This window comes from Actinomycetes bacterium, from assembly GCA_036000965.1.
Lineage (GTDB): Bacteria > Actinomycetota > CALGFH01 > CALGFH01 > CALGFH01 > DASYUT01.
In genome coordinates this window covers 1-49,948 of sequence record DASYUT010000067.1, presented here as the reverse complement: position 1 = coordinate 49,948, position 49,948 = coordinate 1, and the positions used below count along the sequence as shown (strand labels likewise).

Sequence of the window (49,948 nt, the reverse complement as noted above, 5' to 3'; positions counted from 1 at the left end):
CGCGGGGCGCCAGGCCACGACGTGGGGCCATCGGACAAACGGGGACGAATCGCGACGTTGCCGGGGCCCTGGGTGGATACCCAGGCGCGAGCGGCCCTGGGCCGGCCCCCCGCCCAGGGCCGCTCGCCACCAGCAGGGGCTCGTGACGGGCGACCGCTGTCCTCGTCGAGTGGGATGAGCTCGAAGTAGGCTGTAAGGACAACTGCCGACTCGGATCAGTCGAAGTAGCCCCTGCGGGGACGCCGTGCGGGCGTGAAGAACTGGCTCATGTCAGGCGAAGTCAGTCTGTTTCCGGTCAGTGAACGTATCTGGCGGTGTGGGCGAGGGCGATGAACTCGTCGCCCCGACACAGGAGGGTGGCTGACCGCGCTCAGATGGCGCTGGGCTCGGGGGCGACCGACTTTGACGCGCCTGGGAGCATGTAGTCGTTGACGAAGCCGGAGACCACGTCGACGTCGGCCCGCTGGCAGGTCTGCAGGCGCTGCCAGGCGGTGAGCGCGACCCCGTCGGTGGCAAGGCCCGAGTAGGGTGCGAGCACGAACTTCTGCCCCTTCAGGCCCTCGGCGAGCTTGGTCAGCGTCTCCAGCTGGTTTTCGGGCAGGTTCTTGTACTGGATCACCACGTAGCCGTGCTCGAGGTTGTGGACGATCGCCCGCTCGTCCTGCTGGTCTTTGTAGACCCCGCGCGGCAGCGGGGTGGCCAGGTGGTCGCCGGAGGTGGGCGGGTTGGAGTTCCAGTTCCCCGGCTGCTTGTCGGGGCTGATGTGGTTCCTCCCGGCCTGGGTGAGCTGCTGCACCTCGTTGCAGCCGGCCGCCTGCCTGGCGGCGGTGAGCGTGGCGGCGTCGGGCCTGGTGAGCTGGACGCTGCGGTCCCTGCCCTGCCAGACGATGATGCCGACCAGGGCGACGACCACGGCCAGGACCCCGGCGGTCCAGGCCAGCGTCCGCTGGCGGCGGCGCCGCTCGGCCTCGCGCCGGGCCGCCGCGCCCTTGACCAGCTTCCCCCTGGAAGCCTGCTTGGCGGCGGCCTGCTTGGCGGCGGCCTGCTTGGCAGCGCCCCCCTGCTTGGCAGCCCCCGCCTGCCCGCCTTGCTTCCTGGCCCCGCCCTGGGGACTGCCCTTTGGCGCCTGGGTCGGCTTCTTCGTCTTCCGCTGATCAACCATGAACGTCGGTCTCCGCTGCGTCGGCGCCGGTTGCGTCGATTCTATGCAGCTCTATGCAGCCGGCGGAAGCTTGCGCGTGCCCGCCGCCCCGTCTGCCCGGTCCGAGTTCCTGCGCCGGGGCGGTGTAGGTCCGCCCGCCCAGGATATCTGCGCCGCAGGTCGCGATGCTGGGGCGGCCGACGGAACCGATGGGCGGAGGCACACCATGACCGGGATGGCCGGGTGGAGCCAGCCGCGAGTGACCGTCAGCGCCGCAGCAGGACCTCGGCCGGGTCCACGGGCGGGGCGGGTGCGGGCACGCCGGCCCGGTCGGGGTGGCCGGCGGCCACGGTCCCGAGCGCCAGCCAGCCGGCCGGCAGGCCGAGCGCGCTGGCGGCCGCTTCCCGGCTGGACCGGCTCGACGCGGTGAAGGCGCCGGCGAGTCCCTGAGCGTGCAGGCCGAGCAGCAGCGTCCGGACCGCGCCGCCCGCAGCCAGCAGCTCGCCGGCGTCCGCCTCGGCCGCCCGTGGGGCGGCAGGCCCGTCCGGCAGGCCCAGGCAGGGCACGAGCAGCACCGGCGCCTCGCCCCCGCCGGGTCGGTCCGGTGGGCGCTCGACGGCCAGGCAGCGCTCGCGGGCGGCAGGCGAAGCGGCGTGCACGACCCGGAACGGGCGGGCGCCGCGCGGGAAGGGCGTCGCGGCCGCGGCGAGCACGGCCCGCTCGATCGCGGCCGGGTCGACCGGGTCGGGCAGCAGGCGCGCGGGCGGGCCGCCCGCGACGAACGCCAGGAGGTCCTCGGGCCCTGAGGCGGTGCGGAACAGGTCGGCCGAGGCCGGGCGGACGAGGTCCCGGGCCCGGCCGTGGCCTGCCGGCCTCGGCACGCCCCGCAGCAAGGCCGCCGGGGTCCGGGTCACCTTCCCCTTCACCAGGTCGGCGGCGGCGGCGACCTCGTCGGCCACGGCCATCTCGGTCACCTCCAGGAGGCGGCCGTCGCCGTCCGGCCGCCCGCGGTAATCCTCGATCGCGCCCATTCCGGCCAGGCCGACCGCGACGTCGGCGTGGCCGGCACGCCAGGGCCGGCCGAGCGTGTCGGTGACCACCACGGCCACGTCGGCGCCGGTGGCGGCGACCAGCGCGGCCCGCAGCCTGGCAGCCGACGCATCGGGGTCCGCGGGCAGCAGCACCAGCACGTCGCCGCCGGTGTTGGAGGCGTCCACGAGCGCGTTGGCACCCACCAGGCCGTGCCTGGTCTCGGCGATCACCATGGAGCCGCGCCTGGCCACGACCCGGACGGTCTCGGCCGCGACCGTCTCGGCGCGGACCCGGTCCCGCTCGGCCGGGTCGGCGGGCAGCGGCACGGTGCGGCCCTCTGCCTTGGCGACCACCTTCGACGTGACCGCGACGACGTCGCCGTCCTCGAGCCGCTCGCCGGACGCGTCCAGACCGTCGAGCAGTAGCCGGGCCAGGTCGTCGCCCGGGCGGACCTCGGGCAGCCCACGCAGGGGCACGACCACCAGCGCCCGGCCCGGGGCGGTAGGGTCCGCCCCAGGCGCCCGGCCCGGCGCGGTAGGGTCCGCCCCAGGCGCCCGGCCCGGGGCGGAAGGGTCCGCCCGGGGCGGCCGGCCCGCGACCGCGCCGCCGGCGGGCAGCCGGGTGGTGCCGCCGTCGCCGGTCACAGCAGGCTCAGGGCCGTCTTGGCCAGGGCGGCGGCGTCGTCGGGGGTGTGCATGACGGTCTGGGCGACGGCGGCCTGGAGGCCGAGGGCGGTGACGTCCGCCGCCTGCTCGGCGTCGACCTGGTCGAGCACGAAGGCGTCGGCCAGGTCGGCGTAGAGGCCGGCGACGCCCCGGGCCGACACCTCCACGCCCCAGGCTGGCAGCAGCTTGTCGGCCATGCCGCGGACCGGCGCCCCCCCGACGATCGGGCTGACCGCGACCTTCCGGCAGGGGGCGGCCTGGACCGCCTCGAGGAGGCCTGGCACGGCAAGGATCGGGGCGACCGACACGACCGGGTTGGACGGGCAGACCACGATGCCGTCGGCGGCCGCGACCGCGTCGAGCACCCCGGGCGCGGGCCGGGCATGCTCAACGCCTGAGAAGCGGACCCGGCGCACCGGGTCGGCCGCCTGGCGGGCGACCCAGTACTCCTGGAAGCCGAGGTCCTCTGGACCGTCGGGGCCCTCGACCTCGACCCGGGTCTCGACCCGGTCGTCGCTCATAGGGACCAGGCGCACGGGTACGCCGAGCCGGCGGCACAGCTCGAGGGTGACCTGGCTGAGCGAGGCCCCCTCGGCGAGCAGGCGGGTGCGGAGCAGGTGGGTCGCGATGTCGGCGTCGCCCAGGGAGAACCAGCCGGGCTCGCCCAGACGGACAAGTGCGTCGTGCACCTGCCAGGTCTCGCCGGCCAGGCCCCAGCCCCGCTCGTCGTCGGACAGGCCGGCCAGCGTGTACATGACCGAGTCGAGGTCGGGGGAGACGGCGAGCCCGTGCAGACGCAGGTCGTCGCCGGTGTTGCCGACGACGGTGATCGCCTCGGGAGGGTGGCTCCGGACCAGGCCGCGCAGGAACCTGGCGGCGCCGACGCCGCCCGCGAGCGCGACGAGCATGGGCGTTCCTCGCAGGAGAGCTGGACGGGGCGGCCCAAGGATACGCGCTGGCACGCGGTCCGAGCCGGCGAGCCCGATGCTGGACGGCTCGAGGCTGGTAGCCGGGGCCGAACCCGTCGGTGTCCAGGGCCGAGGCTGGGCTCGGCGCCCGGGGCCGAACCCGCCCGTGCCCAGGGCCGAGGCTGGGCTCGGTGCCCAGGGCCGAGGCTGGGCTACCTGGCCTCGGCGTCCTCGGGCGCCGCGGCGAGATCCTCGGGGTCGACCGGCTGCCCGGCGGCGAGCAGGCACTTGGCCCACTGCCGGCGCTTGGCGGGCGTTGCCGGGCGCTCCCCGCAGTTGCTCGCGGACGCCTCCCTCGCTCCCACGGTGGTGCTCGACGCCACCTGCGCGGCGCCGGCGGCGACCGTGGTGGTGGTGATGCCGGTGACCAGCGCGGGCAGCAGCGCGCCACTGGTCGAGCTGGTGGGCGGTGCACTCGTCGTGGCCGGGGTGACCTGGCCGGACGCGCCACCCTGCTGCTCCTGCCTCAGCTTGGCGCTCACCAGGGCCTCCTTGGCGGCCTCGATCGCCTGCTGGGCCGCTGGGGAGGTGGTCGGGATCTCCCGGGAGACGGAGGCGAGCTGGACGATCTGGTCGTTGGTCACCTCGGCGAGGTCCTGCCTGAGCGCGACCCCCCGGCCGGAGTCCCCCTCCCGCAGGGAGGCTTCGTCCACGGCCTTGCCGGCGGCGTCGACCGCGTTCTGGAGAGCGGTGATCGCGTCGGGGACCCGGCCGACCGCCTTGCGCCGGACCAGGCCGGCCAGCTCGGCGGCGCGGACGTCGGCGATGCGCAGGTGCTCCCGCGCGCTGCCAGCGGGCGACCAGACGAGCGCGGCCAGGCGGACCTGCTCGACCGAGCGTTTCAGCGGGTAGAGCGGGTGACCAGGCAGCGAGCTGGCCGACACCATCGTCGCCGGGACCAGCGCCAGCGCGGCGGCCAGGGCGACCATGGTCACGCGGCGGCGAAGCCGGGAGCGGGGCCGCCCGACCGGCAGGGGCACCGGCTGGGCCGGGATCTCGGTGCCGATCCGCCGGCCCGACCCGTTCAGGGATGATCCGGCCGGGGAGGACCCGCTATGGGAGGGCCCGCTGAGGGAGGACCCGGCCGAGGAGGACCCGGCCGGCGCGAACCTCGGGGCGCCGGTCACGCGGCTCAGGTGCTGGCGGGCGGCGCCAGGGTCGATCTGCACGGCGGACAGCTCGGCCCGGAGCGCCGCAGCGACCTCGACCAGTGGTGCGAGCTCCCCGCAGCGCCCAGTCCGCGACCCCTCCGGGGACGCGTCGAGCAGCGCGTCGAGCTCGTCGTCGAGGTCCCAGGACCGGCCCATCGTCACCCCTCCTCCCGCCTAGGAAGGCGACCAGGGGGTTCCGATGGATACGGGTCCTCGCTGACCTCGTCAGATCTACGGTCGCTACCTAAGTCCAGCAGCCGGGCGAGGCTGGCCAGCCCGCGGTGCTGCAGCGCCTTGACCGCGCCGGTGGTCTTGCCCAGGGTGGCGGCCACCTCCGGGGCGGTCAGGCCGGCCGCGATGCGCAGCAGCAGCACCTCGCGCTGGTCGTGGGAGAGCTCGTTGAGCGCGGCCATGACCCGGCTGCCCTCGAGGCGCTGCACGGCCAGCTCCTCGGGGTCGGGCGCGCCGGCCGCCATGGCCGCCTCGTCGCGCACGTCGTCGAGGTTCTCGGTGCGGGCCCTGGCCTCGCGGCGCCGGTGGTCGTACAGGTCGTGGCGGGCGATGCGGAACAGCCAGCCGCCCAGCGCCTCGACCGGGCCGTTGAAGCCGGGCAGGTCCTTGATGGCGTCGGCGAAGACGTTGCCGGTCAGGTCCTCGGCGGCGTGCTTGTCGCCCAGCGCGGCCACGAAGAAGCGGTACAGCCCGGGCGCGTAGGCGCGGTAGATGCGCGCGACGGCGTCTGGGTTGCGGCGCCTGGCCGCGACCAGGTCGGCCGCGGTCAGCTCGACACCGGCCACGGCCTGCTGGGAGGCGTCCTGCGCCCCCTTCGCGCCCTGTGAGCCCTGTGCCGGTCTGATACTGAACACCAATGCGCCTCGGCCTCCCGCGGTTCGGCGGCGTAGAGGCTATCCGATTGGCCTGGAAGAGGACGAGTCCGACGGGGCTCTCGCGGGTCACGGATTGGCGGCGAAGAAATACCAAACTTCTTGATTTTGCCTCTCAAGCTACCAGAGAATGTCACCGATGTAATTACGGCCATGGAGTTCCGCGACGGGTGCCCGCGCCCCGAACTGGCCGCCGTGCATCGATCAGGAGGCAGCGATGAGCCCACTCCTTCCAGTTGAGATCCAGCCCTGGTACGAGCGTGCTGCCTGCCTCGACAAGGACGCCGACTGCTTCTTCCCCGAGAAGGGCGGGTCGACCCGGGAGGCCAAGCGCATCTGCGCCACCTGCACGGTCCAGACCCAGTGCCTGCAGTACGCGCTGGCCAACGACGAGCGGTTCGGCATCTGGGGCGGCATGAGCGAGCGCGAGCGGCGCCGGCTCAAGCGGCTCGCGTCATAGGCACTTCTCGGCTTGTCTCCTCCGCACTTCTGCGTACCTCGACGCCCGCACGCTTGCCGGCATCCGGGCCGCGCACGGCTGCCCTGGCGGTGACGGCCCCGCCCGGGAGCCCGAGCGCGCCGAGGCGGGCGCCGGGCGGGCGCGCCACGCCCCGAGCGGCCTCCATGACGCGTCCCTGCGGCAACCGTGCCGGTCGGAGCGCCGGAACGGGCGCCCCAGCCGAATCCCCGCCAGCGCGCAGACCCGGGCGTGGCGGCGCCTCGCCGTGCCGGAAGGCCGCCGCGGCCGGGCCTGGCCAGGCCCTCGAAGCCCGGCTGCGGCGGCCTTCCGGCGTGCTAGCATGCGCCGCCGCCCGTGGGAATCAAGCTCGCCCGCGGGCGTTTCGCATGGTGTCAAAATACGCGGCTGAACCTCCGCGTCGAGGAGTCGGGCAGTGGCAGTGAGTCGACCAAGGGTCCTGGCAGCGGTCGTCGTCCACGACGGGCGGCCGTTCCTGCGGGACACCTTCCGTGGCTTGGCCGCCCAGACCCGGCCCATCGACGACGTGGTCATCGTCGACACCGGCTCGACCGACGGCAGCGCCGACTGGGCCCGGGCGCGGCTGGGCAACGACGCCGTCCTGGCCGTGCGCGGCCAGTTCGGCCGGGCCGTGATGTCGGTGCTGCGCGACGAGCGTGCGGCCGGGATGGACTGGCTGTGGCTGCTCCACGACGACTCCGCGCCCGAGCCCGACGCGCTCGAGCAGCTGCTGGCCGAGGCCGAGTCGAGGCCGAGCGCGAGCATCCTCGGCCCCAAGCTCGTGTCGTGGAACGACCCGCGCCGGCTGTCGGAGATCGGCTGGTCCATCGACCGCACCGGCCGGGGGGTCTCGCCCATCGAGGACGACGAGATCGACCAGGGGCAGCACGACCAGGTCCGCGACGTGTTCTTCGTGTCGACCGCGGGGATGCTGGTGCGCCGCAGCGCCCTCATGGCCGCCGGCGGCTTCGACGAGCGCATCTCGGCGTTCGGCGACGACCTCGACCTGTGCTGGCGGACCCACCTGGTCGGCGGGCGCGTGCTGGTGGTGCCCGCGGCGCGGGTCCGCCACTTCGCCGCCGCCGCCTCCCGCAGCCGCCGCACCAGGGCCGTGTCGCTGCCGCGCTACCTGACCGAGCGGCACACCACGATGGCGCTGCTGAAGGCGACCAGGCTCCGGCGGCTCCCGCTGGTGCTGCTGCTCGCCTTCGTGGGCGCGCTGGTCCGGGTGGCCGGGCTGGCCCTGACAGGGCGGCCCGGTGACGCCGCCCAGGTGCTGTGGGCGTGGGGGTGGAACGTCAAGGAGCTGCCGATCACCCTGGTCCACCGGCGGCGCATCCAGGGCAGGCGCAAGGTCGACGACAAGCTGCTGGCCGGCCTGCAGGCACCCGGCGGCCAGCGCCTGCGGTCGCTGCTGCGCGGCTGGCTCGACCTGCTCTACGGGGAGGTCGGCGAGCACGTCGCCCAGCCGACGTTCAAGGAAGAGGAGGACACGCCCAACCTCGGCGCCTCCGTCGGCCGGGTCCTCGCCCGCCACCCGGTCGGCTTCATGGTCGCCGCGTTCGCCGTGCTCATGGCCGTGTCGCTGCGCTCGCTGCTGATCGCCCCCGGCATCGGCGGCGGCTCCCTCGCCCTGTGGCCGTCCACCGCCCAGTCGCTGTTCGCCGAGTACCGGTCGGTGTTCCACTCGGGCGGCCTCGGCTCGACTGATCCGGCCTCGCCCTCCCTCGCCCTGCTCGGCGTCTTGTCGACCCTCACCCTCGGCAAGGCCCTGCTGGCAGAGAAGCTGCTGCTGTGGCTCGCGCTGCCGCTGGCCGCGGCGAGCTGCACGCGGGCGCTGCGGGTGCTCGTGGCCGAGCTGCCCGCCCGGGCGGTGGCCGGCCTGCTCTACGCCAGCTCGCCGCTTGCGATCGGCGCGCTCGCCCAGGGCCGCATCGGCGAGCTCGTCTTCCTGATCCTCGCCCCGCCCGCGCTCGCCCAGGTGCTGCTCGCGTTCCGCGCCGACCAGCCGCGCGAGCCGTGGCGCCCGGCCCTGCGGTTCGCGCTGCTGGCTGCGGTGTCGGTGGCGGTGTACCCGCCGGCCCTGGTCGTCCTCGGGCTGGTGGTGCTGCTGGCCGTCGGGCTCGCGGTGGCCAGGGCGCCCGGTGGCGGACCGGCGGGCCGTGCGGCCGGAACGGCCGGCACCCACCCGGTCAGCGGGCGCGGGTTCGCAGTCGGCCACGCGATGGGGCGCGGGTTCGCGGTCCGCCAGTCGATCTTCCTGGTCGCCGGCTTCGCCGTGGTGCTGCTGCTGCTCCTGCCCTGGAGCGGGCTGCTGTGGACCGGCTCGTCGCCGCTGGGCGCCGTCGACCGCGTGCTGGCCAGCCCCTCCATGCTCGACCTGCTGCAGCTCCGGCCTGGCGGCCCCGGGCTGCCGAGCTGGCTGGTCGGGCCCGTCTACCCGGCCCTGGCCCTGGCCGCGGTGCTGTTCGCCCCCGCCACCCGCCGCATGCAGGCGTTCTGGCTGGCGCTCGGGCTCACCGTGGCCGCTGCCCTGGCCGCCTGGCAGGCGTCCGGCCTGCCGCCGACGTTCACCGACTGGCCCGGTGGGGTGCTGGTGCTCGGGGCGGTGGCCTGGGCCGGCGCGGCCGGGCTTGCCCTGGCCGGGTTCGGTTCGATGCGCCTCAAGCTCGAGCTGAGCCCGCGGCGCGTCGCCGCCACCCTGCTCGCCCTGCTCGCCGTGGCCGGCGGCGTCCTGGTGCTCGCGCACGTGGCCCGCGGCGCGTGGTCGCCGCTGCGGCCGGTGCGCGAGCATGCCCTGCCGGCCACGGTCACCGGCACCCAGGCCCGTGTGCTGTGGCTGGCGGGCCGGCCCGACCACGGGGTCGACTTCGCTGTGACCGGCCCGGACGGCCGGACGCTGCTCGACTCGGGCAAGCCGGCGCCCGGGGCCGCCGCCGAGGCGCTGGCGACGCTGGTCACCGACATCGTGCAGGCCCGCACCCACCGGGTCGGGGCGATGCTGCAGATGTTCAACGTGGGGTACGTGGTGGTGCGGCCCGGTCCGGACGCCGACCGGCTCGCCGGCCTGGTCGGCCGGCAGCAGGACCTCACCCTGCGGCCCTCCCCGCAGGCCGCGATGTACCAGGGCCCGACCGTCTCCCCGGGCGGCTGGGTGATCCGCGGGCAGCCCCCGACCCGGATCCAGGAGGTGGTGACCGGCCCCGGGCTGGCCCCGCTGCGCGGCCCCGGGGCGCCCGCCTCGGTGACCGGCCCGGCTACGGTCGTGCTGCCCGTGCCGGCCAGCAGCACCTGGCGTGCCACGATGAGCGGCGCCCAGCTCCGGCCGACCGCCGTGCTCGGCTGGGAGCAGGGGTTCATCGTGCCGGCCGGGGTCAGCGGCTCGGTCCGCGTCGAGCAGCTCGGGCAGGACCGGCGCGACATGCTGCTGCTGATCGAGGGGCTCCTGGTGCTGGCCGCCGTGGCCACCATGCTCCGCCCGACCAGGGCGGCGCCGCCGGCCGCACCGATCACCCTGGACGACGCCACCACCGGCGACCTCCGCATCGCCGAGCTGACCAGGCAGGGGGCATCCCAGTGAGCGACGGCCGGGACCGTGGCCAGGGCGGGTGGGCCGACGAGAGGGGCCCTGGCCGCCCACCTGGACATCCCGGCTACCCGATCGACGACGACCTGTTCACGCCCGGCGGCCACGCCGAGAACGACCCCCCACCGGCCGGCCGGGTCGTACCCGGGCGCGCCGAGCGCAGCAGTGGCCCGGTACAGCCGGGCCGGGCGAACCGGAACTTGAGCCGCGTCACCGGGCGGCTCACCCGATCCAACCCGGTGCGTGGCACCCCTCCCCCTCCGGGTCCGCCGCCTCCTCCGTCACCGCGGCAGCGCGGCGCTCCTGTCCCCGGCCGGGACCCGGCCGCGCCGGCCTGGAGGCCAGCCGAGGACCCATCCGGCCCGCCGGAGCAGGCGCGCGGGGCCGACCCTGGCGCGCCTCAGGCGAGCCGGCCCGACCCCACGGTCCCGCCGGTCACGCCCGGACGGGCGTCCCGCCACGCCGCGCGCCAGGCCGGCTGGGGCCGGTCGGACCGCTCCGGCCGGGGTGCTCCTGACGGCGCGGGTCAGGGCTGGTCGGACGGCGCCCGCGGGGCTCGGGACCGCGCTGGCGGCACCGGTCGGGAGGCGCGCGGCGGTGCGCCCCCTCCGCAGGCGCCCGGGCGGACCAGGCCGCGGCCGGCCGTCGGGTCCCGCAAGGGCGTGTGGGCCCGCCTGGCCCTGGCCGCGGGCCTCGTGGCCGCCGCCGGCGCTCTCGTCGGCGTGGCCCAGGTCCTGCCGGCCGCCAAGACCCCGGCCCCCCCGGCCGCTGCGGCGCCCTACGCGGGCCGCTGGGTCTGCCCCACGCTGCCGCGGCTGGCCGGGACGGTGACCGTGACCAACGTTGGCGCGGCCCCGGCCAGGCTCCGCTCCGCCGCGAGCGCGGCGCAGGCCACGGTCGTAGGCGGCGGGCAGACCCGGCGCGGCGGCCCCACCACGGGCACCCTCGCGCCCGGCGGGACCAGGAAGCTCAGCCTCAAGCCGAGTGCCGACGCCGGCTTCGTCCAAGTGGAGGCGTTCGGAGCGCCGATCGCGGTCGCGGCCGGCGGGCAGCCGCCGTGCGCGCCCGGTCCGGGCGACCGCTGGTGGCTGCCCGGGCTGACCTCCAGCAACACCGCACGGGCCGACGTCGTGCTCGCCAATCCCGACTCGGTCGACGCGACGGTCGCCATCACCCCGCACCTGACCGAGGGCTCCATCCACCCGGTCGGCCTGCAGAACATCTTCGTGCGGGCCGGCACCGCCGTGGTCAAGACCATCGACGTGCCGGACGTGCAGACTCTGCCGTTCACCGCCGAGGTGGTGGCCACGTCCGGCCGCGTCGTGGCCGGCGCCCTGGTCACCAGCAGGGTCGGCAAGCAGACCAGGCAGACACTGGTACCCGGCCAGCCCTCGCTGCGGTCGTCGTGGGTGTTCACCGGCGGTCTCACCCCGACCGCCAACGACGTCGAGGCCCTGATCGCCAACCCCAACCAGGGCGAGCTCACCGTGGTGGCCGACGCCACCACCGACCAGGGCACGTTCAAGGCGCCCGGGTTCGACCTGCCGATCCCCGACGGCGCCATCGCGCAGATCCGCGTGCCGCTCAACCCGGGCAAGACCGGCGCCTTCTCGCTGCGGATCCGATCCAAGGACGGGGCCAAGTTCGTGGCCGCGCTCCGGTTCAACGTCGCGGGCGGGCGCGCGGGCGGCTACTTCGAGACCGGTGGGAGCCTCGACGACGCCAGGTGGCTGCTGCCCCAGGCGCCCGCCAGCCGCAAGCTCGTGTTCGCCAACGTCTCCGGGGAGCCAGTCACCGCCCAGCTCTCCCGCCTGGCCGCAGCGGGCGCGGCGGGCGGTGGCCCAGTCGGCTCGATCACCGTGGCACCAGGCAAGGTCGGCCTGCGGGCGGTCCCCGCCAACGTCCAGAGCCTGCTGATCGTGGCCTCCGGGCCGGGCCTGGTGGCCGCTCCGCTCGGTGGCGGCCAGGTCGTGCCCGGCTCCCAGGTCGGCGGCCTCCCGGTCGAGGGTCCGGTCCTCCCCGGCCCTGCCGCCGCGCCGTAAGGTCCATCGGTTGGGGGGCCGTGGGGAGCGTGCCATGGCTCTTACCAGCCGAGTTCGTCCAGCCGGTCGTCGTCGATGCCGAAGTAGTGGGCGACCTCGTGGATGACGACCTCGCGGACCAGCTCGGCCAGGTCGGCGTCGGAACGCGAGCGTGCCTCGACCGGGCGCCGGAAGATCACGATGCGGTCGGGCAGGACGCCCGAGTACCCCGCGCCGCGCTCCGGCAGCGGCACGCCCTGGTACAGGCCGAGCAGCAGGCCGCCGCCGGGCACCTCGTCGCCCCGGAAGGTCTCCTCGACCATGAACTCCACGTTGGCCAGCCGGTCCCGGAACTCGGCTGGCAGCGAGGCGACAGCCGACTCGACCAGCCGCATGAACACCCCGGTGCTGGTGCCGGGCGGCTGTACCTGGGGCAGCCCGAGCCGGGGCCGCGGCGCGCGGCGGGCGTGACGCTGGCGGGGCAGGGCAGCCTCCTCGCGATCAGGGACCGGTGACCACAGACGATAGCCGTCCCGCTGGCGGGCTGCGACGTGGCGGGCCGGAGCGGCACACCCGGTCTGGTAGGGTCCCGTACGGCGGTGCCCGCGGGGACTGGTAGGGGAGACCTGAACGTCGTCCGGGTGCCGCCCCCGCGGCCAAGGTGTCTAGTCCTGGCGGGCGGCACGGTCGCACCCCATCGAGCCATGCGCCAGCGTCCGGCCCCTGCCGAGTGATGGAAGCAGGCCGGCACGCCATGCCCGGCCGCCCGTCCTGGCAGCCCCGCGCAGCTCAACCGCCGAGGTCCCCGTATGCACTGCCCGACGTGCAGCTCGAACAGCCTGACCGCGATCAGGATCCGGCTCGCTCCCGACGAGGAGCACACCTTCGCCTCCTGCCACGCCTGCGAGTGGAAAGGCTGGTTCAAGGAGGGCAGCGCGGTCCCCCTCGAGCGTGTCCTGTCCCTGGCCTCCGAACGCCGCTTCTGACGCCCGCGCCTGTCTCCCGCCCCCAGAGGAAGACGTCGATGACGGCCGGCCGCTCCCGAGAGCGACCGGCCGTCGCGGCGTGGTAGATAGAATGCGCGTCTGCAGCCGCCGCCTCCCTCCACCCGGAGGCCGTTCCAAGGAGTCCCCGCCGTGCCCGCCGACCTCGACAAGGTGTTCAAGGCCTACGACGTGCGCGGCGTCTACCCCGACGAGCTGGACGAGGACCTGGCCCGCGCGGTCGGCCGTGCGTTCGTGACCCTGACCGGCGCGGAGTCGATCGCGGTCGGCTACGACATGCGCCCGTCGTCGGTGCCGATGGCCGACGCCCTGACCGACGGGGCGACCAGCCAGGGCGCCGACGTCGTCCGGGTCGGGCTCTGCTCCACCGACATGCTCTACTTCGTGTCGGGTGCCCTGGACGTGCCCGGGGTGATGCTCACCGCGTCGCACAACCCGGCCCGCTACAACGGCTTGAAGCTCTGCCGCGCGGGTGCCGTGCCGGTGGGGGAGGAGTCGGGTCTGCGGGACCTCGAGCGGATGGTGGCCGCAGGGGAGCCCGCCACCCAGGCCGACCGGCCGGGGACGGCGGCCGACGGCGAGGACCTGCTCGCCCGCTACGCCAAGCACGTCCGCGGGTTCGTGGACGAGGGCGCCCTGCGTCCCCTCAAGCTGGTGGTCGACGCGGGCAACGGCATGGCCGGCCATGTCCTGCCCGCCGTCTTCGACGGCCTGCCGTTCGAGCTCGACCCGATGTACTTCGAGCTGGACGGCAGCTTCCCCAACCACCCGGCCGACCCGATCAACCCAGCCAACCTCGCCGACCTGCGGGCGCGGGTGGTCGCCACCGGGGCCGACCTCGGGCTCGCGTTCGACGGCGACGCCGACCGGGTGTTCCTGGTCGACGATCAGGGCGGGGTGGTGCCCTCGAGCCTGGTCGTGGCGCTCGTGGCCCGCATGATGTGTGAGCGTGAGCGGGGCGCGACCGTGCTCTACAACATCATCTGCTCCCACGTCGTCCCCGAGACGGTCCGCGAGGCCGGCGGCAAGCCGGTGCGCACGAGGGTCGGCCACTCCTTCATCAAGAAGGTGATGGCCGACACCGGCGCCATCTTCGGCGGCGAGCACTCCGGCCACTACTACTTCCGCGACAACTACCGCGCCGACTCCGGGCTCATCGCCGCCCTGGTCACCCTCGAGGTGCTCTGCCGGGCCGGCAAGCCCCTGTCCGAGGTCCTCGCCCCGTACCGGAGGTACGCCGACTCCGGTGAGGTCAACCGCCGGGTCGAGGGCGACCCCAAGGCGGTCGTGGCCCGGGTCGCCGAGCGTTACCCGCCCGAGCGGCGCGACCTGACCGACGGCCTGACCATCGAGGGTGACGGCTGGTGGTTCAACCTCCGCCCGAGCAACACCGAGCCGCTGCTCCGCCTCAACGTGGAGGCGGCCACCGAGGCCGAGATGGAGCGGGTGCGGGAGGAGATCCTCGAGGCCGTCGGCGGCGAACCTGCCTAGCAGCACCAACCCGGCCCGGCCGGTCCATCCCGGCCGGGGCCATGTCGACAAGGAGCCAAGCCATGGCGATCGACAAGGACCTGCTCGCGATCCTCGCCTGCCCCAACTGCCGGGGCGAGGTCGACTACAAGGAGGCCGAGCAGGTCATCGAGTGCCGCGAGTGCCACTACCGCTACCCGGTCCGCGACGACATCCCCGTCATGCTGGTCGACGAGGCCGAGAAGCCGGAACCGGCCAAGTGACGCAGGCCGACCTCGACGACCCGGCCGCCCTGGCCGCGGCCGACCCGTGGGGCATGCTGGCCGCGGTCGCCGGGGCCGGTGCGCAGGCCCGGGCCGCTGGCGCCCTTGCCGAGCAGGCCGCGCTGGTCGGGCCGATGCCCGACACGGTCGTGGTCGCCGGCATGGGTGGCTCGGGGGTGGCCGGCGACGCGCTCGCCGCACTCGCCTTCGCCGAGTCGACCGCGCCGGTGGTGACCGTCAAGGGCGACCGCCTCCCCGCCTTCGTGGGGCCGGGCACGCTGCTGGTCGCGGTGTCGTACTCCGGCAACACCGACGAGACCCTGTCAGCGGTCGAGCAGGGGCTGAAGGCCGGCGCCCGGCTGGTCGCGGTCGCCTCCGGCGGTCGCCTGGCCGAGCTCGCCAAGGACCGCAGCGCCCCCTTGGTGCTCGTCGAGGGCGGCAGCCAGCCCAGGGCCGCCTTCTGGTCCCTGGTCGTGCCCGTGCTGTCCGCCGCCGAGGCGGCCGGGGTGCTCCGGCCGCTCCGGTCGCAGGTTGCCGCCGCCGCCGACGCGCTCGACGCCGAGGCGGCCGAGCTCGGTCCCGCGGTCCCGACCGCGGCCAACCCCGCCAAGCAGGCCGCCCTCCGCCTGGCCGGCAAGCTCCCGGTGGTGTGGGGGACAGGGCAGCTCGGCGTGGTCGCCGCGACCCGGTTCCGGACCCAGTGCAACGAGAACGCCAAGGTCTCGGTGGTCTCGGCCGCCGTGCCGGAGGCCGACCACAACGACGTGATGGGGCTCGAGCCCGGCCTCGGCCCCGGCCGCGAGCTGGTCCTGCTCCGCGACCCGCCCGGCGAGCACCAGCGCGACGGGCTGCGGCTGGCGGCCGTGCGCGAGGCGCTCGGGGCCGACCCGATCGTGCGCCAGTCCGGGGACGCCGTCCCGCTGGCCCGCCTGGCCCGCCTGGTCGCCTTCGCCGACTTCACCTCCACCTACCTCGGTATCGCCCGCGGCGTCGACCCGTCCACGATCGCCACCATCGACCGGGTGAAAGCGGCCCTGGCCGCCGGAGCGCGCGAGGTCAACTCGCCCGGAGCGGGCGGGGCCCCACCGCCTGGAGCGGGCGGCGCCCCACGGCTTGGAGCGGGCGGGGCAGTACGGCCTGGAGCGGGCGGGGCAGTACGGCCTGGAGCGGGCGGCGGCCCACCGCCTGGAGCAGGGGAGGCCCGGCGGGGCGAGGGGCTCGGGGCGCGGCCGTGAGCGGGCCCGCGGTCCCCGAGGCGGTCACCACCGCGGCCGGGTCACTCGCGTCGCGGCTGCCCGAGAAGCCGGCGGTGTCACTGGTGCTCGGGTCGGGCCTGGGCGACCTGGCCGAGGAGGTCGAGGGTGCGGTCGTCGTGCCCGCCGCCGAGGTACCAGGCATGCCGGTGCCCAGGGTGCCCGGGCATGCGGGCGCGCTGGTCGCGGGCCGGCTGGCCGGGGTCCCGGTGCTCGTCCAGGCCGGCAGGGTCCACACCTACGAGGGGTACTCCGCCGCCGAGGTCGCCTTCGCGACCCGGGTGGCCGCCGAGCTGGGCTGCCGTGCGCTAGTCGCCACCAACGCGGCCGGTGGCCTGAACCAGGACTTCAAGCCGGCCGACCTGATGGTCCTGACCGACCACATCAACTTCCTGTTCGACAACCCGCTGCGGGGCGAGCCGGCCTTCGTGGACCTGGCCGGCGCCTACGACGCGGCCCTGCGGGACGAGGCCCTGCGTCACGCGGCGGCGGCCAGCATCCCCGTCCACCAGGGCGTGTACCTGGCCGCTGCCGGACCCTCCTACGAGACCCCGGCCGAGATCGCCATGTTCCGGACCTGGGGCGCCGACGCGGTGGGCATGTCCACCGTGCCTGAGGTGATCGCCGCCCGCGCCCACGGGATGCGGGTGGCGGCTATCTCGGCGATCACCAACGTGCACCGGCCTGGCGGCACCCCGACCAGCCACGCCGAGGTCCTCGAGGTCGCCGCGCGCATCCGCCCCCGCTTCCGCGAGGTCGTGCTCTCCCTGCTCCCGGCCGCCGCTGCCTGACCGGGGCCGGCCGGCCATGGCACAGGTGCTGCTGGGGGCCGTGGGGAGCGACTTCCTGGTGGACCCGCCGGCCGGCACCGACAACGGCACAGGCGCTGTTGGGGGCGGCGCCGACAACGGCCCAGGCGCCGTTGGGGGAGCTGTGCGAGCACACGCCGGCGCGCGTAGTTGAGTCAAGGGGTGGCTGTCGGGCAGACTGAGCAGTCAACCAGCGGCACCAGCATGAGCGCCGGCGTGCCGTCGCATCTGCCCCCGAGGAGGATCCTTGCCCTACGACGTGACTGACATCGCCCTCGCCGACGAGGGCCGCCTGCGCATCGAGTGGGCCGACCGGCACATGCCGGTGCTGCGCGACATCCGCGCCCGCTTCGAGAAGGAGCAGCCGCTGACCGGCCTCAAGGTGGCGGCCTGCCTGCACGTGACCACCGAGACGGCGAACCTGATGCGGACGCTCAAGGCGGGTGGCGCCACCGTCGTCCTCTGTGCCTCCAACCCCCTGTCGACCCAGGACGACACGGCCGCCGGGCTGGTCAGGCACTACGGCATCGACGTGTTCGCCCGCCGCGGGGTGGACAACGCCGGCTACTACGCCCACCTCGAGGCGGCGCTCGACACCCGCCCGAACGTCACCATGGACGACGGCTGCGACCTGGTCACCCTGCTCCACACCAGGCGCAAGGACCAGCTCGGCGAGATCCGCGTGGGCACCGAGGAGACCACCACGGGCGTCATCCGCCTCCGCCAGATGGAGCGCGAGCGCGCCCTCGCCTACCCGATCATCGCGGTCAACGACACCCCGACCAAGCACCTGTTCGACAACCGCTACGGCACCGGCCAGTCGACCATCGACGGCATCCTTCGCGCGACCAACCTGCTGCTGGCCGGCACGACCTTCGTGGTCGCCGGGTTCGGCTACTGCGGCAAGGGCCTGGCCATGCGCGCCCGCGGCCTCGGGGCCAAGGTCGTGGTCACCGAGGTCGACCCGGTGCGCGCGCTCGAGGCGGCCATGGAGGGCTACCGGGTCGCCCCGATGGCCGAGGCGGCCCGCGAGGCCGACGTGGTCGTCACGGTCACCGGCGACCGCGACATCCTCCGCCGCGAGCACTTCGAGGTGATGCGGGACGGCGTGGTCATCGCCAACTCCGGCCACTTCGACGTCGAGATCGACAAGGTCGCCCTGCGCGAGCTGGCCGCCTCGGTGACCCGGGTGCGCGAGAACGTCGACGAGTTCCAGCTCCCCGACGGCCGCCGCATCAACCTGCTCGCCGAGGGCCGCCTGGTCAACCTGGGCGCCGCCGAGGGGCACCCGGCCGCGGTCATGGACATGTCCTTCGCCGACCAGGCCCTCTCGCTCGAGTGGCTGGCCCGCCAGGAGGAGCTCGAGGTCCGCGTCCACGACGTCCCGGCCGAGATCGACGCCGAGGTGGCCCGGGTCAAGCTGGCCACCATGGGCATCGAGATCGACACCCTGACCGACGTCCAGGTCGAGTACCTGCACTCCTGGACCGAAGGCACCTGATCAACCCCGGCACCACGCGGGCCCTCACCCTCCGGTGAGGGCCCGCTGCGTTGCGGCATGCAGGCTCGCTTCCGGTGACGCCGGCCCGGCCCCGGCCCCGCTCAGGCCGGCCCGGTCCCGGGTCAGGCCGGCCCGGTCCCGGGTCAGACCGGGACAGGCCGGCCCCGCCCCCGGTCAGGCCCAGTCGTCGGTCGAACGCTGCCGGGCGAGCCCGGCGGCCCAGAACTCGTCCATCCACGGCTCACCGTCCGGCGGTGCGCGGACGCCCAGCTGCCGCAGACCGGCGTTGATCGCCATCCCGCGGAACCCCGGCCCGGACGCCACCGCGAACCCCTTGCGGTGCTCGTCCGGGGTCCGGGTGCGCAGCGGCCCGAACCACACCTCCCGGTCCCGCCAGCCGATCGCCGCCTGGGCGCCGGACCCTGCGAAGAACTCGGCTTCGGCGTAGAGAACCGGCCCGCCCGCCGAGAGGCTGGCGGCCCAGCGCGCCACCTCGGGCGTGAGCTGGCGGAAGCCGGACAGCGGCCAGGCGTTCCCGGGGGCGCCCATGGCCCGGACCGCGGCCAGCACCGGCCCGGTGAGCGGGACGAGCGCGAGCCCGGCGTCGAGCCCGACGACCCTGGCGCCGGGCACGGCCGCCACCCCGGGGCGCAGGATCCCTGGCGCACCGATCAGGCCGGTCAGGTCGTATCCCATGCCCCGATCCTCCCGCCTGCCCGCCAGCTCGTCCAGGCGGTGTCCACAGGCCCGCGGGACGCATGCCCGGCCGGGTGGCCGAGGTGCCAGGTGACGGCCAGAGCCGCGCGGCCCGGTGAGGCTATGCCGGCGGGACGAAGCCGCCGGGCTCCGGCGCTGGCCGGGGGGCGGGCGATGGCTCCGGTAGCGGGGCGGGTGGCGGCCCGGGCGGGGGAGCCGGCGGCGGACCACCCGGCCTGGGACCGGGACCTTGAGACGGCCATGCCGCGGCACCCGGCAGGGGCGCGGTCGGCTGCCGCTCCGGCGTCGGCGGCCTGGGTGGCGGGAGCGCCGGGCCAGCGCCCGGCTGGCGCTGGGCCACGCTCGCGCGCTGGCGCTGCTGGTAGGCCGCGGCGACGCACCCGAGGAACACCTCGGGGGAGACCCCGGGCGGGGGCGGCGGTCGCAGGCGGCTCGCGAGCGGCCCGGCGAGCTGCTGGGCGAGCGCGACCCTGGGCGCGAGTGGGAGGCTCGGCGCCCGCAGCAGGAAGCTGCGCACCGTCTGGTACTCCTGGGTGGTGAGCCGGGTCACGTCGAGCGTGGCGGTGTAGGACTCGTAGCCGGGCGGCGGCGCGAAGCTGACCGGGACCGGGGCGGCCAGGCCGCTGCGCTCACGCAGGACCAGCGTGCCCGCGACCAGGTCGCCGAGCCGCTGGTTGTCCCGGGTGAACAGGATGAACACCACGGCGAAGAACCCGAGCCCGAGGAAGAAGTCGACCAGGCCGAGCAGGGCCCGGATGGCGGCGTGCCTGAACCTGACCGGCGCGCCCTCCCGGGTGACGACCCGCAGGCCGAGCGCGGCCTTGCCGGGCGTCCGCCCCCGCCACAGCGTCTCGAAGGCGATGAAGTAGCCGAAGAACCAGCTCGGCAGGAGCACCACCACGAGCGCGAGCCCGCTCCACTGGGGCAGGTCGGAGCCGGCCACGCTGCCGATCAGGGCGATCGCCAACAGGAGCAGGAACAGCCCGGCGGTGACGATCAGCTGGTCGAGGAAGTACGCGAGGATCCGCGAGCCGATGTTGGCGGTGCGGAACTCCAGGGCGACCGCCTCGGGGGTCACCATCCGGGTCGGCTCGACCTGCGCCATCTGTGTTCGCTTCCCCCTCCGGCGGTGTCGGGTCAGGCCGCGGCGGTGTCGGGTCAGGCTGCGGCGGTGTCGGGTCAGGCCGCGGTGCGTGCCGCGGCTCGCGCCGGGCGCGTGGACTCCGTGCGCACCGTACCGCCCCCGTCCACCTCCGCGCGACCGCCGCCTGCCGGTCTGGTCGATCCGCCGGGCCGGCCGCGGTGGACCGATGGGACGGCGGTCTGCGACGATGCCGGCGTTCGGACGAGGGAGGCCCGATGACCGTGGAGAACGCGCCAGCGCCCTACGAGCCGCTGCCGGAGGACTGGCAGCGGGCGCTCGTGATCGTCGCCCACCCCGACGACATCGAGTACGGCGGGGCGGCCGCTGTCGCCCGCTGGACCGCGCAGGGCAAGGAGGTGGCGTACTGCCTGGTCACCAGCGGCGAGGCAGGCATCGACGCGATGCCGCCCGACAAGGCCGGACCGGTCCGCGAGGCCGAGGAGCGTGAGTCGGCCCGGCTCGTCGGCGTGCACGCGGTGGAGTTCCTCGGCCACCCCGACGGGGTGGTCGAGTACGGCGTGCCGCTGCGCCGCGACCTCGCCCACGTCATCCGCCGGCACCGTCCCGAGATCGTGGTCACCGGGAACTTCCGCGACACCTGGGGCGGTGTCTTCCCCAACCAGGCCGACCACGTCGCGGTCGGGCGCGCGGCCCTCGACGCCGCCCGGGACGCCGGCAACCGCTGGGTGTTCTCCGACGGCGGCGCCGAGCCCTGGAACGGGGTGCGCGCGGTGTGGGTGGCCGGCTCGCCGCAGGCCGGGCACGCCGTCGACGTTGGCGGGACCTTCGCCGTCGGGATGGCGTCGCTCCGCGCCCACGAGGCCTACCTGGCGGGCCTTGGTGCGGACAGCCCCGACCCGGAGGAGTTCCTCGAGAGCTTCGCCCGCGCGGCCGGGACGAGGCTCGGCTGCAGGCTCGCGGTGCCGTTCGAGGTCATCCCGCTGCGGTTCTTCTAACGCCCGTCCGTGCCGGTGCGAGCGGTCGCTCCTCGGGCTGGCTCCACCGCGCCGGGTGGCGCCACCCGTAGAATCGGCCGGTGGACATCGACCGCTACATCGCCGTCAACGGGCCCGTCTGGGCCCGGCTGGCCGAGCTGACCGGCCGCGCCCAGCGCGGCGTGGGCCGGCTGCCCGCCGCCGAGCTCGACGAGCTGGTCCGCCTCTACCAGCGGGTCGCCAGCCACCTGTCCTACGCGCAGACCTACTACCGCGACCCCGCCCTCACCGCCAAGCTGAGCGGGCTGGTCGCCCGGTCGGCCGCGGTGGTCTACGGCAACCGGCCGCGCACCCTGCGCGTGCTCGGGCGCTTCTTCACCAGCACGTTCCCGGCCGCCGTGTGGCACCTGCGCCACTTCGTGCTCGCCGCGACCCTGCTCAGCCTGGTCCCGGCGCTCGCCATCGGCATCTGGATCAGCCGCTCGGCCGCCGCGGTCGAGGCGCTCGGCCCGCCCGCCGTGCGCGAGGCCTACGTCAACCGCGACTTCGAGGCCTACTACTCGTCCGAGCCGGCCGGCGCGTTCGCGTCCCAGGTGTTCAGCAACAACGTGCAGGTCGCGTTCGTCGCGTTCGCCCTGGGCGTCCTGTTCTGCGTCGGCACCGCCTACGTGCTGGTAAGCAACGGCGCCCAGCTCGGGCTGGTGGCCGGCCTGTTCGCGGCTGTGGGCCAGTCGCCCAAGTTCTGGGGCCTGGTCCTGCCCCACGGCCTGCTGGAGCTCACCAGCGTGTTCGTTGCCGGCGCCGCCGGCCTGCGGCTCGGCTGGACCCTGATCGACCCTGGCGACCGCGGTCGCGCGGCCGCGCTGGCCGAGGAGGGCAGGCGGGCGGTGGTGATCGTGCTCGGGCTCATCGTGGCCTTCGCCGTCGCCGGCGCGATCGAGGGCTTCGTCACCGGCCGGCCCTGGCCCACCTTCGCCCGGGTCGGCATCGGCGTGGTCGCAGAGGCCGCCTTCCTCGCCTACGTCGTCGTGCTCGGCCGGGCCGCCGCGGCCCGGGGGTTGACCGGGGCGCTCGGCGAGGAGGACGCCGGCTGGCTGTCACCCGGGGACCAGGCCGCGTCCGCCCGCGCCCGGCTCGCCCCTCAGAGCCGCCCGCCTGCGCCCGGCTCGCCCCTCAGCGCTGTCCGGCCCGGCCCTCAGCGCCAGTCCTCATAGCCGCCCGGTGCCCTTCAAGGGCCGCCCGGTGCCCTTCTCAAGGGCCTTCAAGGGCCGCCCCGGTGGCCCTCAGAGCCGCCCGGTGGCCTTGACCCGCAGGTAGGCGTCGGCCAGCTCGGGGGCGAGCCGCCCGGGCCGGTCGTCGACCACGACCGCGCCCAGGCCGCGCAGCCGCGCCACCGTCCGCCGCCGCTCGGCCAGGGCGGCGGTCGCCGCCGCCCTGCGGTAGGCAGCCCCCGCCTCGGCCGGGGTGGAGCGCGCCCAGGTGGCCACGTCGGGGTCGGCGACGCTGGCCACCACCACCAGGTGGTTGCGGGCGATCAGCGGGAGGGCGGGCAGCAGCGTCTCGCTCACCGCCTGCTCGGCCAGCTCGGTGAGCACCACCAGCATGGCCCGGCGCCGGAACCGGACCAGGGTCTCGGCGAAGGCGCCCCGGTAGTCGCTCTCGACCAGCTCCGGCTCGAGCGAGTACATCGCCTCGGTGACCCGGGAGAGCTGGTCGCGCGCATGGCCCGGGCTGACCACAGCCCGCACCTCCCGGTCGAAGGCGACCAGCCCGGCCCGGTCGCCCAGCCTGGTCGCGACCGCGGTCAGCATCATCACCGCGTCCATGGCGTGGTCCAGGCGGGGGACCCCCTCCACCCGCCCGGCCATGGTCCGGCCGGCGTCGAGCAGCAGCAGCACGGTCTGGTTCCGCTCGGCCCGGTAGGTGCGCACGATCGGCTTGCCGGCCCGGGCGGTGGCTGCCCAGTCGATGCGCCGGAACTCGTCGTCCACGCTGTACTCGCGCAGCGCGTCGAACTCGGTCCCGCCGCCCCGGCCCTGGGCAGAGCGCAGCCCGACCTCGAGGATGCGCGCCTTGTCGATGCGCAGCTCCGCCTCGTCCCGCGAGGTGAACGGCGGGTACACCCGCAGCGTGCCCGGCAGGCGGCGCCGGCTCTGGCGGGCGGCCAGCCCGAGCGGCCCCTCGACCCGGAGCACGACCTCGGTGGGGGTGAAGCGGCCCCGGCGCCGGGGCCGGATCGCGGTCGAGGCCGCCGCCCGCCCGTTGGCGGGCACGGTGAGCCGTGCCCGCCTGGTCGTGGCCGACAGCGACGGGGCGAGCTCGTCGGCCAGCCGGACGCGGACCGCCCGGCCCGCGCCCCGCCCGCGCCGGTTGGCGACCCGCCAGGTGACGCTGGCGTCGCCGCCGAGCGGCACGATGCCCGGCAGCTCGCGCTCGACGTCGAGGTCTGAGGGCCTGGCCGCGAGCAGCCAGTCGACCACCGCGGCGGCGAGCAGCGCGCCGTCGGCCACGACCAGGCCGAGCGGCGGCGGCAGGGGCAGGAGCAGTACGGCCACCGAGGCGATCGCGGCGGCCGCGGCCAGCCGCCAGGTCGGCACGGGCACGGCTACACCTCACCCGCCACGCCGCCGGACCTGGCCGGGCTGGCGGGTGCGCAGGCCTCGGGGACCGACGCGCCGCCGGGCCTGGCCCGGCCCCCGGGAGGGGTCGCCTCGCGGACCGGTGCGCCGCCGGGCCTGGCCGGGTCCCCTTGTGCGCACGCCTCCGGAACCGACGCGCCGCCGGGCCTGGCCCTGGCCCCCGGGTGCGCCCGCCCGCCGGCGGTCACCGGGGCACCGGGACCGAGGCGAGGATCCCGTCGAGCACCCCGTCGGCGGTCACGCCCTCCAGCTCGACCTCGGGCCGGAGCTGGACCCGGTGGCGGAGGGTGGGCTTGGCCATCGCCTTGACCTCGTCCGGGGTGACGTACTGCCTGCCGGCCAGCCAGGCCCACGCCTTGGCCGCGTGCAGGAGCATGGTCGCGCCTCGCGGCGACACCCCGAGCGCGAGCGACGGCGACTCCCTGGTCGCCCAGGCGATGGCCACGATGTAGGCCTGGACGCGGGGCTCGACCGGGACCCCGCCGACCTCCTTGCGGCCCTCGGCCAGGTCCTGGGCTCCGGCCACCGCCCGCACCCCGAGCGTGCCCAGGTCGTGCGGGTCCATGCCCGCGTCGTGTCGGGCCAGGACCTCCTGCTCCTGCTCGGGGCTCGGGTAGCCGACCACGAGCTTGAACAGGAACCGGTCGAGCTGGGCCTCGGGCAGCGGGTAGGTGCCTTCGTACTCGACCGGGTTCTGGGTGGCGACGACCAGGAACGGGTCGGGCAGCCGGTGGGCCTGCCCCTCGACCGAGACCTGGCGCTCCTCCATCGCCTCGAGCAGCGCCGCCTGCGTCTTCGGCGGGGTGCGGTTGATCTCGTCGGCCAGCAGCAGGTTGGTGAACGCCGGCCCCTGCCGGAACCGGAAGGAGCCGTCCCGCTGCTCGAAGATGACCTGCCCGGTGACGTCGGAGGGCATCAGGTCGGGGGTGAACTGGACCCGCTTGAAGTCCAGCGCGAGGGTCGCGGCCATGGTCTTCACCAGCAGGGTCTTGGCCACCCCGGGCACGCCCTCGAGCAGCACGTGGCCGCGCACCAGCAAGGCGGCGACCAGGCCGGACACGGCGCCGTCCTGGCCCACGACCGCCTTGGCGATCTCCTCGCGGACGCGCAGGACGGCTTCTCTAGCGGACACTGGTGACCTCCAGGCGGACTGCGTCGATGGCATGGGCGAGCGCGACGAGCTCGGCCTCGTCGCGGGGGGTGGCGGCGGTGAGCGCGGCGAGCACCCGTTCCCGGGGGACGCTGCTGCGGGCCGCGGCGGCGTCGGCGACCTGGTCGGGCGGGGCGGAGGCGGGCAGGCCGAGCCGCTCGGCCAGGGTCCGCCGCAGGTCGTCGGTGAGCAGGCCGGCCGCCTGGCCCCGGCCCTTGGCCCGCTGCAGCAGGTTGCCGACGGCCACGACCAGCTCGGCGCCCGGGATCTGCACGGGCTGGGGCTCGGTCACGGGCCGCCCCAGGCGGCGGGCCCGCCACAGCACCACCACCCCGAACGCGACCACGAGCTGCCACAGGGCGAGGTCGACGCGGGGCGCGATCAGGTCGGTGAGGCCCCTGGCCCCGCCGCCGGGCGGCGGCGGCTGCAGGACCGTGACCCGCGTCCCGGGGGCCGGGGCGAGCAGGCTCGCCGCCAGGACCGCGTTGTCGGCCTTGTCGATCTGCTGGTTGACCAGCGCGTCGGCCCCGCCCAGGCGGACGACGGTGCCCGACCCGAGCGGCTGGACGACCAGCCACGACCCCTTGCCGCGCGAGTAGCAGCCCTGGCTGCCGGAGGGCACCTCGAACACGGTGCCGGCCGCGGCGTTCACGCGGTGCGCGTCGCGGAGGGCGGGCAGGGCGCAGCCACGCTCGAGCTCGGGGTCGAGCAGGCCGATCGCGGTGCTGCCGACCGGCTCCAGCCTGGTGACCTCGGAGTCGGGGTCGGTCACGACCAGGGTCCCCCCGCGCCGCACCCAGGCGAGCAGGGCGTTCCGCCGCCCGGGGTCCAGGTCGTCGGCGAGCAGCAGCACAGTCCCACCGGGGCCGGTCGGCAGCTCGCTGGTGACCTCGACCCGGCCGCCGACCTCGCCGAGCACCTCGACCAGCGCCTTGGTGCCGAGCGGCCCAGGCGAGGCCGGGTCGAGCGGCGCGCCCTCGTCAGGCCTCCGCCCGCCGAGGTACACCGCCAGCAGCAGGCCAGCCACGATCGCCACCCACGGCAGCACCCGCCGCGCCCGCCTCATCGGCGCCCCTCCCGTGCCCGCCCGGCTCCGGGTGCGCCGTCCGGGTAGCTCGGCGCCTGCTCCTTCCGTGCCCGTCTGGTTCCGGGTGCGCTGGGGCGGGTGGCCAGGCGCCCCTCCCGTGCCCCTCCGGTTCCGGGTGCGCCCGCGCGCCTCACGTCGCCGCCTGCCGGAGGACGCGCTCGGCCAGGGCGCGGAGGCGGGACGCCTCGGGCGGCCCGGTCCGCTGCCCGCCGTACCAGGCGAGCTCGAACAGCTCGGTCGCGCTGGCGAAGTCGTCCGCGGCCGCGGGCACGTTGCGCCGGACCTCGCCCCGGTACTCCCCGGCGGTCCGCCCAGGGACCTCCTCGACCAGCCCTCGGCCGGCAAGGTCGGCCACGAGCGCGCGGTAGCGCGAGCGCACGGCCTGCCGCCACTCGCCGGAGCGCTCGTGCGCCTCGGCCTCGGCCCGCCAGTCGGCCGCCGACCGGCCGGTGGGGGTGCGCTGGGCGGCGGCCGCCTCCGGGTCGGAGGTCATGCCGCGCGAGAACCGGACCAGCAGCACGCCGATGCCGGCCAGGACCAGCAGCAAGATCCCGATGCCGATCAGCGACCCGGCGCCGCTGCCGCTCAGCGCGGCCACCAGCCGGCCGATCTGCTGGAGCACCCAGTCGATCACCAGGTCGGGCAGGGAGCGGCGCAACGCCCGGTACTCCGGCTGGGCGAGCACCTCGCGGACGGCCCGGCGCACCTCGTCGGGGTCCCGCGACGGGGCGGGCAGGTCGGCCCGGGCGGGGCCCGCAAGCAGCAGGCCGGCCGCAACCAGCAGCAGGCCGGCCGCAACGGCCAGCGCGGCCGCCGCGTGCCTAGAGCGCGGGGCCGGCGCCACGGTCGAGGTTGGCCGCCATCATCTGGAGGTCCAGGCCCTCCTGGCGGATCCGCGCGTCGAAGTACAGCAGCGTCGACACGATGGCCACGAACGGGGTCGTGATCAGCGCGGGCAGGATGCCGCCGAGCGCCTGCAGGGGCCAGCCGTTGCGCAGGCCGATGAGCCCGGCGGCCACGCCGAACGGGGTGCCGAGGATGTTGCCGATGAACGAGGCCATGATGCCGGCGAGCACGGCGATGCCGAGGGTCTGCCAGAACCTGGGCCTGACCAGCGTGGCCGACCGGCTCATCGCCTGGATCGGCCCGATCTCCTCGACCACGATGGCCGGCGTGGTGAGCACGAAGAAGGTCATCGGCACCAGCGCGCCCACCAAGCAGGCCACCAGCCCGACCAGCTCGAGCAGGTGGACGCAGAAGAAGCCGAGCAGCAGGGCCCAGAACCAGCGCGCGGTCGTCCTGATCGCCTGCCCCGGCGGCATCTGCTCGCCGAGGTAGCTGGCGGCGACCACCCTGGTCAGCACGCCCCCCACGAACGGCGTGACCAGCAGGCTCACCAGCACGCTGAGGCCGATGCCGATGAACTGGCCGACCGAGGGGGACGCGGCCGGGTCCACCAGCGACGGGTCGTTCAGCACGTCCAGCAGCCCCTGGCCCCCGAGCAGGTCGCGCTGCAGGAACGCCACGACAACGTTGACGGGGACCACGAATGCCGCGCTGACCAGCAGGATCGTGCGGAGGTTGGCCTTCAGGAGCCGGAACGCGCCGTCCATGATGTCGCCCAGGGTCATCGGGTGCAGCGGCAGCGGGCCGGTGCGCTCGCTGCCCGCCTTGGGGAGCCGGGGCGGCCCGCTTCTGGGATCGTCCCACCCCCAGCCTGGCCCCGGGCCCGCCTGCGGCCAGCCAGGTCCCGGCTCCGCCTGCGGCCAGCCAGGCCTCGGCTCCGCCTGCGGCCAGCCTGGCTGGCCGGCCCAGCCCGGCCCGGGCGGCGGGGGAGGGCGGTAGGATTCCGGTGGTCCAGGCGGCGGCCCCTGGCCTCCGTCGTGTGGGCCCCACTGGGGCGGTTGACTGCTCACGACCTTCCCTTTCCCATCTGGTGATCCACGGGCGTGCCGGCCCTCGGTACCGTGCGCCACCGGCACGTCGCCGGAGGGATTGTCAGTGTGGCGCCGGTGCCGGTCAACGCGGTAGCGCTCCCTGGTGAGCGGTACCGCCCTGGTGAAGGGGGTCGCACGGACGCCAACTCCCAGTTCGGCCGTTAACGTGACATCCTTGCTCGGTTGCAGAGCATGAGGGAGGTATCGGCTTGAAGGGCAGAATACTGGTGGTGGACGACGATCCGTCGCTCACCGAGATGCTCGTCATCGTCTTGCGCCAGGAGGGGTTCGAGTCGGTGTTCGTGCGCTCGGGCGACCAGGCCGTCGCAGCGTTCCACCAGACCAAACCCGACCTGGTCCTGCTCGACCTCATGCTCCCGGGCAAGGACGGCCTCGAGATCTGCCGCGAGCTCCGGCTCGAGTCGGGCGTGCCGATCGTCATGCTCACCGCCAAGACCGACACGGTCGACATCGTGCTCGGCCTCGAGTCGGGGGCCGACGACTACATCACCAAACCCTTCTCGGCCAAGGAGCTGGTGGCCCGTGTCCGCGCCCGGCTCCGGCGGCGCGACACCGAGGGGGCCGAGACGCTCCGCTTCCACGACATGGAGATGGACGTGATGGCCCATCAGGTGACCAAGGGCGGCAAGCCGGTCAACCTGACCCCGCTCGAGTTCGAGCTGCTGGCCACCCTGGCCCGGCGGCCCCGCCAGGTGTTCACCCGCGAGGTGCTGCTCGAGCAGGTCTGGGGCTACCGCTACGCTGGGGACACGCGGCTGGTCAACGTCCACGTCCAGCGCCTTCGGGCCAAGATCGAGGACGACCCGGAGAACCCGAGGGTGGTCCAGACCGTCCGTGGGGTCGGCTACCGGATCGGCCCGGAGGGAGGAGCGGGCGACGCCTCCCGGCTCGACGACCAGGATGCGTGACGAACAGACGACCAAGATGCGTGACGAACAAGAGTAGCCAGTGCACCGCTTAGTTCCTTCCCGCCTCGACCTGCGCGCCAGGGTTGTCCTGTTCACCTCGGCCATCGTGGTCGCGTCGCTGCTGCTGCTCGGCACCGCGCTGCACGCGCTCCTGGCCCGGTCGCTCTACACCCAGCAGTACAGGCAAGCCGCGCACGAGGTCGACCGCCTCCGGGCCCAGGCCGTGAGCACGCTGGCGGCCGCCGCCGACATGCCCGAGGACCAGGTGCAGCCGCGCATCATGGAACAGCTCACCTCCGGGCAGGGCACGGGCAACCCCAGCTTCACGGCGGTCGTGCTCATCGGCTCGGAGCGCTCCCAGCACTCCGACGACCGCTTCAAGGCCAACGACATCCCGGCCCCGCTGGTCAACCGCGTCGTCACCCGGTCGGAGATCGCCGCCCTCTACATCGACACGCCCCCGGGCGTGGCGGGGGGGCGCATGCTCGTCATCGGTGCCCCGGTCCGCTCCGAGCAGGGCGAGTACCAGGCCTACTTCTTCTACCCCCTGGCCTTCCAGGAGGCCACCCTCAACCTGCTCACCAACTTCCTGCTCATCGTGGGCGTCGGCCTGCTCGCCGCGGTCGTGATCATGACCGCCATCTCGATCGGCCGCGTCCTCAAGCCGATCCAGCGCGCCCGCGACGTCGCCGAGGAGATCGCGGCCGGCAACCTGACCGCGCGCATCCCCGAGGCCACCACCCAGGACGACTTCGGCCGGCTCGCCGAGTCCTTCAACCGCATGACCGACGCCCTGGCCCAGAAGATCGGCGAGCTCGAGCACGTCTCGAGCCTGCAGGCCCGCTTCGTGTCCGACGTCAGCCACGAGCTCCGCACCCCGCTCGCCACCGTGCGCATGGCCGCCGACTACATCCACGCCGCCCGGGCCGGCCTGCCGGCCGACGCCCAGCGGGCCGCGGTGCTGCTCGAGCGCGAGCTGGAGCGCTTCGAGAACCTGCTGGAGGACCTGCTCGAGATCAGCCGCTTCGACGCCGGCGTGATCAACCTCGAGCCGGTCGAGATCGACCTCTCCGGCCTGCTCGACGAGGTCGTCGACGCCCTCGATGCCATCGCGCACGGTCGCAAGGTCAACGTCACCTTGAGGGTCGACCGCGGCGAGGGGCCGCCGCTGGTGGCCGCCGACCCCCGCCGGCTCGACCGGGTGTTCTCCAACCTGGTCAAGAACGCGATCGAGCACACCAGCGAGGGGGCGGTCCAGGTCGACGTGGCCCGACGCGGCGCCGAGGTCGTGGTGGTGGTGCAAGACGAGGGCGAAGGCATCCCGGCCGAGGACCTGCCCCACATCTTCGAGCGCTTCTACCGGGCCGACGTGCACCGGGCCCGGACGCTGGGCGGCACCGGCCTCGGCCTGGCCATCGCGCTCGAGAACGTCAACCTCCACAAGGGGTCGATCACGGTGACCTCCACGGTCGGCCAGGGCTCGGCCTTCACGGTGGTGCTGCCGGCTGCCGCGCCGCAGGCCACGCGCCCGCCGGGCGAGGAGCACGGCCGCGAGCCCGCCCCGGCCGAGCCCGAGGTGGTCGTGGGTGGCTGACCGCCGTTGGCTCCGGAGGGTCGCGGCCCTCCTCGTCTGCCTGGTCCTCGCGGCCTGCTCGGCCGGGGTGCCGCCCACTGGCGAGGTCATCACCATCGCCCAGGTCGCGTCGCCGACCGACGAGCGCTCGAGCGTCGACGACCCCCGTGGCGCCAAACCGCAGGGCGGGCTCAAGGAGATCGAGCTGGTCGCACAGTTCATGCGCGTCATGGCCACCGGCGACCCGGCCGAGGCGGCCGCGTGGGTGGCGCCGGGCAGCGCCCGCCGCCGGCTCGACGGCTGGCAGCGCAGGCGCTCGGTCATGGTCTACGAGACCCGGTCGGCCACCCCCTCGCTGAAGGAGGCCGTCGCCAGCGGCGACGCGGGGGAGGTGGTGGTCGACGTCCAGGTCAGGCTGGTCGGCCGCCTCAACGGCCACGAGTGGACGCCGCTGGCCGGCCCCACGTCGCTCAGCTTCCACCTGGGCAGGGTCCTCACCGAGTGGCGCATCACCAGCCCGCCCGACCAGCCCTGGGTGGACGAGGAGAGCTTCAAGCAGCGGTACCGGCGCACCGAGCTGTTCATGGCCTCCCGCGACGGGCGTCATGTGGTCCCAACCCCTGTCCTGTTCGACGACCGGACCGGCACGGCCGGTCGGGTCGCCAGCGTCCAGGGGCGCACCACGACCGCGCTGCGCATGCTGCTGGAGGGCCCGCGGGGCCGGGTCGCGAACGCGCTGGACACCGCGATCCCGCCAGGCACCCGCCTGCTCTCGGTCACCTACGACTCCGAGCAGGGCATCGTCACCGTCAACCTCTCAGGCCAGTTCACCGCGGCCGGCAACCCCGGCTCGGGCCAGCTCCGGATGGGCCAGCTCGTGTGGACGGTCAACCGTCTCATCCCGACCGCCCAGGTCGTGGTGAGGGTCGACGGTCGCCCGCTCGGCGAGGTGGGCGCCGACCGGTTCCCGGCCGACCGCCTCTACCGCCGGACCGCGCCCGAGCTCGCCGGGCTGTGGCCCCAGCGGCTGGCCAACGGCGACCTTGTCACGTTCGTCCGCGACGGCCAGGTCTTCACGATCCCGGCTGACCAGCTCGGCACCGAGCCGCGGCCCCTCATGCTCCCCGCCAACGGCACCAAGTCGGCACCCACCTGGTCGCCGGACGGCAGCCGCATCGCCTACCTGGTGGGAGAGATGGGCGAGCCGCACACGCTGTGGACCGCCTCCCAGACCGGCACGTCGCCCTCGGCCACCGACCTGCATGGCGTGCTGTCGCCCCCGTCGTGGCTGCCCGGCAGCCCGCCCCGCCTGCTCGCGCTCAAGCGGGAGGGCGCCAGCGTGCAGTTGTGGTCGGTGGACGCCGACTCGGGCCAGGCCACCAAGCTGGGCCTCGGCCCGCTCCCGGACCAGCTCGAGCCCATCCTGGTCCGCGTCAGCCCCGACGGCTGCTTCGTGCTGGCCGTGCTGGCCCGGTCCGGGGCGGGGCGGCGTGACCCGGTCGAGCCCGGCGGCGACCTGTACCTCGGCGTTCTCGGCGCCCAGGGCGTCACCGAGTGGATCCCCCACCCGCTCGCCCCCGGGCTCGGTGCGGCGTCCAGCCCGGTCTGGGTCGACCCCGTCACCGTCGCCTTCGTGGGCGACGGCGAGAACCGGTTCGACCGGAAGAAGCTCTGGGTCGTGAAGGTCGACGGCTGGGGCCCGGCCCCGGTGCTCAGCCCCGACCGCGGCTCCAACCTCGGGGTCGACATCGACGGCGAGCTGACCGTCGACCCAGCCGGCGAGGTCTTCGTGTTCAAGTCGCCGTCCGAGCTGGGCACCTCCTTGTGGATGGTCAACCGCGACGGGCGCGGCCTGAAGGCCCTCACCCCCCCGGACGCCACCTACTTCGACGGCGACCCCAACTTCGCCAGCCGCTGACCGTCTTCCACCCTGCCCCTCCTCGACGCGACGGCGACCCACCTCGCCAGCCCTGCCCCTCCTCGACGCGACGGTGACGGCGACCCCAAACTCCGCCAGCCGCTGGCCGTGGCCCCAGCCCCGGGCCCTGGCTGCGGGAACGGGCCTGTGGACGGCCGGATGCTGCAACCCTTGGCCCCGGCTACGCTCCGGGAATGCGCCCTTCGACCTCCCGCACGGCAGGCCGGCGCGGGCTGAGGCTCGCCGACCTCCTCGCCCTCGTGCTGCGGCCCGCCGCCTGCCTCGCCTGCGACCGCCCCCGGGCCTGGCCCTGCTGCGCCGCCTGCCTGCCGCCCGAGCCGGCTGGTGCCGGGCCGTGGTGGCTGGTCGCCGACCCGGGCCTGACCCTATGGGCGCTCGGCCCCTACCACGGCGCCCTGCGCGAGGCGGTGCTGGCCGGCAAGCTCCGGGCCCAGCCGGCCGCCCTGACCGCCCTCGGCCGGCGCCTGGGCGCCGCCATGGCGGCGGCCGGGGCCGGTGCCGACCTGGTCACCTGGGTCCCCGCCGCGCCAGCGGGCGGCCTGCTCAGAGACCACGCGCAACGGGTCGCCACCGGCGTGGCCGCCGCCCTCGACCTGCCCGCCGCCGGCCTGCTCGCCCCCGCCCCGGGCCGGGACCTCGGCCGGGACAGGGGCGCCGGCCTGGTGGCCAGCCACCCGGGCCGGGTGGCGGCCCGCCCGGCGCCGCGAGCCAGGCGCCGGCTCGCCGGCGGGCGCGTCCTCGTGGTCGACGACATCGCCACCACCGGTGCCACCCTGGCCGGCGCGGCCGCCGCCCTGCGGCATGCCGGCGCCCGGCAGGTCGAGGCAGCCGTGCTCGGCGCCGCAACCGCCGCTTTCGGGCCGGCGCCCGCCCGGCGACGCTTCCCTCCGCCACCCGGCCCGGGCGGGGGAGGCCCCGCGCCGCCACCTAGCCGGGCGGGGAGGCCCCGCGCCGCCACCTAGCTAGCCGGGCGGGGAGGCCCCGCGCCGCCACCCGGGCGGGGCGGGGGAGGGGCCATGCCGCCACCCGGGCGGGGCGGGGGAGGGGCCATGCCGCCACCCTAGCCCGGGGCGGGGTCCGCCTGAGGTCCGGCTCCGGCCCGGTCTGCATGCGGTCCGGTCGGCCGGGGTACCCGGGAGGAAAGCCGAGGCGCCTGGGTCCGCTCCGGCCGCCTCTGCGCCGCTGTCCAGGTTCAGGATTGAGGCGTTCGTCAGGATCCCGATCGGCCCGCTCCCGCCGTCCGATATGTCCGACCAGCACCAGCAACCCGGTGTTTCCGCAGCTCAATGCGGCGTATTGTGGAGTTGTGACCGCGATGACCCAGTGTAGAATCCGGCCAATATGACCCGGTGCCTGTGAAGAAGACCTGTTCGGATGCCGAATGATCGTGGCAGACCGACATGCCGACCCATGTCGTGACGACAACGGGTGGGACCGGGCCAGGGCGTGTGCCCGCCTCCGCGGCCGTCGGCCGACGATCAGGATGGGGGAGCTGCCATGCAGGTGACGGTGAAGGGCAAGAACACCGACGTGTCCGACAAGCTGCGGGCCCACGCCGAGCGCAAGCTCGCCAAGGTGGAGCGCTTCGACGACCGCATCCTGGCCATGGACGTCGAGTTCTCCGAGGAGCGCAACCCCCGGGTGGCCGACGCCCACCGGGTCGAGGTGACCCTCACCACCAAGTCCCGGCTCGTCCGGGCCCACGCCAGCGCGCCCGATCCCACCGCCGCTGTCGACCGGGTCATCGACCGGCTCAAGTCCCAGATCAAGAAGCTCAAGAGCCGCCGGGTGGACAGGACCCAGCACGCCGAGGGCACCAAGTCGCTCGCTCCGCTCCTCGACGAGCCCCAGGCCGCCGAGCAGCCCGTCGGCCCGGCCATCGTCCGGTTCAAGCGCATCGAGATGAAGCCAATGGCCCCGGAAGAGGCGATCGAGCGCATGGACCTCCTGGGTCACGACTTCTTCCTGTTCAGCAACGCCGAGACCGAACAGGCCAACGTCGTGTACCGTCGGCGTAGCGGCGATTACGGGCTCATCGAACCGGAAACCTAGCAAGTGTCGAGACTCGCCCGACCAAAGATGCCGACCAGGTGACGACATACGAGGAACTGAGAGGGGAGAGCGTGGCGGACGACCGGCAGGCGCGACCGCGGGGCGCAGGGGACGCCATCCGCGTGCTGATCGTGGATGACCACGCGTTGTTCCGCCGCGGGCTCGAGATGGTTCTCGAGCAGGAGGACGACGTCGACGTCGCAGGAGAGGCCGGGGACGGCGCCGAGGCCATCGAGAAGGCCCAGGAGCTGATGCCCGACGTCGTGCTCATGGACGTCCGCATGCCCCGCCGCGGCGGCATCGAGGCGACCCAGGCCATCAAGGACCTCATCCCCCACGTCAAGATCCTGATGCTCACGATCTCCGACGAGGAGGCCGACCTCTACGACGCCATCAAGGCGGGTGCCAACGGCTACCTGCTCAAGGAGATCTCGATCGAGGAGGTCGCCAACGCGATCCGCTCGGTCGCCCAGGGCCAGTCGCTGATCTCTCCCTCGATGGCTTCGAAGCTCCTCAACGAGTTCGCGACCATGGTCAAGCGGGCCGACGAGAAGCAGCAGCTGCCCACCCCGCGCCTCACCGACCGCGAGATGGAGGTCCTCAAGCTCGTCGCCAAGGGCCACAACAACCGCGACATCGCCAAGGAGCTGTACATCTCCGAGAACACCGTGAAGAACCACATCCGCAACATCCTCGAGAAGCTCCACCTGCACTCGAGGATGGAGGCGGTCGTCTACGCAGTGCGGGAGAAGCTGCTCGAGATCAAGTAGCGCTCCGGAGATGACGGTCACCCTCGCCCTGGACGTCGGCGGCACCAAGCTCGCCGCGGCCGTGGTCGACGCCGAGGGCCGCGTCCTCGGCCGCAGCCGCGTGCCCACCCCGCCCGGCAGCGACCCCGAAGCCCTCTACGAGACGCTGCTGGCCTGCGCCGCGGCGGCCATGCGGGGCGCCGACACCGTCCCCGGCGACCTCGCAGGCATCGGCGTCGGCTGCGGCGGCCCCATGCGCTGGCCCGAGGGCAGCGTCTCCCCGCTCAACATCCCCGCCTGGCGCGACTTCCCCCTGCGCCGCCGGCTGGCCAAGGAGTTCGGCGCCGGCCCGGTCCTGGTCCACAACGACGCCGTCGCCATCGCGGTCGGGGAGCACTGGAAGGGCGCTGGCGTCGGCACTGCCAACCTGCTCGGCCTCACCGTCTCCACCGGCGTCGGCGGCGGCCTCGTCCTCGGCGGCCGCCTCCACCACGGTACCAGCGGCAACGGCGGGCACGTCGGCCACATCGTCGTCGAGCCCGAGGGCCCGGCCTGCGCCTGCGGCGGGCACGGCTGCCTGGAGGCCGTCGCGAGCGGGCCCCGCACCGTCGCCCGCGCCCTCGCCGCCGGCTGGCGTCCCACCGGTCCGGGCAGCCCCGACGGGGTCGCGCTGGCCGCGGCCGCCGCAGGCGGCGACCCGGTCGCCGCCGAGAGCCTCGCCCGCTCCGCCCGCGCGGTCGGCCTGGCCGTCGCCTCCTGCGCCAACCTCCTCGACCTCGAGATCGTCGCCGTGACCGGCGGCCTCTCCCAGTCCGGCCCCGTCTTCTGGGACCCCCTGCTCGACGCGTTCGCCGTCCACGCGCGCATGGACTTCGCGGCCGCCTGCCGGGTCGTGCCCGCCGAGCTGGCCGGGGACGCCGGCCTGCTCGGCGCGGCCGCCTTCGTCCTGCTGCCCGACCGGTACGGCTGGGACCCGCCCCCGGGCTGACCGCGGGCGCCCCCCGAGCTGCGCTGCCTGCGACGAGCGGCGCCGCCTGCGACCGCCCCAGGCTGACCGCGGGCGGTCTCCCAGCCGGCGCTGTGTACGGCCCGCCCTCGGGCTTGACCGCGCGCGCTCCCCGAGCCGGCGCCGCCTGCGACCCTCAGCACCCACCGGCCGGTAGACTGGTCTGATCCGAACATGTGCAACGCCGCCGGGCGCCCGTGAACGCCCGGCTTCGAGGAGGCGTCCGAGTCGTGGTGCTGTCCAAGGTCCTCAGCTTGGGTGAGGGGAGGGACCGTCGCCGGTGCGAGAGCATCGTCGCCCCCACCAACGCGTTCGAAGGCGACATGGAGAAGCGCTCGGACGCCGAGCTGCGCGAGCAGACCGACGTGTACCGCAAGCGCCTGGAAGCCGGCGAGACGCTCGACGACCTGCTCCCCGAGGCGTTCGCGACCGTCCGCGAGGCGGCCAGGCGCGTCCGCGGCCAGCGCCACTTCAACGTCCAGCTGATGGGCGGGGCGGCCCTGCACTGGGGCTACATCGCCGAGATGCGCACCGGCGAGGGCAAGACCCTCACCGCGACCCTGCCCAGCTACCTCAACGCGCTGGCCGGCAAGGGCGTCCACGTCGTCACCGTCAACGACTACCTGGCCAAGCGCGACGCCGAGTGGATGGGCGTGATCCACCGCTTCCTCGGCCTGGACGTCGGCGCCATCCTCGCCCCGATGACCCCGTTCGAGCGCCGCCCCAACTACGCCGCCGACGTCACCTACGGCACCAACAACGAGTTCGGCTTCGACTACCTACGCGACAACATGGCCCTGTCCGGCGAGGAGCTGGTCCAGCGCGGCCACGCCTACGCCATCGTCGACGAGGTCGACTCCATCCTGGTCGACGAGGCCCGCACCCCGCTCATCATCTCCGGCCCGGCCGAGCAGGGCGCCCGCTGGTACCAGCAGTTCGCCCGCATCGCCCCCCGCCTCAGGCGCGACGTCCACTACGAGGTCGACGAGGGCAAGCACACCATCGCGGTCACCGAGGAGGGCGTCGCCACGGTCGAGGAGATCCTCGGCATCGACAACCTCTACGACTCCCTCAACACCCCCCTGGTCCACCACCTCCAGAACTCCGTCCGCGCCAAGGAGCTGTACAAGCGCGACGACGAGTACATCGTCCGCGACGGCGAGGTCCTGATCGTCGACGAGTTCACCGGCCGCGTGCTCGAGGGCCGCCGCTACTCCGACGGCCTCCACCAGGCCATCGAGGCCAAGGAGGGCGTGCGGATCAAGGAGGAGAACCAGACCTACGCCACCATCACCCTGCAGAACTACTTCCGCATGTACGACAAGCTGGCGGGCATGACCGGCACCGCCAAGACCGAGGCGGCCGAGTTCAACCACATCTACAAGCTCGGCGTGGTCGAGGTGCCCACCAACAAGCCGATGATCCGGGTCGACCACGGCGACCTGATCTACAAGACCGAGCAGGCCAAGTACGAGGCGCTGATCGAGGAGATCGCCGAGCGCAACGCCGGCGGCCAGCCCGTCCTGGTCGGCACCGTGTCCATCGAGAAGTCCGAGCGCGTCTCCCGCCTGCTCGACAAGCGCGGCATCCGCCACGCCGTGCTCAACGCCAAGCACCACGAGCGCGAGGCTCACATCATCGCCCAGGCCGGCCACATCGGCGCCGTCACCGTCGCGACCAACATGGCCGGCCGCGGCGTCGACATCATGCTCGGCGGCAACGTCGAGTACCTGGCCGAGGAGGCCCTGCGGGCCAAGGGCCTGGACCCGGCCGAGACCGCCGCCGACACCTGGAACGCCGCCTTCCAGGCCGAGGTCGAGGACAAGGCCCGGCAGGTCGCCGCCGAGCACGACCAGGTCGTCGGCTTCGGTGGCCTCACGGTCATCGGCACCGAACGCCACGAGTCCCGCCGCATCGACAACCAGCTCCGCGGCCGCTCCGGCCGCCAGGGCGACCCGGGGGAGTCCAAGTTCTTCCTCTCCCTCGAGGACGACCTCATGCGCATGTTCGCCACCAAGACGGTCGGCAGCCTCATGGAGCGGCTCTCCCTGCCCGACGACGTCCCGATCACCCACCGCCTGGTCACCAGGGCCATCGCCAACGCCCAGCGCCAGGTCGAGTCCCAGAACTTCGAGCAGCGCAAGAACGTCCTCAAGTACGACGAGGTCCTGAACAAGCAGCGCCAGGTCATCTACGACGTCCGCCGCCGCATCCTCGAAGGCGAGGACCTCCACGAGCAGACCCTCGGCTTCCTCGGTGACGTCGTCAGCGCCATCGTCGCCGAGTACTGCCCCGAGGGCGTCTACCCCGAGGAGTGGGACCTCGACGGCCTGTTCACCGCGCTGGCCACCATCTACCACACCGAGATCCGCAAGGAGGACCTTGACCTCGAGGCCATCGACCACGCCGAGCTCGAAGCCATGCTTCTCGAGGACGCCGAGCGCGCCTACAAGGCCCGCGAAGACGAGTTCGGCCCCGAGCTCCTCGGCGAGCTCGAGCGTCAGGTGCTGCTGACGGTCCTCGACCGCCGCTGGCGCGAGCACCTCTACGAAATGGACTCCCTGCAGGAGGGCATCGGCCTGCGCGCCATCGGCCAGCGCGACCCGCTGGTGGAGTACCAGCGCGAGGGCTTCGACATGTTCCAGGCCATGCAGGACAACATCAAGGCCGAATCCGTTGCCTACATCTTCAACGCCAGCCTCGAGGTCGCCGAGGACGCCGAGGAGCAGCGCCAGGCCGCTCCCCGCCAGCAGACCCGGCTGTCCTCGGCGTCGACCGAGGAAGAGGCACGCGCCGCCCAGGGCCAGGCCCGCTCGGGCAAGAAGGTCGGCCGCAACCAGCCCTGCTGGTGCGGGTCGGGCAAGAAGTTCAAGAACTGCCACGGCGCGCACGGTGCTCCCCGCGCCTGACCCACGGCCGCCTGAGGGCTGGTGGTCGTCTCCATGATCATTTGCCGTTCCACAGGGCCTGAGCAGGGGGCGCACGGTGCCCTGGAGGCGTCTAACACCTCGGAGACGGACCACTCGGTAGGGACTGGAGAGTCGGTTGGGTATCCCGATCGGGCTGATTGCGTTTCTGCCGGCACAGCCAGCAAGTCAACGATGGCTGCGGATGTCCTTGCTCGGGTCTCTCTCGGGCGCCATCTGGGCGAGCGTGCGTTCTGAGACCTCTACGAGATCGCGCAGATGAAGTTGGCAGTCCGGGCTCGTGAGCAGCGACAGGACACTCCCACGAACCACCGAAGCCACGTCGCCCGCTCCGAAGGCGATGCCGGCTCGCCGCAGCGCGTCCAAGTGCCGCAGGGCCTTGCCGGTCGCGTCAGACGGAGAGGCAGCGAACGGCGTGCCAATCCCGAGCTTGCGGCAAACGATGATCGAGTCCAGGTTGCTCGGTTCGCTCGCGCCAGACTTGGTGACGCTGGTCGACATCTCGGCCTTGATCGGCTGTATCGCTGTCGCCTGGAAGCCAGCGTTACGCAACGCCAGCATCAGCGCTGTCCAACCGGCGATCCGGGCCTGGTGGAACGTGAAAGCGAGCAGCCCTTCTGGGCGAAGGACGCGACAGCACTCCTTCCACACGGCCTCGATCGCCGCGCCAAACGCCTCGGCAGAGGCACTCTGGACCTCCTGTGGATCTCTGGTCGAGACTGCACTATCGGGGTAGCCGGCGAACGGGACGATGCCTGTCAGCCACGCGTGGAAGAAGTCGGCCAACTCGGAGTAGTGCACGTTATCCATAAACGGCGGGTCAGTGACGACGAGGTCTACCGACTCGTCGGGCAGGTCCGTCGACGCTGAGTCCCCGCAGACCACCTGAGCCGTCGCACCGGGCCCGATGTCCTCCCAGCGTTGCACGACTCGGCCGCTGAGCGGATACGAGAGGCTGAAGCGGCGCACCGGCCGGTCGCCCTCCAGCACGATGTCATGCGGGTTGTTCTTGTAGGCGTGCGCGCGCAGCAGTCGACTCTCGAACAGCGTCGAGAACGCGCCAGACGAGTACGGCGTGCCCCAAGGGTGCGCCTCCAGTGGGACACGTTCTGGCTTGAGGATGTGATGGCTGAACATGTGCCGGACCGCGCCGGTTCCCTCTCCCTTGTAAGAGCAGAAGAGATTGTTGAACTCTAGGGTGCCCGAGAACAGGGTCGTGAGCGCCTCCCTTTCGGCTGCGCCGGCGTCAAGGTCTCGGATAGCGGCACCGAGAAGCCCCAGGCAGTAGAGTTGCCGGGCGTTGAAGAACTGCTCCCATCGCCGGTACCCCCAGCGGATCGCCTGCCGTGTGTTGATGCCGTCATCCAGGTTCCCGACCGGCTGGACGAGCGAACCCGAACCCTGAGCGAGCAACCGCTCTGCCTGCTCAAAGAGCCTAGTATCAAACTCGTCGACCGCTTCGTACGCCTTGGTGCCATCCGGACGCACGACAAGTTTGGCGTACATGCGATAGCCCGGAGGCGAGCCGGCGAGCGCGTCGACAACCCTCGTCCGATGGCCACACGAGCAGGTCATGTACTGCCCGCGGACTGGGCCGTCGAGTGGAGATTCGTGACCCTTGCGACAGCGGATTCGATCATCGGTCGACAGATCGACGCCCACGACGCAGCGGCAACTCGGACAGGTCGCCTGCGCTGCGGGATAGCGGCGGGGATAGGCGTGCCGGGCGAAGACGTAGCTGGAGAACAGATCGACCTGATCGTCGCAGCGCGGACACGAGGCGACCGCGACCCAGAAGTAATAGAGCACGGCGTCACCTGCCGCCGAGACGTGCAGGGCGTCGATCTGCTTGCGGCACGCCTGTTCCACCGAACGGTAGGCGGCCCGCAGTCGCTCTTCGTTCCACGGCTGCAGCGCTTGCCGCTGCACCAGCGTCGCCACCGGGTTGATGTCACGGCCAACAATCGTCGCGCGAAGTTTGGCCGCCTCCACGAGCGTCGTCCCTGAACCGGCAAAGGGGTCGTAGACGACCAGGCCTTCGAGGTCGGGTCTGGACGCGTAGGCCGTCCCGGCCGCCTTCGCGTCGCCGGTCACAGCGGCCGTCAAGATCGCGCGGAACACCGTTCCGAGCCGCTGCGCCCACCACTTGTGGGTGTGAGTCGCAGGACGGTGAACCTCCTTGCGCCACGACTCGTGTTCCGCCAACCGGCTGATAGCAGCGGCGGGGAAATCCGATTCCAGAGCGCACGGCAAGAGGACACGCCGGAGCGACCGAGTGCCGGCCGGAAACAACGATTGCTGCCCCCACAGGCCATTGAGCTGTAGGTCCACCGGTGTCTGACCTCGAATCATTCGTCGGTGACCTCGGTCGGGAGTTCCTGAACATGCTCTGGTATCGACATCGTGACTTGCGTCTTGGCCCCGTTCCCCTTGCGGCGGTACGCCACGAATGGATGGTCCAGACCAGCGGAAGGGTTGGGCACCCGGCGGGTAGCCAAATCGTTGGTCGTCAGATCGAACGAGTAGCCTACGATCAACGTGTCGGCCTCTGTTCGGGTAAGCCGACCAACCTCCTCGAGTCTCGCATCATCGACTAGCCCTTCGGGCGCGATCAGCGTCCGCTGCCCCGTCGTAGCGGTCGTAAGCGCGTATGGCGTCGGAGCCACATACATCTTGCGATCCCGCACCAGTAGATCGCCGTAGGAACCGAACCCGCGGAAGCTCTTGTTCTCATGGACGTATTCGTGGTTCGCATTCAGAAAGTCTCCGTGGGAGACAACGAGATCGACAACGGGGTACTCCGCATCCGAAGTGACCGCGGGATATCGGCCAAACACATAGAAGATGGCACGACCATTGTGAAGCCCGGTAGGGATCCGGCTGTTGCTGTCGTAGCTAGCCTCACGGCCCGGCCATCCCAGTCCTTTCACCTCATAGCCCTCAGCGGGATGGACGAGCGTGAAGTCAGGATAGGAGTTTCGCTTGCCTCGGTCGTAGACAACTCCGCTGACCTCCAGCCGATCTTCGAACCAGTTCTGGAAGTGGAATTCCTTGTCCTTGGCGGACACCCGCCTGACAAGGACACCCTCGTCGATCGCCTGGCAGCACGCCAGAAAAATCTCAACGCAAGCTGTTCGAGTCGTTCGCACTGGTTCTCATTGTCTCCCTTTGGCACGGCCTAGTCGTGACGAGCTTGACGGGCGCCCTTAACCTTAGCCGATTCGCGGCGAGGCGAGGTCGCGGTATCCACACGGCCGTCGGACAACTCGTGGTCCGTCCGAAAGATCGAGTGGACCCGGTTCTCGACCCTGGCGGCACGATGGCCGACCTGCTCGCCGATGTGTCCGAGGCCGACCGCACGGCGGAGCTGTGGAGAGCGCTAGGTCAGGCGCTGGCATCTTCCGCCAGCGGGAACGCGCAGAACTCGTTGCCCTCGGGATCGAGCATGACGACCCACCGGGGGCCGTTCCCGGCCCGCCGGTCGACCTCGACCGCTCCGAGCTCGACCAGGCGCGCCAGCCATCTCAGCCTCGGTTCTCGAGTGGCCAGGTCGACGTGGACCGGTTCTTCATGGCCCTGGTTCCGGCACCCGGAAGAACAGCAGACCCCGGACGCCGCGGCTGTCAAGGCGCAGCCGCGAAGTCCGCCTGAGCCAGCGTCCGCATCGTCATGCTGCGGCCGTGTCCCTGTCCCTGGGGCGCGCGGTGCACGACTACTCCGGCGACGACCAGGGCAACGCCCGCGGCCTCGACCCAGGACAGGTAGACGCCTGGCACGGCCAGGGCCAGGGCGAGCCCGTTGCGGAGCGTGCACGCGCCGACCACGGCCAGGACGATCACGGGCAGGAACTTGATCGCCGCCACCGTGCCGAGCGGCAGCCGGTCGATGGCCAGGTAGAAGCAGCAGTTCATGACGGCCAGGACCGCACCCAGGCAAGCAGCGTGCGGCGCCCGTCGCGGTCGAGCCGGGCGAACGCCCGCCAGGGCCGCCGCCACACCGCGAAGATGGCCGCGGCCGACGCGATCCGCAGCCAGGCGACGCCGAGCACGTCCACCCGGTGGGCCTGGCCCGGCTGACCGCCGTCAGCCGGGTCGAGGCCGGCGGCCTGCCCCGGATCCGGCCGCATCCTTACGAACCGGCCAGCAGTCCCACGGACCCGGCCAGCAGCCCCACGGACCCCGCCAGCAGCCCCACGGACCCCGCCAGCAGGCACCCCCGGGCCGTCCAGTTCGTTCAACCGAGCAGCCGGACCGGCAGGCTCAGCCTGCCCGCTCCACCAGCGGCACCCCGCTGGCCGCACGGAGTGCCCGAGCACCCGCGGCTGGACCGTCAGGGTGCGCGAACACCGTCGTCCCGGAGACCAGTACGTTCGCGCCCGCCTCCACGCATGCCCGCGCGTTGCCGAGGTCGACCCCGCCGTCCACTTCCACCTCGGTGCTCAGCCCCTGCCGGTCGACCTCGGCGCCGACCTGCGCCACCTTCACCAGCGTCCGCGGGATCAGCCGCTGCCCCCCGAACCCGGGGTTGATCGTCATGACCAACGCCAGGTCGCACACCTCGAGCACGTCGTTGAGGGCCAGCGACGGCGTGCTCGGCACGATCGCCGCACCCGCCCGGCAGTCCAGTTCCCGGATCCGCGTCAACGTGCGATGCAGGTGCGTCGCCGCCTCGTAGTGCACCGTGATCCCGTCCGCCCCTGCCTCGGCGAACATCTCCAGATGCCGGTCAGGATCCACGATCATCAGATGCAGCTCGAGTGGCAACGAGGTCACGTTGCGCAGCGCCCGTACCGTGTCGGTCCCGAAGGTGAAGTTGGGCACGAACACCCCGTCCATCACGTCGACGTGCAGGCGCTCGACCCCACCACCCTCGAAAGCGACCACGGCATCGGCCAACCGGCCGAAGTCGGCCGCGAGCAGGCTCGGGGCGATCCGGACGGCGTCTGCACAGGAGGGCCAGGTCGATCGGGGCACCCCGAGATCATGCCAGCCGTCCATCGGACTCGCTACGTCCGACGCGGGAGCCCATGACCTGCCAGCGCTGTGGCCGAACGACACCGCTGTTCTCCTGGTCCGCCCTCTGCCTCGCCCAAGCTGGGCGACGCGAGCCGAGCTGAGGGGCGCGAGCTGAGGGGCGCGACACGAGCCCAGCGTACGGGCGATGCGGGCCCGATGGTCTGGGTCCCGCCTGGTTGGCCCAGCCTCGACCGAGGCCAAGACCCGGAACCGCCTAGTGTCCCGAGTTACTGATTCGCTTCATATTCGTGGCCGTGAACCTCCTCGTCGGAGGACCAAATTCGTGGCCGTGAACCTCCTGGTCGGAGGACCAAGAGTCGCCTGAGAACATCGACGAATCAACGATTCGGGACACTAGTACTGCAGGACGGTTACCACCCAGCGGTCGCCCTCAGCGTCCAGGCGCATCGCCACCGGTTGCACGCGGTCGCCGCGCCGGACCACGGCGACGGCGTTGGCCACGCCGGGCAGATGCTCCTGGCAGTGCACGCTCATGAGCGCCTGAGCAGCCGGGAAGGGAGCTCCACGCCGACGGACCCGCCGCTCGAGGTGGTCCCACAGCTCCGGCGCGCAGACCCGTTCGAGCTGCACGGCACTGCGACAACCCGCCTCGACTTCCAGCAGGGCCATCGCGATCCCTCCAGCGACCGAGGCCGGCGAGGGAAGGCCGCGCCGCGACGGGCGCCCTGCCACCCCCTGAGCCTTGCCGGAGCATGCCACCTCCGGTACGGACGCACCGCCTCCCACGGCGTCCCGATGGACCCCACCACGAGTGGCACCGTTCTCACGGGTGGACCACCCAGCCGATCCGCTCGCCGCCTGATCCGGAGCCCCCTGTACCGGCATCATCCCCGCCGGGCCAGCCGGGATCGTTTCTCGTCGGACGGGTGCCCTTGCCGGGGTCGGCAGGGTCGTCGCCGGTCCAGGGATCGTTCCCGGTGAAGCCGGCAGGGTCGCCGCCGGTCCAGGGGTCGTCGTTCCCGGCGGAGCCGGCAGGGTCGCCGCTCTTCCGAGTGCGCGTCCCGGCTCCGGCCCGCCCGGAACCTGCGCCGCCGCAAGACTCGAGACAGCCATAGCGATTCGCTCCTTCGGGTTCCTTATCCTACGGTTGCATTCATTTGTATAAGTTTGCCATAGAGCGATGTTGCTGGAGATGGTTTGTCCACAGGGGAAGTGAGGCGGTAGCCCGTCCCGCGCGCATCCACAGTCGGCGCGCCCGGCCCGTCGCCGACGCCTCCACGGTCGGCCCCATGCGGCTCGTCGTCGCGTGTGGCTCGGCGGCGGCACATGGCGAGCGGCATGGTTACGGCGGCGCCGACGCCGCTGCGGATCAGCCGGCCACCGGGCCGGACGCTGCGATGCCGGGGGCCTCGTCGAGGTCCTCGAGGAGCCTGGCGAGGCGCTCGCAGCGCCCGGCAGGGGACGCCGGCACGGACGCCTGGGCGGAGCCGGGAGCACCGGCGGGTGCCATGCCGGTCTTCAGGCAGCTCGCGAGCAGCGCGGCCAGCTCGTCCTGAGTGGCGCGCCGCGCGGCGCTCAGGGGAATCGGCTGGCGCGGGTCGCCAGCCCGTGCCACGGCAACGGCATCGGCGCGTCGGGGCACGCTGGCCTGCCAGCCGGCCGCACCCGCAGCGGCAGCGAGCCTGGCGGCTTCCCTGCCGAGATCCAGCGCGCCAGCCGCGCCCAACACGACTGCGCAGACCAGCCCCCAGACCCGCCCGACCTGCCAGGCGCGCGCTATCACCGCCCCGCCGGGTCTCGGTGCGAGCAGCTCAGGGTCACCTCGGCCATGGAGCACCACAACCGCCTGGGCGGATGGTTCCGTCCCGTCCCAGCAATGAAGCACGGCACCCGGCCCCTCCTGCCAGACCCCGGTCGCCCGGGTACCCGCGGAGTCAGGTGGCCACGGTGGGGCGAGGCCACGCCGGCCCGCGACGCTGAGATGGCGCGTCAACTCGGTCGGCGGGATCGGGTCCAGACCCGGCAGTGCGACCGGTGGACGCAGTCCGAGCTCGGCTGGTGCCCGGACGCCGGCGAGGACCTCGACCTCGCGAACGCCCGTGGCTGCGGCGTCGAGCCAGCACGGCACGGCCGAGGGCGCGCGGCACAACAGCACCGCCTCCGGGCAGCAGGCAGCCGCGCCGGGCGACGGGCATTCGATGGTCAGCACGACCTCGACCGCGAAGGCAGGCAACTCGGCACCGGCCACCGGACGCCAGGCGTACCAGCCGGGCTGCGGCCGACCCGCTCCGGCGTGGATGAACGCCCAGGCCGCATCCCTTCCTTGGCTCCCGGCCTGCCATGCCTCCCAACCCCGAACCTGGCCCGGACTCCCCGCCCGGGCGACCACCCCCTCCCGAACGAGGTCCCTGCCGCCCGCTGGTGGCCAGACGGCATCCGGGGCGCCGGCTGGCCCAAGGAAGGGAGCAGGGGTGCTGGCGGGTCTCGGGAAGAGGCCAGGGATGCGGGTCGGTCCTGGGGCGGGGTCTGCGACCCTGGCTGGACCGGGGATGGGGGACGGGGTGTCGGCTGGTTTCAGGATCGGGCCCGGGGTGCTCGTCGGTTCCCGGGTCGGGGGGACTGCCTGAGGCCCGGGCGGGTGCATCGCCCGCCAGGATCTGCCCCGCCGCCATGGCCGGTCCCACCACGGCCGGTCCCGCCAGCCCGGCCAACGCCACATGGTCACCAGGCCGGACCGCCAGCGTCGACCCGCCGCACCACTGGGCCTTCGGGCCCGGCCACGAGCGAGACCCGAACCGGCATCAGGTAGCTGGCACCACCGCCCGGCGGGCTGGCCTTCACCAGGACCTCGGCCACCAGGGCGCCCGGGGGTCCCGTAACCTCGGTGCCCGCCGTCCCATGACCATGCCACCCAGGCGGCAGCGCCCGCGCCTCGGGGGGATCACCGTCGCCGAGGTAGGCCAGCCTGTGACGATCGCCCGCGAGCAGCGCGATGACCGCCCGCTCCGCCGCCGCGCTGGCTGCGCCGGACAGCTCGGGCGGCGGCTCGACGCGGCCAGGCGCCGGAATGGGGCGTGCAGGCAGGGCTGTCGGTCGGGGAACACCGCTCACACCGAAGCTTCCCGCTCCCATGGCGACCGGGACGACAAACGCGAGCGTCGCGCCGCTGCGGTACTGGCCGGCCCGCGCCTCCAGCACGTGCGCGAGCACGGTCACCTCGAGCGTCCCGTCAGCTGGGCGAACGTCGGCGGGCAGGACCTCGTCGACGTACTGCGCGCCCGCGGGTTGCACGCGGACAGCATCGGCAACGTCGACGCCCACGGCAAGGAACGGTGCGAGACGGGCTCGCCGCCCGGCCCGGCCATCGCCCACGGTCAGGTACTCGCGCAGGAACGCGGCCGCGACCGCGGCGGCCTGCTCCTGGCCGCCGGGCGGGCGGACCACGGCTCCCGGCCCCGAAGCGGGCGGAAGCACACCGCGCAGCGCGCCGACGGCGATCAGCGTCCAGAGCGCGACCCTGCCGACGACCCGGAGCGCCCGCGACCCCGTTCTCGGCAAGGGCGGGGGAGGGTCGGGGACCGGTAGGGGATCGCCGAGCCAGGAAGCGTCAGGGTTCGCGCGTGCCACGGTAGGGGCTCCTTGCGACGGGGTGCTCCGGCATGTCCCCCGGGCGTCGTGCAGGACCACCCGGCCGAGGCCGCCTGCGGCTCATCGCGCCAGGCTTCATGGGTGACCGGCCGGAACAGGATGGAGCGAGGGGATCACCAGGAGTGTGCCTGGATGGATCAGATCCGGGTCAGCCCCGATGGTGGTTCGATTGGCCGCGTAGATCTGCCGCCAGTAACGGGTGACCTGAGCCGGGGACCGCGACTCCGCGGGCAGATGGGCGGTCGCAATCCCCCAGAGAGTGTCGCCCGGCCGGATGCTGTAGCGCCTCTGGTGATGGGCCTCGGGCGCGCCGGCTCCCGCCGTCGCACCGGACGCCCCCGCGTCCCCAGCCTGCCCAGCGGCCCCACCCGGCCCAGCGGCCCCACCCGGCTCTGGTACGGCGCCTGCCACCGTGCTCTGGACGGCCGGCGCGTGTCGCGGACCGGGAGTTACAACGGGCGGGGGCGGCACCGGCGCCCCAGGCGTGACCGTGGACGGCGTGACCGTGTGCGGCAGCATCGTCGGGGATCTGACGGTGGGCGGGGCCAGGGAGCCACCCACGGCCGTGGGGCTCTGGGCTGTGGCCGCTGCGCCCGGTGCCACGGCCACCGGGTCTGGCGCCACCACCGCCGCGCCCGGTGCCACGGCCGTCCCCGGCCAGTTCGCGAGGGGGACCCAAGGCGGCAGCGGGACGGTCCGTGCGGGCGCTTGGACAGCCGCATCGGAGGCGCTCGCGACCAGCGCGCTTCCGGCTGCCGTGGCCACGACGGGCCGAGCAGTGAACCTCGACGGGCCGGATTCGGCATGCACGGCGGTGGACGAGAGCGCGAGCTGTGCAAGCAGGGCGCCGCCAACGAGCCCGTCCAGGATCCGGCGAACGGCAGGCACGGTGACCAGCCGCAGGCCACTGGATGCCAGGCAGCCGGATGCGCCGGGCAGCCACGCCAGCATCCGAAGGAAGACGACGAGCCCCAGGTACGCGGCCACGAGCTCCGTCACGACCGCCAGCAGGTCGAGGAATCCACTCACCGGCTCGACGGTCGGGTCGCCAAGCCGGCCGACGGCCCGCAGCTGGTCCGGCACGGGACCGACCAGACGAAGAAGTGCCGCCTCCAGGACACCGAGACCCGTGAGCAGCACTCCCGCCCGAGGCAACGACCAGCGTGAGTTTGCAGTTGTTTGCATCTCTTACCTCCACTCTTCGGAGGTTTGTGGTACCACGCTTGAGGAATGGCGTCAACGCGCCTGACATGGTTTGTTCACAGACCGCCAGATGCGTAGGCTGCGGCCATGGGAGGAAGCCAGGACCCACCGCCAGAGCCGATGCGCCACGTCTTCGACGAGCTCGAGGCGGAGTTCGAGGCCGGCCTGCGTCGCGAAGCCGAGCAGGAGACGGTCGCGGCCCTGCGCGCCCAGGTCGGGGCGACCCCCATGTGGGAGCAGCTCGCACGCCGGATCGGCGTCGAAGGTGTGGTCCGAGCGGGAGCGCGGCTCGTACGGGGCACCGTGATCGCCAGCTACCCCGACTTCTTCGTCCTCCAGGGCAGGGACGACGCCCAGCACCTCGTCCGACCCGAGGCGACCTCGATCGCCCTACCGCCCGAGCCGATTCCACCCCAGCCAGCACCCAGCGCGGCCGCGCGCCGGTACACACTCAGTCTCGCCCTGCGCGAGCTCGCTCGGCGTCGAGAGCCCGTCCGGCTCGAGCTCATCGACGGCAATGCGGTCGCCGGCACGGTCGAGGCGGTCGGCAGCGACTACGTGGAGGTCGCCGAGCATGACATCGGCGAGGCCCGTCGCGAGACGGCGGTCAGAGCACGCCGACTGACCGCCTTGGCAGCTGTCGCGCTCGTCACTCTGCTTCCGGACCGCTGATGAGCGGGTGTGCCTTGGCCCATTCCCGCGTCTGCTCGTGCATCCGCTCGATGTACTCCTCGAGCTGGTTGCGGTCGACCCGCCAGACCCCGCGCCCACCCAGCTTGACGGCAGGCAGGTCCCCGCTGCGGACCAACGCGTAGACCTGCGCGACCCTCACGTTCAGGATCGTCGCCACGTCTTCCAGCGTGTAGAAGCGCGGCTCGACGCCGGGAGTGGACATGGGAGACCTCCTGGACTGACCGGTGGCCCTCGGCACCGGACTGAAGGTTTCGTCCACAGTACCAAAAACCCTGTTTGCATTCAATAGGATGCCTCATCATCCTCTTGACGCCGTTTACCGTGAGAAGGAGGCCGACCTCTGTCCAGATCTGCGGGCTTGCTGTTCCAGGCCGAGTCGCGCATCTTCGTCCCCGTTGTACTGGTTGGAGGGTGATCC

The 49,948-nt window shown here is 73.5% G+C and carries 42 protein-coding genes and 1 pseudogene; 21 read left to right on the top strand and 22 right to left on the bottom strand.

Going from position 1 to position 49,948, the window contains the following annotated elements; genetic code table 11:
• Nucleotides 1-370 precede the first annotated feature (370 nt).
• From VG276_05360 to VG276_05340, 5 genes are all read right to left on the bottom strand, one after another.
• The gene (locus VG276_05360; protein HEV8648833.1) at nucleotides 371-1,162 is read right to left on the bottom strand and encodes a DUF3105 domain-containing protein; all 792 of its coding nucleotides are present in this window, start codon (nucleotides 1,160-1,162) and stop codon (nucleotides 371-373) included.
• A gap of 245 nt (nucleotides 1,163-1,407) precedes the next feature.
• The gene (locus tag VG276_05355) at nucleotides 1,408-2,817 is read right to left on the bottom strand and encodes a coenzyme F420-0:L-glutamate ligase (GenBank protein ID HEV8648832.1); all 1,410 of its coding nucleotides are present in this window, start codon (nucleotides 2,815-2,817) and stop codon (nucleotides 1,408-1,410) included.
• The gene (gene cofD / locus VG276_05350; protein HEV8648831.1) at nucleotides 2,814-3,746 is read right to left on the bottom strand and encodes a 2-phospho-L-lactate transferase; all 933 of its coding nucleotides are present in this window, start codon (nucleotides 3,744-3,746) and stop codon (nucleotides 2,814-2,816) included. Before cofD ends, VG276_05355 begins: the two co-directional genes overlap by 4 nt.
• Before the next feature lie 212 nt (nucleotides 3,747-3,958).
• Nucleotides 3,959-5,113 (bottom strand): DUF5667 domain-containing protein, encoded by a 1,155-nt coding sequence (locus tag VG276_05345; protein ID HEV8648830.1) that lies wholly within the window; start codon nucleotides 5,111-5,113, stop codon nucleotides 3,959-3,961.
• 2 nt (nucleotides 5,114-5,115) lie between these two features.
• Nucleotides 5,116-5,823: a sigma-70 family RNA polymerase sigma factor gene (locus VG276_05340; GenBank protein ID HEV8648829.1), complete on the bottom strand. Its 708-nt coding sequence runs from the start codon at nucleotides 5,821-5,823 to the stop codon at nucleotides 5,116-5,118.
• 235 nt (nucleotides 5,824-6,058) lie between these two features.
• On the opposite strand from VG276_05340, the gene VG276_05335 reads away from it, so the two are divergent.
• The 3 genes from VG276_05335 (at nucleotide 6,059) to VG276_05325 (ending at nucleotide 11,947) form a co-directional block, all read left to right on the top strand.
• Entirely contained in the window at nucleotides 6,059-6,301 is a 243-nt protein-coding gene (locus tag VG276_05335) for a WhiB family transcriptional regulator (protein HEV8648828.1), read from the top strand.
• 439 nt (nucleotides 6,302-6,740) lie between these two features.
• On the top strand, nucleotides 6,741-9,899 hold the full coding sequence (locus VG276_05330) for a glycosyltransferase family 2 protein (GenBank protein ID HEV8648827.1): 3,159 nt from the start codon (nucleotides 6,741-6,743) through the stop codon (nucleotides 9,897-9,899).
• Nucleotides 9,896-11,947: a hypothetical protein gene (locus VG276_05325; GenBank protein ID HEV8648826.1), complete on the top strand. Its 2,052-nt coding sequence runs from the start codon at nucleotides 9,896-9,898 to the stop codon at nucleotides 11,945-11,947. The genes VG276_05330 and VG276_05325 overlap by 4 nt, the downstream gene beginning before the upstream one ends.
• Nucleotides 11,948-11,988: 41 nt before the next feature.
• On the opposite strand, the gene VG276_05320 is transcribed toward VG276_05325, so the two are convergent.
• The gene (locus tag VG276_05320) at nucleotides 11,989-12,321 is read right to left on the bottom strand and encodes a metallopeptidase family protein (GenBank protein HEV8648825.1); all 333 of its coding nucleotides are present in this window, start codon (nucleotides 12,319-12,321) and stop codon (nucleotides 11,989-11,991) included.
• A 414-nt stretch (nucleotides 12,322-12,735) separates the two neighbouring features.
• Here VG276_05320 and VG276_05315 point away from each other — a divergent pair, with 414 nt between their 5' ends.
• The 6 genes from VG276_05315 (at nucleotide 12,736) to ahcY (ending at nucleotide 18,226) form a co-directional block, all read left to right on the top strand.
• Nucleotides 12,736-12,912 carry a hypothetical protein gene (locus VG276_05315; GenBank protein HEV8648824.1) on the top strand — a complete coding sequence of 59 codons (177 nt, stop codon included), beginning with the start codon at nucleotides 12,736-12,738 and terminating at the stop codon, nucleotides 12,910-12,912.
• Nucleotides 12,913-13,062: 150 nt separating this feature from the next.
• Nucleotides 13,063-14,421: a phosphomannomutase/phosphoglucomutase gene (locus tag VG276_05310; protein HEV8648823.1), complete on the top strand. Its 1,359-nt coding sequence runs from the start codon at nucleotides 13,063-13,065 to the stop codon at nucleotides 14,419-14,421.
• Nucleotides 14,422-14,483: 62 nt separating this feature from the next.
• Nucleotides 14,484-14,663, top strand: a complete 180-nt coding sequence (locus VG276_05305) for a Trm112 family protein (protein ID HEV8648822.1) — start codon at nucleotides 14,484-14,486, stop codon at nucleotides 14,661-14,663.
• A complete protein-coding gene (locus VG276_05300; protein HEV8648821.1) occupies nucleotides 14,660-15,898 on the top strand; it encodes a bifunctional phosphoglucose/phosphomannose isomerase in 1,239 nt (412 codons plus the stop codon). Before VG276_05305 ends, VG276_05300 begins: the two co-directional genes overlap by 4 nt.
• Nucleotides 15,895-16,707: a purine-nucleoside phosphorylase gene (locus tag VG276_05295; protein ID HEV8648820.1), complete on the top strand. Its 813-nt coding sequence runs from the start codon at nucleotides 15,895-15,897 to the stop codon at nucleotides 16,705-16,707. Before VG276_05300 ends, VG276_05295 begins: the two co-directional genes overlap by 4 nt.
• A 265-nt stretch (nucleotides 16,708-16,972) precedes the next feature.
• A complete protein-coding gene (gene ahcY, locus VG276_05290; protein HEV8648819.1) occupies nucleotides 16,973-18,226 on the top strand; it encodes an adenosylhomocysteinase in 1,254 nt (417 codons plus the stop codon).
• Between the two features lie 174 nt (nucleotides 18,227-18,400).
• Here ahcY and VG276_05285 read toward each other — a convergent pair whose 3' ends face one another.
• Complete coding sequence (locus VG276_05285; protein HEV8648818.1) at nucleotides 18,401-18,922, bottom strand: hypothetical protein; 522 nt, start codon at nucleotides 18,920-18,922, stop codon at nucleotides 18,401-18,403.
• A 121-nt stretch (nucleotides 18,923-19,043) separates the two neighbouring features.
• Nucleotides 19,044-20,048 (bottom strand): RDD family protein, encoded by a 1,005-nt coding sequence (locus VG276_05280; GenBank protein ID HEV8648817.1) that lies wholly within the window; start codon nucleotides 20,046-20,048, stop codon nucleotides 19,044-19,046.
• Between the two features lie 254 nt (nucleotides 20,049-20,302).
• Here VG276_05280 and VG276_05275 point away from each other — a divergent pair, with 254 nt between their 5' ends.
• Nucleotides 20,303-21,043: a PIG-L deacetylase family protein gene (locus tag VG276_05275; GenBank protein ID HEV8648816.1), complete on the top strand. Its 741-nt coding sequence runs from the start codon at nucleotides 20,303-20,305 to the stop codon at nucleotides 21,041-21,043.
• A gap of 80 nt (nucleotides 21,044-21,123) precedes the next feature.
• Nucleotides 21,124-22,236 (top strand): stage II sporulation protein M, encoded by a 1,113-nt coding sequence (locus tag VG276_05270; GenBank protein HEV8648815.1) that lies wholly within the window; start codon nucleotides 21,124-21,126, stop codon nucleotides 22,234-22,236.
• Nucleotides 22,237-22,305: 69 nt separating this feature from the next.
• Here the strand turns inward: VG276_05270 and VG276_05265 are convergent, their stop codons facing one another.
• The 5 genes from VG276_05265 to VG276_05245 form a co-directional block, all read right to left on the bottom strand.
• Entirely contained in the window at nucleotides 22,306-23,625 is a 1,320-nt protein-coding gene (locus tag VG276_05265; GenBank protein HEV8648814.1) for a DUF58 domain-containing protein, read from the bottom strand.
• 220 nt (nucleotides 23,626-23,845) lie between these two features.
• Complete coding sequence (locus VG276_05260; protein HEV8648813.1) at nucleotides 23,846-24,826, bottom strand: MoxR family ATPase; 981 nt, start codon at nucleotides 24,824-24,826, stop codon at nucleotides 23,846-23,848.
• A complete protein-coding gene (locus tag VG276_05255) occupies nucleotides 24,783-25,877 on the bottom strand; it encodes a DUF4350 domain-containing protein (GenBank protein HEV8648812.1) in 1,095 nt (364 codons plus the stop codon). Before VG276_05255 ends, VG276_05260 begins: the two co-directional genes overlap by 44 nt.
• Before the next feature lie 151 nt (nucleotides 25,878-26,028).
• Nucleotides 26,029-26,742: a DUF4129 domain-containing protein gene (locus tag VG276_05250; GenBank protein HEV8648811.1), complete on the bottom strand. Its 714-nt coding sequence runs from the start codon at nucleotides 26,740-26,742 to the stop codon at nucleotides 26,029-26,031.
• Nucleotides 26,720-27,529: a hypothetical protein gene (locus VG276_05245; protein HEV8648810.1), complete on the bottom strand. Its 810-nt coding sequence runs from the start codon at nucleotides 27,527-27,529 to the stop codon at nucleotides 26,720-26,722. The genes VG276_05250 and VG276_05245 overlap by 23 nt, the downstream gene beginning before the upstream one ends.
• A 515-nt stretch (nucleotides 27,530-28,044) precedes the next feature.
• Here VG276_05245 and mtrA point away from each other — a divergent pair.
• The 8 genes from mtrA (at nucleotide 28,045) to secA (ending at nucleotide 38,992) form a co-directional block, all read left to right on the top strand.
• Nucleotides 28,045-28,764 carry an MtrAB system response regulator MtrA gene (mtrA, locus tag VG276_05240; protein HEV8648809.1) on the top strand — a complete coding sequence of 240 codons (720 nt, stop codon included), beginning with the start codon at nucleotides 28,045-28,047 and terminating at the stop codon, nucleotides 28,762-28,764.
• A gap of 40 nt (nucleotides 28,765-28,804) precedes the next feature.
• Complete coding sequence (locus VG276_05235; protein ID HEV8648808.1) at nucleotides 28,805-30,358, top strand: ATP-binding protein; 1,554 nt, start codon at nucleotides 28,805-28,807, stop codon at nucleotides 30,356-30,358.
• The gene (locus tag VG276_05230; GenBank protein ID HEV8648807.1) at nucleotides 30,351-32,255 is read left to right on the top strand and encodes a GerMN domain-containing protein; all 1,905 of its coding nucleotides are present in this window, start codon (nucleotides 30,351-30,353) and stop codon (nucleotides 32,253-32,255) included. Before VG276_05235 ends, VG276_05230 begins: the two co-directional genes overlap by 8 nt.
• Before the next feature lie 194 nt (nucleotides 32,256-32,449).
• Nucleotides 32,450-33,238 carry a phosphoribosyltransferase family protein gene (locus VG276_05225; GenBank protein ID HEV8648806.1) on the top strand — a complete coding sequence of 263 codons (789 nt, stop codon included), beginning with the start codon at nucleotides 32,450-32,452 and terminating at the stop codon, nucleotides 33,236-33,238.
• 535 nt (nucleotides 33,239-33,773) lie between these two features.
• Complete coding sequence (gene raiA, locus VG276_05220; protein HEV8648805.1) at nucleotides 33,774-34,328, top strand: ribosome-associated translation inhibitor RaiA; 555 nt, start codon at nucleotides 33,774-33,776, stop codon at nucleotides 34,326-34,328.
• Between the two features lie 56 nt (nucleotides 34,329-34,384).
• Nucleotides 34,385-35,098 carry a response regulator transcription factor gene (locus VG276_05215; GenBank protein ID HEV8648804.1) on the top strand — a complete coding sequence of 238 codons (714 nt, stop codon included), beginning with the start codon at nucleotides 34,385-34,387 and terminating at the stop codon, nucleotides 35,096-35,098.
• Between the two features lie 10 nt (nucleotides 35,099-35,108).
• The gene (locus VG276_05210) at nucleotides 35,109-36,065 is read left to right on the top strand and encodes an ROK family protein (GenBank protein ID HEV8648803.1); all 957 of its coding nucleotides are present in this window, start codon (nucleotides 35,109-35,111) and stop codon (nucleotides 36,063-36,065) included.
• A gap of 248 nt (nucleotides 36,066-36,313) precedes the next feature.
• The gene (secA, locus tag VG276_05205; protein ID HEV8648802.1) at nucleotides 36,314-38,992 is read left to right on the top strand and encodes a preprotein translocase subunit SecA; all 2,679 of its coding nucleotides are present in this window, start codon (nucleotides 36,314-36,316) and stop codon (nucleotides 38,990-38,992) included.
• Between the two features lie 186 nt (nucleotides 38,993-39,178).
• Here secA and VG276_05200 read toward each other — a convergent pair whose 3' ends face one another.
• The 8 genes and pseudogenes from VG276_05200 to VG276_05165 all read right to left on the bottom strand — a co-directional run bounded on the left by VG276_05200 (nucleotide 39,179) and on the right by VG276_05165 (nucleotide 47,613).
• Nucleotides 39,179-41,341: an SAM-dependent methyltransferase gene (locus VG276_05200; protein ID HEV8648801.1), complete on the bottom strand. Its 2,163-nt coding sequence runs from the start codon at nucleotides 41,339-41,341 to the stop codon at nucleotides 39,179-39,181.
• 17 nt (nucleotides 41,342-41,358) lie between these two features.
• Nucleotides 41,359-42,159, bottom strand: coding sequence for a hypothetical protein (locus VG276_05195; protein ID HEV8648800.1), 801 nt, complete (start codon nucleotides 42,157-42,159; stop codon nucleotides 41,359-41,361).
• A gap of 235 nt (nucleotides 42,160-42,394) precedes the next feature.
• Nucleotides 42,395-42,823 carry a VOC family protein gene (locus VG276_05190; GenBank protein HEV8648799.1) on the bottom strand — a complete coding sequence of 143 codons (429 nt, stop codon included), beginning with the start codon at nucleotides 42,821-42,823 and terminating at the stop codon, nucleotides 42,395-42,397.
• Nucleotides 42,769-43,064, bottom strand: a pseudogene (locus VG276_05185) (EamA family transporter). The gene VG276_05190 and the pseudogene VG276_05185 overlap by 55 nt, the downstream one beginning before the upstream one ends.
• A gap of 205 nt (nucleotides 43,065-43,269) precedes the next feature.
• Nucleotides 43,270-44,007, bottom strand: coding sequence for a ribulose-phosphate 3-epimerase (rpe, locus tag VG276_05180; GenBank protein HEV8648798.1), 738 nt, complete (start codon nucleotides 44,005-44,007; stop codon nucleotides 43,270-43,272).
• Nucleotides 44,008-44,379: 372 nt separating this feature from the next.
• Nucleotides 44,380-44,871: an Rv3235 family protein gene (locus VG276_05175; protein HEV8648797.1), complete on the bottom strand. Its 492-nt coding sequence runs from the start codon at nucleotides 44,869-44,871 to the stop codon at nucleotides 44,380-44,382.
• Nucleotides 44,872-45,355: 484 nt separating this feature from the next.
• Complete coding sequence (locus tag VG276_05170) at nucleotides 45,356-46,219, bottom strand: hypothetical protein (protein ID HEV8648796.1); 864 nt, start codon at nucleotides 46,217-46,219, stop codon at nucleotides 45,356-45,358.
• A gap of 488 nt (nucleotides 46,220-46,707) precedes the next feature.
• Nucleotides 46,708-47,613, bottom strand: coding sequence for a conjugal transfer protein (locus VG276_05165; GenBank protein ID HEV8648795.1), 906 nt, complete (start codon nucleotides 47,611-47,613; stop codon nucleotides 46,708-46,710).
• 825 nt (nucleotides 47,614-48,438) lie between these two features.
• Here VG276_05165 and VG276_05160 point away from each other — a divergent pair.
• Nucleotides 48,439-48,801, top strand: coding sequence for a hypothetical protein (locus VG276_05160; GenBank protein HEV8648794.1), 363 nt, complete (start codon nucleotides 48,439-48,441; stop codon nucleotides 48,799-48,801).
• Nucleotides 48,802-48,924: 123 nt separating this feature from the next.
• The gene (locus VG276_05155; protein HEV8648793.1) at nucleotides 48,925-49,509 is read left to right on the top strand and encodes a hypothetical protein; all 585 of its coding nucleotides are present in this window, start codon (nucleotides 48,925-48,927) and stop codon (nucleotides 49,507-49,509) included.
• On the opposite strand, the gene VG276_05150 is transcribed toward VG276_05155, so the two are convergent.
• The gene (locus tag VG276_05150; protein ID HEV8648792.1) at nucleotides 49,487-49,732 is read right to left on the bottom strand and encodes a helix-turn-helix domain-containing protein; all 246 of its coding nucleotides are present in this window, start codon (nucleotides 49,730-49,732) and stop codon (nucleotides 49,487-49,489) included. The genes VG276_05155 and VG276_05150 overlap by 23 nt on opposite strands.
• Nucleotides 49,733-49,948 lie beyond the last annotated feature (216 nt).

Coding starts and splice junctions, on each gene's coding strand:
- VG276_05360 (HEV8648833.1), bottom strand. CDS start 1,162: ATGGTTGATCAGCGGAAGACGAAGAAGCCGACCCAGGCGCCAAAGGGC.
- cofD (HEV8648831.1), bottom strand. CDS start 3,746: ATGCTCGTCGCGCTCGCGGGCGGCGTCGGCGCCGCCAGGTTCCTGCGC.
- VG276_05345 (HEV8648830.1), bottom strand. CDS start 5,113: ATGGGCCGGTCCTGGGACCTCGACGACGAGCTCGACGCGCTGCTCGAC.
- VG276_05335 (HEV8648828.1), top strand. CDS start 6,059: ATGAGCCCACTCCTTCCAGTTGAGATCCAGCCCTGGTACGAGCGTGCT.
- VG276_05320 (HEV8648825.1), bottom strand. CDS start 12,321: ATGCGGCTGGTCGAGTCGGCTGTCGCCTCGCTGCCAGCCGAGTTCCGG.
- VG276_05315 (HEV8648824.1), top strand. CDS start 12,736: ATGCACTGCCCGACGTGCAGCTCGAACAGCCTGACCGCGATCAGGATC.
- VG276_05305 (HEV8648822.1), top strand. CDS start 14,484: ATGGCGATCGACAAGGACCTGCTCGCGATCCTCGCCTGCCCCAACTGC.
- VG276_05285 (HEV8648818.1), bottom strand. CDS start 18,922: ATGGGATACGACCTGACCGGCCTGATCGGTGCGCCAGGGATCCTGCGC.
- VG276_05280 (HEV8648817.1), bottom strand. CDS start 20,048: ATGGCGCAGGTCGAGCCGACCCGGATGGTGACCCCCGAGGCGGTCGCC.
- VG276_05275 (HEV8648816.1), top strand. CDS start 20,303: ATGACCGTGGAGAACGCGCCAGCGCCCTACGAGCCGCTGCCGGAGGAC.
- VG276_05260 (HEV8648813.1), bottom strand. CDS start 24,826: ATGCCATCGACGCAGTCCGCCTGGAGGTCACCAGTGTCCGCTAGAGAA.
- VG276_05255 (HEV8648812.1), bottom strand. CDS start 25,877: ATGAGGCGGGCGCGGCGGGTGCTGCCGTGGGTGGCGATCGTGGCTGGC.
- VG276_05245 (HEV8648810.1), bottom strand. CDS start 27,529: ATGACCCTGGGCGACATCATGGACGGCGCGTTCCGGCTCCTGAAGGCC.
- VG276_05225 (HEV8648806.1), top strand. CDS start 32,450: ATGCGCCCTTCGACCTCCCGCACGGCAGGCCGGCGCGGGCTGAGGCTC.
- raiA (HEV8648805.1), top strand. CDS start 33,774: ATGCAGGTGACGGTGAAGGGCAAGAACACCGACGTGTCCGACAAGCTG.
- VG276_05210 (HEV8648803.1), top strand. CDS start 35,109: ATGACGGTCACCCTCGCCCTGGACGTCGGCGGCACCAAGCTCGCCGCG.
- rpe (HEV8648798.1), bottom strand. CDS start 44,007: ATGGACGGCTGGCATGATCTCGGGGTGCCCCGATCGACCTGGCCCTCC.
- VG276_05175 (HEV8648797.1), bottom strand. CDS start 44,871: ATGCCGGTACAGGGGGCTCCGGATCAGGCGGCGAGCGGATCGGCTGGG.
- VG276_05160 (HEV8648794.1), top strand. CDS start 48,439: ATGCACGGCGGTGGACGAGAGCGCGAGCTGTGCAAGCAGGGCGCCGCC.
- VG276_05155 (HEV8648793.1), top strand. CDS start 48,925: ATGGGAGGAAGCCAGGACCCACCGCCAGAGCCGATGCGCCACGTCTTC.
- VG276_05150 (HEV8648792.1), bottom strand. CDS start 49,732: ATGTCCACTCCCGGCGTCGAGCCGCGCTTCTACACGCTGGAAGACGTG.